General features: G+C 59.3%; 49 protein-coding genes and 1 pseudogene (1 of these 50 running past the window's edge). 25 read left to right on the top strand and 25 right to left on the bottom strand.

Annotated features, from left to right (window positions below; all coding sequences use genetic code 11):
* Positions 1–840, top strand: partial view of an arginine decarboxylase gene (gene speA / locus CJU81_RS00265; RefSeq protein WP_095035050.1) — the 3' end only. The gene continues 1,080 nt to the left of window position 1, outside the view; 840 of the gene's 1,920 nt are visible here — the last part of the coding sequence; its start codon lies beyond the left edge, outside the window; the stop codon is at positions 838–840.
* Positions 841–918: 78 nt separating this feature from the next.
* Here speA and CJU81_RS00260 read toward each other — a convergent pair whose 3' ends face one another.
* On the bottom strand, positions 919–2,262 hold the full coding sequence (locus CJU81_RS00260) for an MATE family efflux transporter (RefSeq protein WP_095035049.1): 1,344 nt from the start codon (positions 2,260–2,262) through the stop codon (positions 919–921).
* A 189-nt stretch (positions 2,263–2,451) separates the two neighbouring features.
* Here CJU81_RS00260 and CJU81_RS00255 point away from each other — a divergent pair, with 189 nt between their 5' ends.
* Positions 2,452–7,341: an alpha-2-macroglobulin family protein gene (locus tag CJU81_RS00255; protein WP_095035048.1), complete on the top strand. Its 4,890-nt coding sequence runs from the start codon at positions 2,452–2,454 to the stop codon at positions 7,339–7,341.
* Positions 7,342–8,649: 1,308 nt separating this feature from the next.
* On the opposite strand, the gene CJU81_RS00235 is transcribed toward CJU81_RS00255, so the two are convergent.
* Positions 8,650–8,943, bottom strand: coding sequence for a hypothetical protein (locus tag CJU81_RS00235; RefSeq protein ID WP_095035046.1), 294 nt, complete (start codon positions 8,941–8,943; stop codon positions 8,650–8,652).
* A gap of 115 nt (positions 8,944–9,058) precedes the next feature.
* On the opposite strand from CJU81_RS00235, the gene pbpC reads away from it, so the two are divergent.
* The 3 genes from pbpC to CJU81_RS00215 all read left to right on the top strand — a co-directional run bounded on the left by pbpC (position 9,059) and on the right by CJU81_RS00215 (position 15,203).
* Positions 9,059–11,371 (top strand): peptidoglycan glycosyltransferase PbpC, encoded by a 2,313-nt coding sequence (pbpC, locus tag CJU81_RS00230; RefSeq protein WP_176464772.1) that lies wholly within the window; start codon positions 9,059–9,061, stop codon positions 11,369–11,371.
* A gap of 321 nt (positions 11,372–11,692) precedes the next feature.
* The gene (locus CJU81_RS00220) at positions 11,693–13,327 is read left to right on the top strand and encodes a collagen-like triple helix repeat-containing protein (RefSeq protein ID WP_176464771.1); all 1,635 of its coding nucleotides are present in this window, start codon (positions 11,693–11,695) and stop codon (positions 13,325–13,327) included.
* 193 nt (positions 13,328–13,520) lie between these two features.
* Complete coding sequence (locus CJU81_RS00215; protein ID WP_095035044.1) at positions 13,521–15,203, top strand: ShlB/FhaC/HecB family hemolysin secretion/activation protein; 1,683 nt, start codon at positions 13,521–13,523, stop codon at positions 15,201–15,203.
* A 60-nt stretch (positions 15,204–15,263) separates the two neighbouring features.
* Here CJU81_RS00215 and CJU81_RS00210 read toward each other — a convergent pair whose 3' ends face one another.
* Both CJU81_RS00210 and CJU81_RS00205 read right to left on the bottom strand, forming a co-directional pair.
* The gene (locus CJU81_RS00210; protein ID WP_095035043.1) at positions 15,264–15,677 is read right to left on the bottom strand and encodes a response regulator; all 414 of its coding nucleotides are present in this window, start codon (positions 15,675–15,677) and stop codon (positions 15,264–15,266) included.
* Between the two features lie 28 nt (positions 15,678–15,705).
* Positions 15,706–15,942, bottom strand: coding sequence for a Flp family type IVb pilin (locus tag CJU81_RS00205; protein WP_095035042.1), 237 nt, complete (start codon positions 15,940–15,942; stop codon positions 15,706–15,708).
* A gap of 333 nt (positions 15,943–16,275) precedes the next feature.
* On the opposite strand from CJU81_RS00205, the gene cpaB reads away from it, so the two are divergent.
* From cpaB to CJU81_RS00165, 8 genes are read left to right on the top strand one after another with little or no spacing between them, the layout of a single operon-like run.
* Positions 16,276–17,205: a Flp pilus assembly protein CpaB gene (gene cpaB / locus CJU81_RS00200; RefSeq protein ID WP_016783552.1), complete on the top strand. Its 930-nt coding sequence runs from the start codon at positions 16,276–16,278 to the stop codon at positions 17,203–17,205.
* A gap of 36 nt (positions 17,206–17,241) precedes the next feature.
* A complete protein-coding gene (locus tag CJU81_RS00195) occupies positions 17,242–18,468 on the top strand; it encodes a type II and III secretion system protein family protein (RefSeq protein ID WP_095035041.1) in 1,227 nt (408 codons plus the stop codon).
* Positions 18,465–19,670 (top strand): pilus assembly protein, encoded by a 1,206-nt coding sequence (locus CJU81_RS00190; protein ID WP_095035040.1) that lies wholly within the window; start codon positions 18,465–18,467, stop codon positions 19,668–19,670. Before CJU81_RS00195 ends, CJU81_RS00190 begins: the two co-directional genes overlap by 4 nt.
* Complete coding sequence (locus CJU81_RS00185; RefSeq protein ID WP_095035039.1) at positions 19,667–20,941, top strand: CpaF family protein; 1,275 nt, start codon at positions 19,667–19,669, stop codon at positions 20,939–20,941. Before CJU81_RS00190 ends, CJU81_RS00185 begins: the two co-directional genes overlap by 4 nt.
* Positions 20,942–20,951: 10 nt before the next feature.
* Positions 20,952–21,836 (top strand): type II secretion system F family protein, encoded by an 885-nt coding sequence (locus CJU81_RS00180; protein ID WP_095035038.1) that lies wholly within the window; start codon positions 20,952–20,954, stop codon positions 21,834–21,836.
* Between the two features lies 1 nt (position 21,837).
* Positions 21,838–22,722 carry a type II secretion system F family protein gene (locus CJU81_RS00175; RefSeq protein ID WP_095035037.1) on the top strand — a complete coding sequence of 295 codons (885 nt, stop codon included), beginning with the start codon at positions 21,838–21,840 and terminating at the stop codon, positions 22,720–22,722.
* A 14-nt stretch (positions 22,723–22,736) separates the two neighbouring features.
* A complete protein-coding gene (locus tag CJU81_RS00170; RefSeq protein ID WP_095035362.1) occupies positions 22,737–23,426 on the top strand; it encodes a tetratricopeptide repeat protein in 690 nt (229 codons plus the stop codon).
* Between the two features lie 17 nt (positions 23,427–23,443).
* Positions 23,444–23,710: a DUF3613 domain-containing protein gene (locus CJU81_RS00165; protein WP_095035036.1), complete on the top strand. Its 267-nt coding sequence runs from the start codon at positions 23,444–23,446 to the stop codon at positions 23,708–23,710.
* A 73-nt stretch (positions 23,711–23,783) separates the two neighbouring features.
* On the opposite strand, the gene CJU81_RS00160 is transcribed toward CJU81_RS00165, so the two are convergent.
* The gene (locus CJU81_RS00160) at positions 23,784–24,566 is read right to left on the bottom strand and encodes a response regulator transcription factor (RefSeq protein WP_095035035.1); all 783 of its coding nucleotides are present in this window, start codon (positions 24,564–24,566) and stop codon (positions 23,784–23,786) included.
* A 117-nt stretch (positions 24,567–24,683) separates the two neighbouring features.
* On the bottom strand, positions 24,684–25,157 hold the full coding sequence (locus CJU81_RS00155) for a prepilin peptidase (RefSeq protein ID WP_095035034.1): 474 nt from the start codon (positions 25,155–25,157) through the stop codon (positions 24,684–24,686).
* A 71-nt stretch (positions 25,158–25,228) separates the two neighbouring features.
* Between CJU81_RS00155 and CJU81_RS00150 the strand changes: the two genes are divergently transcribed.
* Positions 25,229–25,669 carry a TadE/TadG family type IV pilus assembly protein gene (locus tag CJU81_RS00150; protein ID WP_095035033.1) on the top strand — a complete coding sequence of 147 codons (441 nt, stop codon included), beginning with the start codon at positions 25,229–25,231 and terminating at the stop codon, positions 25,667–25,669.
* Entirely contained in the window at positions 25,656–28,400 is a 2,745-nt protein-coding gene (locus CJU81_RS00145; protein WP_095035361.1) for a PAS domain-containing sensor histidine kinase, read from the top strand. The genes CJU81_RS00150 and CJU81_RS00145 overlap by 14 nt, the downstream gene beginning before the upstream one ends.
* Positions 28,401–28,528: 128 nt before the next feature.
* Here the strand turns inward: CJU81_RS00145 and CJU81_RS00140 are convergent, their stop codons facing one another.
* The 7 genes from CJU81_RS00140 to CJU81_RS00110 all read right to left on the bottom strand — a co-directional run bounded on the left by CJU81_RS00140 (position 28,529) and on the right by CJU81_RS00110 (position 35,487).
* Positions 28,529–30,499: a pilus assembly protein TadG-related protein gene (locus CJU81_RS00140; protein WP_095035032.1), complete on the bottom strand. Its 1,971-nt coding sequence runs from the start codon at positions 30,497–30,499 to the stop codon at positions 28,529–28,531.
* A gap of 214 nt (positions 30,500–30,713) precedes the next feature.
* Complete coding sequence (locus CJU81_RS00135) at positions 30,714–31,301, bottom strand: DUF4136 domain-containing protein (RefSeq protein WP_095035031.1); 588 nt, start codon at positions 31,299–31,301, stop codon at positions 30,714–30,716.
* Between the two features lie 28 nt (positions 31,302–31,329).
* Positions 31,330–31,944 (bottom strand): DUF4136 domain-containing protein, encoded by a 615-nt coding sequence (locus tag CJU81_RS00130; RefSeq protein ID WP_095035030.1) that lies wholly within the window; start codon positions 31,942–31,944, stop codon positions 31,330–31,332.
* Between the two features lie 23 nt (positions 31,945–31,967).
* On the bottom strand, positions 31,968–32,717 hold the full coding sequence (locus CJU81_RS00125; RefSeq protein ID WP_095035029.1) for a methyltransferase domain-containing protein: 750 nt from the start codon (positions 32,715–32,717) through the stop codon (positions 31,968–31,970).
* Entirely contained in the window at positions 32,714–33,019 is a 306-nt protein-coding gene (locus CJU81_RS00120) for a nucleotide pyrophosphohydrolase (protein WP_095035028.1), read from the bottom strand. Before CJU81_RS00120 ends, CJU81_RS00125 begins: the two co-directional genes overlap by 4 nt.
* Positions 33,020–33,277: 258 nt before the next feature.
* Entirely contained in the window at positions 33,278–34,132 is an 855-nt protein-coding gene (locus CJU81_RS00115; RefSeq protein WP_095035027.1) for a MaoC family dehydratase, read from the bottom strand.
* 2 nt (positions 34,133–34,134) lie between these two features.
* Positions 34,135–35,487, bottom strand: a complete 1,353-nt coding sequence (locus tag CJU81_RS00110) for a 3-oxoacyl-ACP reductase (RefSeq protein WP_095035026.1) — start codon at positions 35,485–35,487, stop codon at positions 34,135–34,137.
* Positions 35,488–35,609: 122 nt separating this feature from the next.
* Between CJU81_RS00110 and CJU81_RS00105 the strand changes: the two genes are divergently transcribed.
* Positions 35,610–36,884, top strand: a complete 1,275-nt coding sequence (locus tag CJU81_RS00105) for an acetyl-CoA C-acetyltransferase (RefSeq protein WP_095035025.1) — start codon at positions 35,610–35,612, stop codon at positions 36,882–36,884.
* A gap of 170 nt (positions 36,885–37,054) precedes the next feature.
* Here the strand turns inward: CJU81_RS00105 and CJU81_RS00100 are convergent, their stop codons facing one another.
* Entirely contained in the window at positions 37,055–38,068 is a 1,014-nt protein-coding gene (locus CJU81_RS00100; protein ID WP_095035024.1) for a bile acid:sodium symporter family protein, read from the bottom strand.
* An 82-nt stretch (positions 38,069–38,150) separates the two neighbouring features.
* On the opposite strand from CJU81_RS00100, the gene CJU81_RS00095 reads away from it, so the two are divergent.
* Complete coding sequence (locus CJU81_RS00095; RefSeq protein ID WP_095035023.1) at positions 38,151–38,945, top strand: AraC family transcriptional regulator; 795 nt, start codon at positions 38,151–38,153, stop codon at positions 38,943–38,945.
* A 126-nt stretch (positions 38,946–39,071) separates the two neighbouring features.
* Positions 39,072–39,965 (top strand): PA4780 family RIO1-like protein kinase, encoded by an 894-nt coding sequence (locus CJU81_RS00090; protein WP_095035022.1) that lies wholly within the window; start codon positions 39,072–39,074, stop codon positions 39,963–39,965.
* Positions 39,966–40,088: 123 nt separating this feature from the next.
* Here CJU81_RS00090 and CJU81_RS00085 read toward each other — a convergent pair.
* Positions 40,089–40,328: pseudogene (locus tag CJU81_RS00085) on the bottom strand (MBL fold metallo-hydrolase); the annotation flags it as partial.
* A gap of 8 nt (positions 40,329–40,336) precedes the next feature.
* Between CJU81_RS00085 and CJU81_RS00080 the strand changes: the two are divergent.
* Both CJU81_RS00080 and CJU81_RS00075 read left to right on the top strand, forming a co-directional pair.
* Positions 40,337–41,659, top strand: coding sequence for a bifunctional protein tyrosine phosphatase family protein/NAD(P)/FAD-dependent oxidoreductase (locus CJU81_RS00080; protein WP_254924734.1), 1,323 nt, complete (start codon positions 40,337–40,339; stop codon positions 41,657–41,659).
* An 8-nt stretch (positions 41,660–41,667) separates the two neighbouring features.
* Positions 41,668–42,474: a sulfite exporter TauE/SafE family protein gene (locus CJU81_RS00075; RefSeq protein ID WP_095035020.1), complete on the top strand. Its 807-nt coding sequence runs from the start codon at positions 41,668–41,670 to the stop codon at positions 42,472–42,474.
* Between the two features lie 124 nt (positions 42,475–42,598).
* On the opposite strand, the gene cueR is transcribed toward CJU81_RS00075, so the two are convergent.
* From cueR to CJU81_RS00060, 3 genes are all read right to left on the bottom strand, one after another.
* The gene (gene cueR, locus CJU81_RS00070) at positions 42,599–43,009 is read right to left on the bottom strand and encodes a Cu(I)-responsive transcriptional regulator (RefSeq protein ID WP_095035019.1); all 411 of its coding nucleotides are present in this window, start codon (positions 43,007–43,009) and stop codon (positions 42,599–42,601) included.
* A gap of 12 nt (positions 43,010–43,021) precedes the next feature.
* Positions 43,022–45,409, bottom strand: coding sequence for a heavy metal translocating P-type ATPase (locus CJU81_RS00065; protein ID WP_141232551.1), 2,388 nt, complete (start codon positions 45,407–45,409; stop codon positions 43,022–43,024).
* Between the two features lie 96 nt (positions 45,410–45,505).
* Complete coding sequence (locus CJU81_RS00060; protein ID WP_095035017.1) at positions 45,506–45,886, bottom strand: hypothetical protein; 381 nt, start codon at positions 45,884–45,886, stop codon at positions 45,506–45,508.
* A 147-nt stretch (positions 45,887–46,033) separates the two neighbouring features.
* On the opposite strand from CJU81_RS00060, the gene CJU81_RS00055 reads away from it, so the two are divergent.
* Both CJU81_RS00055 and CJU81_RS00050 read left to right on the top strand, forming a co-directional pair.
* Positions 46,034–46,234 carry a heavy-metal-associated domain-containing protein gene (locus tag CJU81_RS00055; protein WP_016783584.1) on the top strand — a complete coding sequence of 67 codons (201 nt, stop codon included), beginning with the start codon at positions 46,034–46,036 and terminating at the stop codon, positions 46,232–46,234.
* Between the two features lie 247 nt (positions 46,235–46,481).
* Complete coding sequence (locus CJU81_RS00050; RefSeq protein WP_095030819.1) at positions 46,482–47,678, top strand: multidrug effflux MFS transporter; 1,197 nt, start codon at positions 46,482–46,484, stop codon at positions 47,676–47,678.
* Between the two features lies 1 nt (position 47,679).
* Here CJU81_RS00050 and CJU81_RS23985 read toward each other — a convergent pair whose 3' ends face one another.
* The gene (locus tag CJU81_RS23985) at positions 47,680–47,850 is read right to left on the bottom strand and encodes a hypothetical protein (protein ID WP_162939354.1); all 171 of its coding nucleotides are present in this window, start codon (positions 47,848–47,850) and stop codon (positions 47,680–47,682) included.
* Positions 47,851–47,974: 124 nt separating this feature from the next.
* Entirely contained in the window at positions 47,975–48,988 is a 1,014-nt protein-coding gene (locus CJU81_RS00045; RefSeq protein ID WP_095035016.1) for a zinc-binding alcohol dehydrogenase family protein, read from the bottom strand.
* Positions 48,989–49,112: 124 nt separating this feature from the next.
* Between CJU81_RS00045 and CJU81_RS00040 the strand changes: the two genes are divergently transcribed.
* On the top strand, positions 49,113–50,030 hold the full coding sequence (locus CJU81_RS00040) for a LysR family transcriptional regulator (RefSeq protein WP_095035015.1): 918 nt from the start codon (positions 49,113–49,115) through the stop codon (positions 50,028–50,030).
* Positions 50,031–50,078: 48 nt separating this feature from the next.
* Here the strand turns inward: CJU81_RS00040 and CJU81_RS00035 are convergent, their stop codons facing one another.
* The 5 genes from CJU81_RS00035 to CJU81_RS00015 all read right to left on the bottom strand — a co-directional run bounded on the left by CJU81_RS00035 (position 50,079) and on the right by CJU81_RS00015 (position 54,204).
* Positions 50,079–51,032, bottom strand: a complete 954-nt coding sequence (locus CJU81_RS00035; protein WP_016783589.1) for an adenosine deaminase — start codon at positions 51,030–51,032, stop codon at positions 50,079–50,081.
* Positions 51,033–51,130: 98 nt separating this feature from the next.
* Positions 51,131–51,817: an SDR family oxidoreductase gene (locus tag CJU81_RS00030; protein ID WP_095035014.1), complete on the bottom strand. Its 687-nt coding sequence runs from the start codon at positions 51,815–51,817 to the stop codon at positions 51,131–51,133.
* 157 nt (positions 51,818–51,974) lie between these two features.
* The gene (locus CJU81_RS00025) at positions 51,975–52,577 is read right to left on the bottom strand and encodes an IMPACT family protein (RefSeq protein WP_095035013.1); all 603 of its coding nucleotides are present in this window, start codon (positions 52,575–52,577) and stop codon (positions 51,975–51,977) included.
* A gap of 13 nt (positions 52,578–52,590) precedes the next feature.
* Complete coding sequence (locus tag CJU81_RS00020) at positions 52,591–53,241, bottom strand: TetR/AcrR family transcriptional regulator (protein ID WP_095035012.1); 651 nt, start codon at positions 53,239–53,241, stop codon at positions 52,591–52,593.
* Between the two features lie 42 nt (positions 53,242–53,283).
* The gene (locus tag CJU81_RS00015; protein WP_095030825.1) at positions 53,284–54,204 is read right to left on the bottom strand and encodes a LysR family transcriptional regulator; all 921 of its coding nucleotides are present in this window, start codon (positions 54,202–54,204) and stop codon (positions 53,284–53,286) included.
* A 123-nt stretch (positions 54,205–54,327) separates the two neighbouring features.
* Here CJU81_RS00015 and CJU81_RS00010 point away from each other — a divergent pair, with 123 nt between their 5' ends.
* On the top strand, positions 54,328–55,677 hold the full coding sequence (locus CJU81_RS00010; RefSeq protein ID WP_095035011.1) for an aspartate aminotransferase family protein: 1,350 nt from the start codon (positions 54,328–54,330) through the stop codon (positions 55,675–55,677).
* An 82-nt stretch (positions 55,678–55,759) separates the two neighbouring features.
* A complete protein-coding gene (locus CJU81_RS00005) occupies positions 55,760–57,253 on the top strand; it encodes a CoA-acylating methylmalonate-semialdehyde dehydrogenase (protein ID WP_095001080.1) in 1,494 nt (497 codons plus the stop codon).
* Positions 57,254–57,671: the final 418 nt, after the last annotated feature.

Here is a 57,671-nt window from a genome sequence, read left to right as displayed (position 1 = left end):
ACTGACGTCGAGAAGCACAACGACGACGTGCCGGTGATCGAAAACAAGGAAAGCCTGCCAGAAACCGTGCAGTGGCTGGTGGACCTGCTGGGTCCGACCGACATTGAGATGGTCACCGAAACCTACTGGCGCGCCACGCACTACATGAGCGACATCGCTGCCCAGTACGCCGATGGCAAAATCACCCTGGCGGAAAAAGCCCTGGCCGAACAGTGCTACTTCGCCGTGTGCCGTCGCCTGCACAACTCGCTGAAAGCGCGTCAGCGTTCCCACCGTCAGGTGCTGGACGAGCTCAACGACAAGCTGGCCGACAAGTACATCTGCAACTTCTCGGTGTTCCAGAGCCTGCCGGACACCTGGGCGATTGGCCAGGTACTGCCGATCCTGCCGTTGCATCGTCTCAACGAAGAGCCGCTGCGTCGTGCCGTGCTGCAAGACCTGACCTGCGACTCCGACGGCAAGATCAAGCAATATGTCGATGAGCAGAGCATCGAAACCAGCTTGCCGGTGCACGGGCTGAACGAAGGCGAAGACTACTTGCTGGGGATCTTCCTGGTGGGCGCTTACCAGGAAATCCTCGGTGACATGCACAACCTGTTTGGTGACACCGACTCGGTGAACATCTACCAGAACGAAGACGGCAGCGTTTACCACGCCGGTATCGAGACCCACGACACCATCGAAGACATGCTGCGCTACGTGCACTTGTCGCCTGAAGAGCTGATGAACCATTACCGCGACAAAGTGGCCAGCGCCAGCATCAGTGCCAAGGAGCGTACCCAGTACCTCGACGCACTGCGTCTGGGCCTGACCCGCTCGTCGTACCTGTCGAGTCACTAACCGCCTGCGGGCTTGGGTGCTGACTGAAAAACGCTGACCTGTGCATGGCATGGGTCAGCGTTTTTTTTTGCCCGTGCGTCAGGCGCCGAACCACTGGTCCTTGCGCTGCATCTTCCACGCATACACGCCCAGGGTCAGGCTGCGCAGCACCATAAACAGCAGAAAACTTATCCACAGGCCGTGGTTGCCATAGCCGTGCAGGGCCCAGGCGGCGGGGAAGGCGATGACCACGCTGATCACCATCGCATCGCGCATTTCGCGGGCACGAGTGGCGCCGATAAACAATCCGTCGAGCAGATAGCTCCATACTGCAATCAGCGGCAGTAGCGCCAGATAGGGCAAGTACTGGAAAGCGGTTTCACGCACGGTGGGGATATCGGTCTGCATTTGCACAAACAGATGGCCGCCGAACATAAACAACAGTGCAAACCCCACGCTGGCCAGCAACGACCAGCCACAGGCCACGACCATTGATCGGCGCAAGGCCTGACGGTCACGGGCGCCGATGGCATGCCCGCAGAGCGCCTCGACAGCATGGGCCAGGCCGTCCAATGCGTGGGCGGCCAGCAACAGGCCATTGAGCAGCAGCGCATTGGCCGCAACCGTGGCGTCACCCAAACGGGCGCCTTGCAGGGTGATGGAGAAAAACACCAACTGCAGCATCAGGCTGCGGATAAAAATATCGCGATTGACCCCCAGCAGCGGTTTCCAGTTATGCCAGACGCGCAAGGCGGCCCACGCCAGTGTGCCGGGAAATCGGCGCAGCGCGCCGCGGGTCAGCCACAAGCCGAGCAGGGCACCGCTCCATTCGGCAATCACCGAGGCTCGCGCCGAGCCGGCCACGCCCCAGTCCAGCCCGAGCACGAACCACAGGTTAAGGGCGATATTGACCAGATTGGTGGTGAGCAAAATCGCCAGCGGCGCGCGGGCGTTTTGCGTCCCTAGAAACCAGCCCACCAGTGCGTAGCTGGCCAGGGCAGCGGGCAGGCCGAACAGCCGGATGTGGAAGAACTCCAGAGTCAGCGCATGCAGTTCGGTGGAAGGCTGCATCAGGCTCAGGGCCACGCCGCTGAAAGGAATCGCGATGGCCCCCAGCAGCATCGACAGCAGCACGCTGAGCAACAGGCCCTGCAGCAGAATCTGGCGCAGAGCGGTGCCATCGCCGCGCCCGGCGGCTTGCGCGGCAAAGCCGGTGGTGCCCATGCGCAAAAAGCCCATCATCCAGGCCAGAAAGATATACAGACTGGCGCCCACGGCGACGGCGCCCAATTGATGGGCGTGAGGCAAATGGCCGATAACGGTACTGTCGACCAACGCGACGAGTGGCACGGAGATATTGGACAGGATCATGGGTGCCGCCAGCGCCCACACCCGGCGATGGGTAGGGCGGTCGCGCCAGTCGGCGAGTAGGGAAGATGACATGCAGGCTCCTTTGGGGGGGCGATTGTAGCCGCAAAGCCTGCCCTCACCCCAACCCTCTCCCGGAGGGCGAGGGGGCTGATCTGCGCTTTTTTCCCCTCTCCCTCCGGGAGAGGGCTAGGGTGAGGGGCTCTTGATCTTCACTCAGCTGTTATATAGTCAGTACTTATCTGCCCAGTAAACGAGAACACCATGCTTAACAAAGGATTGTTCCTGGCCTGCACACTGGCGCTGCTGAGCGCTTGTGATTCTTCCAGCGTCGACAAACCCGCCGCGCCACAGGTTGCCGCCACCCAGCCCGCCAAGCCGGTGCAGGACGTCAAGGTGCTGGCCGAACGCTATGCCGGGCGCGAGTTGAGTGTGGTGGATGTCTCCGAGGTGCAACTGGACGGGGCCAGCACCTTGTCCGTGAGCTTCTCGGTACCGCTGAACCCGCAGCAGAACTTTGCCGACAAACTGCACCTGGTCGACGCCAAAACCGGCAAGGTCGATGGCGCCTGGGAGCTGTCGGACAACCTGATGGAACTGCGCCTGCGTCATCTTGAGCCGCAGCGCAAACTGATCCTCACCGTTGACCCCGGCCTGCGTGCCGTCAACGATGCCAAGCTGGCCGCTGAATACGTCAGCCGCCTCGAAACCCGTGACCTGCAACCCACGGTCGGTTTCGCCAGCCGCGGCAATCTGCTGCCCACGCGTCTGGCCGAAGGTTTGCCGGTCATCGCGCTGAACGTCGACAAGGTCGATGTCGAATTCTTCCGGGTCAAACCCGAGTCGCTGCCAGCATTTCTCAGCCAGTGGGGGCGCAACAGCAGCCTGCAGAGCTACGAAGCCAAAGACCTGCTGAACATGGCCGATCTGGTATACGCCGGGCGCTTTGATTTGAACCCGGCGCGCAATACCCGGGAAACCCTGATCCTGCCAACAGCCGGAATCAAACCCTTGCAGCAGCCGGGCGTATACCTGGCGGTCATGACCGCGTCGGGCAGTTACAACTATTCCACTCCTGCCACCTTGTTTACCCTCAGTGATATCGGCCTTTCCGTGCACCGTTATCAGAAGCGCCTGGATGTTTTCACCCAGGCCCTGGAGGGCGGCAGTGCCTTGAGCGGGGTCGAGCTTGAGTTGCTCGACGGTAAAGGACGCATGCTCGGTCAGGGCAAGACCGGCAAGGAAGGTCATGCCGAACTGGCCTTGCCGCCCAAGGCTGAAGTGCTGGTCGCTCGCCAGGGCGATCAAACCAGCCTGTTGCGTTTGAACACGGCGGCGCTGGATCTGGCCGAATTCGATATCGGCGGTCCTCAGGCGCATCCGTTGCAGTTCTTTGTATTTGGCCCCCGTGATCTGTATCGCCCTGGCGAGACCGTGCTGCTCAATGCCCTGCTGCGTGATCGCGATGGCAATCCGGTCAAACCGCAGCCTGTGAGCGTTGAAGTGCGTCGCCCGGACGAACAGGTCAGCCGCAAGTTCGTCTGGTCAGCGGACGCTTCCGGTTTGTATCAGTACCCCCTGCAACTGGCCGCCGAAGCGCCGACCGGGCGCTGGCAGCTAGTGTTCGATTTTGGTGACGGCAAGCCGCAGTTGTATGAGTTTTTGGTCGAAGACTTTTTGCCGGAGCGCATGGCCCTGGAGCTTAAAGGCAGTGACACGCCGCTAAGCCCCGAGCAAACCGCCGAGGTGAAGGTCACCGGACGTTATCTGTACGGGGCTCCGGCAGCCGGTAACCGCCTGAGCGGTCAGGTCTATGTGCGGCCATTGCGCGAGGCGGTCAGCGCTTTGCCGGGCTATCAGTTCGGTTCGGTGACAGAGCCGGAGCTGATTCAGGATCTGGAGCTGGATGAAAGCGTGCTCAATGCCGAAGGCAAGGAAACGCTCAGCATCGACAGCCAGTGGAGCGATGCCAAGTCACCGCTGCAACTGATCGTGCAGGCCAGTTTGCAGGAGTCCGGCGGGCGTCCGATTACCCGGCGTCTGGTGCAGCCGGTATGGCCGGCTGAGCGTCTGCCGGGGTTGCGCGGCCTGTTTGACGGCACTGAAACCGATGGCGACGGCCCGGTTGAGTTCGAGCTGCTGGTTGCTGACAGCCAGGGCAACAAACTGGCGGCCGATAACCTCAAGGTGCGTCTGGTGCGCGAACGCCGCGATTACTACTGGAACTACTCGGACAACGACGGCTGGAGCTACCACTACAACGAGAAGTTTTTGAACCTCAACGAAGAGACCCTCAGCCTCAAGGCCGGCGAAACCGCCAAGGTCAGCTTCCCGGTGGAGTGGGGCCCTTACCGTGTTGAAGTCGAAGACCCGCAAACCGGCTTGATCAGCAGTCTGCGCTTCTGGGCCGGTTATCGTGCCCAGGACAACGCCGAAGGCGGTGCCGTGCGCCCCGATCAGGTCAAGCTGGCGCTGGACAAGGCCGCCTATGCCGATGGCGATACGGCCAAAGTTACCGTCACACCCCCTGCGGCTGGCAAGGGCTACTTGCTTGTCGAAGGCAGCGATGGCCCGTTGTGGTGGCAGGAGATCGAAGTACCTGCCGAGGGCAAGGCCTTCGATATCAAGCTTGACTCGAGCTGGGCACGCCATGACTTGTATGTCAGTGCGCTGGTGATTCGCCCCGGTGAGCGCAAGACCAATATCACGCCCAAGCGTGCTGTCGGGGTGCTGCACCTGCCGATCGACCGCAGCCAGCGCAAGTTGGCACTTACGCTCGATGCCCCTGAGAAAATGCGCCCCAAACAGCCGCTGACGGTAAAACTTTCGGCTAAAAACGCTGATGGCAGTATCCCCAAACAGGCCCATGTGCTGCTGGCTGCCGTGGATGTCGGGGTGCTCAATATCACTGACTACCCGACCCCCGATCCATTCACCAGCCTGTTCGGGCGTAAGGCCTATGGGGCGGATCAGCTGGATATTTACGGGCAGTTGATCGAAGCCGGGCAGGGTCGTCTGGCCAGTCTGGCGTTCGGCGGCGATGCGGCACTGGCCAAGGGCGGCAAGCGACCTGCCACCAGTGTCACCATCGTGGCGCTGCAAAGCGCGCCGGTGACGCTCAACGAGCAGGGCGAAGGTGAAGTCAGTGTGGATATCCCCGACTTCAACGGCGAGTTGCGCTTGATGGCACAAGTCTGGACCGACGATCGCTACGGCATGGCCGAAGGCAAGACCGTGGTCGCTGCGCCACTGGTGGCCGAGTTGGCCGCGCCGCGCTTTCTGGCCGGTGGCGACGAGACCAGGCTGGCGCTGGATCTGTCCAACCTCACTGACAAAGCGCAAACGCTGCGCGTGCAACTCAATACTGACGGGCAGTTGAGCCTGCTGGCGGATGCGAACCAAAGCGTGACCCTGAGCCCCGGCCAGCGCAGTACCTTGCACATACCGGTCAAGGCTCTGGGTGGTTTTGGCTCGGGCGTAGTCAGGGTCACGGTCAGCGGGCTGGACCTGCCGGGCGAAACCCTGGCGCCGTTTACCCGCGAATGGACGCTGGGCGTGCGCCCTGCGTACCCGGCTTTGCTCAGGCATTACCGTGCTGTACTCAACGAGCAGCCGTGGACCTTGCCGCAAAATGAGCTGCAAGCCTTTGACCCGGCCGGGCGCGAAGCCTTGCTGAGCTTGTCGAGCCGCCCGCCGCTGAACCTGGGCGAGCAGATTCGTGCGCTCAAGGCTTACCCGTATGGCTGCTCCGAGCAAACTACCAGCGGCCTGTACCCGGCGTTGTATGCCGATGCCGCGCTGCTCCAGCGCCTGGGCCTGGAAGGTGAACCGGACACCGAGCGCAAACGCAAAATCGAGTTGGGTATCGAGCGCCTGCTGGGCATGCAGCGTTACAACGGCAGCTTTGGCTTGTGGGGCGCGGATGGTCAGGAGGAGTACTGGCTCACGGCTTATATCACCGACTTCCTGTTGCGCGCCCGCGATCAAGGCTACGCGGTACCGCCCGAGGCGCTGAAAAAGGCCAGCGAGCGGTTGCTGCGTTATGTGCAGGAACGCAACCTGATCGAGGCCGACTACAGCGACAACCTCGACCACACCCGTTTTGCTGTACAGGCCTATGCAGCGCTGGTGCTGGCCCGAAGCCAACAGGCGCCGCTGGGCGCGCTGCGCAGCATTTTTGAGCGCCGCAGCGATGCCCGCTCCGGCTTGCCGCTGGTGCAGTTGTCGATCGCCCTGCAGAAGATGGGCGATCAACCGCGCGCTGACCAGGCGCTGGTTGCCGGGCTGGCAGCGACGCGCAAGGCTGATCAGTGGCTGGGAGACTACGGCAGCCCGCTGCGTGATCAGGCGCTGATTCTGGCCCTGCTGGAAGAGAACAACCTGATGACGGGCCAGCGCGAACAACGCCTGTTCGACTTGTCCGATCAACTGGCGGCGAGCCAGTGGTTGTCGACCCAGGAGCGCAATTCGCTGTTCCTCGCCGGTCGTGATTTGCTGGGCAAGCCTGAGGCCAACTGGAGTGCGCAACTCACCAGTGGCGACCAGATCCGCGAGCTGAACAACGCTCGTTCAGGGCTCAAGCTTGACGGGCCGTTGCTGGCCTCGCCCCTGACCCTGCGCAACGAAGGCAGCGTACCGGTTTATCAACAGCTGACGATTTCGGGTTATCCACAGCAGGCCCCGGCAGCGGGTGGTGAAAACATGAGCATTCGCCGCGATTACCTGGGCATGAACGGCGAGCCGCTGGACCTCAAGACGCTAAAAAGTGGTGATCTGGTGCTGGTGCATCTGGCGGTGACGGCCAAACAGCAGGTGCCGGATGCGCTGGTGGTCGACTTGCTGCCTGCGGGCCTGGAGCTGGAAAACCAGAACCTGGGCCAGAGCGCGGCGAGCCTTGAAAACGCCAGTACTCAAGTGAAGCAATGGCGCGAGTCGATGCAGAATGCCAGCGTGCAGCATCAGGAATATCGGGATGACCGTTATGTGGCGGCGTTGAAACTGGATGGCTATGGCACCACGCACCTGCTGTACCTGGCCCGGGCCGTGACCCCGGGTACCTACCGGGTACCGCCGCCGCAAGTGGAGTCGATGTACCGGCCCAACTGGCAGGCTGTGGGTGAAGCGGCGGGGGAGATGGTGATCAAGGGGCGTTAGGTCTGTGGCCGCTGTAGCGGTTTAACCGGTACACCGGGTACATATCCGGCATTCGCGTTTAACCGGGATATTGGTTTCGCCCTTACGGCGAGTCACTTTTTCCAGACGCCGAAAAAGTAACCAAAAAGGCTTGCCCCTGGCGTACGGCCTTCGCTGCGCTCAGGTTCCCTCGTTCCGGTCCCGCTCCGTGGGCACGCCGCCACGGGCCATCCTTGGCCCATCGCGGCTCTCCCGGCATCCATGCCGGGAGGCCCACTGCGCAGAACCTCCTCTCGCCCTCCCGATGGGGCGGGCAGATCAAAAGCCGCCGAAGCGGCCGACCGGCCGGCCTGTTTGAATGCAGGATCTGCGACCGACATCTTCTCTCTGTGGGAGCCGGGCTTGCCCGCGATGCCGAATCAGCTGTTTTCCCGTAGTCGCTGAGGAGCGTAGCGAGGCTGCGTATCGGTCGCCAAACTTACGCCGGGTTTAACTGGTGTTGCGGGTACATATCCGGCATTCGCGTTTAACCGGGATATTGGTTTCGCCCTTACGGCGAGTCACTTTTTCCAGACGCCGAAAAAGTAACCAAAAAGGCTTGCCCCTGGCGTACGGCCTTCGCTGCGCTCAGGTTCCCTCGTTCCGGTCCCGCTCCGTGGGCACGCCGCCGCGGGCCATCCTTGGCCCATCGCGGCTCTCCCGGCATCCATGCCGGGAGGCCCACTGCGCAGAACCTCCTCTCGGCCTCCCGATGGGGCGGGCAGATCAAAAGCCGCCGAGGCGGCCGACCGGCCGGCCTGTTTGAATGCAGGATCTGCGACCGACATCTTCTCTCTGTGGGAGCCGGGCTTGCCCGCGATGCAGGCACCTCGTTCTATCTGGAGGAACACAGTGCTGCCATCGCGGGCAAGCCCGCTCCCACAAGAATTTGGCGTTGATTAAATTTTTTGCTTTTGCTTTTGCTTTTGCTTTTGCTTTTGCTTTTGTTGTTGCCACTCGATTGTGCAGGCGACGCGAATGCCCCTCACAGAAGGCCGAACGCAGGTGCTGTTATGGGGGTGGCGCGGCAGGACGCCGCGCCAGCCGCGATGGGCCATGGATGGCCCGTCGCGGCGTGCCCCCATAACAGTGCCGGAGAGAGGGCACCGGCGAGCCTAGGCGAGGTGGCCGTATGGTAGGGCGAGGACTTTTTGGTTCCTTTTTGGTCCTTCAAAAAGGTACTCGCCGTAAGGGCGAAACCGATATTTCAGTTAACCGCAGATGCCGGATATGTACCCGGTACGCCAGTTAACCCGCAAGTAACCCGCAAGCCCGTCAGTAGGCAAGAGGTCAACTGATGATCCAGCTCAAAATCCACAACCCCAGCACCAGCCAGATCACACCGCCGATGATCGAGGCACGGATAAAGGCGCGCACGGCGTTGTACAAGAACAGCAGACCGATGATCAGCACTGCAATGCTGACGATTGAAGTGTCCATGCCCAGCGCCCGGGCCATACCGTCGACAAAGTTGCTGCCCGCCTCGGTGATGGTACCGAACAAGCCGTTCAGGGTCTCGACGATAAAACGCACCAGCGTGCCCAGCCACAGGCCAAGATTTCCGATAAAACTTTCGACGTGCATGGTCATGTTCCGATGAGTAAGGTGGCCACTGTGCCAGATATATACATTAGGCATCCATCCATCGCGCAAGTTGCGTAGCGAGTAAGTTTCAGTGGGGCCAGGGATCAAAAAAATATTGGGTTGGACGGCAGGCGGCTTGCTGGCGCTGTGTGCGTTGCTGTGGCTGGCTGACAGGATCTGGCCGCTGCCGTTGCCCAAGGATGATCAGGCTCGCGTTGTCCTGGCCGAAGACGGCACACCACTGTGGCGCTTTGCCGATGCCAACGGTGTGTGGCGCTACCCTGTGCATATCGACGACGTGTCGCCGCTGTACCTGGATGCCTTGCTGACCTACGAGGACCGCTGGTTCTTTCAACACCCTGGGGTCAACCCGCTGGCGCTGGGCCGTGCGGCCTGGCAAAACCTTAGCGGTGGGCGGGTGTTATCAGGCGGCAGCACGTTGTCGATGCAGGTTGCACGCCTGCTCGATCCCCATGAGCGGACGATGCCTGGCAAGTTGCGTCAGCTATGGCGCACCGCTCAGTTGGAATGGCATCTGAGCAAGCCGCAGATTCTTGAGCTGTACCTCAATCGCGCGCCGTTTGGCGGTACCCTGCAGGGTGTTGCTGCGGCCAGTTGGGCTTATCTGGGCAAGTCGCCGCAGCAGCTCACCCGTTCCGAGGCAGCCTTGCTCGCCGTGTTGCCGCAAGCGCCGAGCCGCTTGCGCCCAGACCGTCACCCGCAACGCGCACAAGTGGCTCGGGACAAGGTGCTGCGCCGGTTGGCGGAGTACCAGGTATGGCCGCAGCCGGCAGTCAGTGAGGCGCTGCAAGAGCCGCTATTGCTGGCACCGCGCCTTGAACCGAGCCTGGCACCCTTGCTGGCGCGACGTCTTAACCGCCCCGGCAGCCCGCCACTGATCCGTACCATGATCGATGCCAGTTTGCAGCGTCGCCTCGAAGACTTGCTGCTGGGCTGGCGCGCCCGTTTGCCCGATCACACCTCGGCGGCCATTGTGGTGGTCGAAACCGAAAACATGGCCGTGCGCGCCTATCTGGGTTCGGTGGACATCAACGATGCCCGTCGCTTCGGACATGTCGACATGATCACGGCCATGCGCTCACCCGGCTCGACACTCAAGCCGTTCCTGTACGGCATGGCGCTGGATGCCGGCTTGATTCACTCCGAATCGCTGCTGCAGGACGTGCCTCGACGATATGGCGACTACCGGCCGGGCAACTTTTCCCAAGGCTTCAGCGGGCCGGTGTCTGCCAGTGCCGCGCTGGTCACTTCGCTCAATCTGCCAGCGGTGCAGTTGCTCGAAGCCTACGGGCCAAAGCGCTTCGCTGCCGATATGCGCAACGGTGGCGTGCCCTTGAGTCTGCCAGCACTGGCCGAGCCCAATCTGGCGCTGATTCTGGGCGGTGCCGGCAGCCGTCTGGAAGATCTGGTCAGCGGCTACAGTGCCCTGGCACGTGAAGGGCGCAGTGCCAATCTGCGCCTGCAACCCGATGACGAATTGCGCGAGCGGCGCATGCTGTCGCCTGGGGCTGCGTGGGTGATACGACGTATCCTCAGCGGGCAGGCGCGGCCTGACCGCGACCCCACCGCCGAGTTGGTGCAGCGCCCGCAACTGGCCTGGAAAACCGGCACCAGTTATGGCTTTCGCGATGCTCTGGCGATCGGCGTGGGGCCGCGTTACCTGATAGGCGTGTGGATCGGTCGCCCGGATGGCACCCCCGTGCCGGGGCAGTTTGGTCTGGCGTCAGCGGCCCCCTTGATGCTGCAAGTCCACGACGTGTTGAGCAACCGCGACAGCCAGCGCGGCATTGTCGCGCCGGTGCAGGCGGTACCGCGCAGCGTCGGCGTGGCTGCGATTTGCTGGCCGTTGGGCCAGCCCATGAACAAGGACGACCCCAATTGCCGTCGTCAGCGTTTTGCCTGGACCCTGGATCACACCACGCCGCCGACCTTGCTGGCGGCGGATCAGCCGTTGGGTGTGGGCCTGCGCGAAACGATCCGGGTCAACCCGCAAGGTTTACGCGTTGGCCCGCAATGCGCCGACGGGCAACAACGTGAAGTGGCACTGTGGCCTGCCCCCCTTGAACCCTGGCTGCCTCGGGTCGAGCGGCGTGACGCACGAATGCCCGCTGCGTCAACGCAATGCCCGCCGCCGCCCTTGAATACCCTGACCCCACTGTCGATTGTCGGCGTGCGTGACGGCGACCGCCTGCGCCGTCCTGCTGCCAGCCAGGCAGTGCTGCGCCTGGCGCTATCAGCCCTGGGTGGTGACGGCCGGCGCTGGTGGTTTATCAACGGCGCGCCGATAGGCGATAGTGCGCAACCAGAGACATTCAATACCATCCTGGAACAACCGGGACTTTATGAACTGAGTGTGCTCGACGAAAGTGGGCAAACCGCCAGGGTTGAATTCAGTGTGGTGGAGTAATCCTCTCTTTGCGATTGTTTTACCCACTTAATATCAACTTAAAATCCGTCAATTATGCTTATACCTAAAGTAGGGGTGCAGGGGGGCGGTGTTTTTTCGAGTAAGTAATAGCATTGATATACAAGGCTTTTTAGCAGGCACTTAAAGCCAAAGTATTAATCCTCAAGAGGGGGTGGAGTCGGTGTATATAAGGGGTTAATACCAAGTTGTGAATTGTTTGATCAGCCCCGCGGCGTTGTTATGTACCCAACGGACGAACGTATCCCCGACACAGAGCGGAGAACTTCGAACTCAGGCGTAACAGGTGCAAGGGACTTAATCATGAACACTCAACTTTTTCTGAAAACCAGTACAGCTCTCCTCTTGGTCATGACTGTCAGCCTGGCAGGCTGCAGCGGCGGCGGTGGTGGCCACAAGAGCTATGTAGCCAGCAGTGATACCGGTACTGACGCGGGCACAGGTGGCGGCACTGATGGCGGTACAGGCGGTGGCACTGACGGTGGTACAGGTGGTGGAACCGGTGGCGGCACTGACGGCGGTACAGGTGGCGGAACCGGTGGCGGCACTGACGGCGGTACAGGTGGTGGAACCGGTGGTGGCACTGGCGGCGGTACAGGTGGCGGCACTGGTGGCGGTACAGGTGGTGGAACCGGTGGTGGCACTGGTGGCGGTACAGGTGGCGGCACTGGCGGTGGTACTGGCGGCGGCACAGGCGGTGGCACTGGTGGCGGTACGGGTGCAGGTACCACGCCTCTGGTCACAGGCCAGGTTGTCGGTCAGGTCGGCACCGCCCTTGGCGGCGTGGGCACCACGGTCAGCGGGGTTGGCAGCACCCTGAGCGGCGTGCCAGTGGTCGGCACCGTGGCGGGCGGCCTGGTGACTAATACCGGCAATGCCGTGACCTCCGTAACTGACGGCATTACCGGTGGCCTGGGCTCGCTGGGTACCGACAAGAACTCCCTCGGCCTGACTGTCGGTGGTGTCACCAATGCGGTCAGTGATGTAGGCAAAGGCGTTTCGTCAGTGGGTACCGGTCTGAGCACCGTACTGGACAACACCCCGATCAGCCAGATTCCGCTGGTGGGTGGCGTGGTCGGCAAGGTGACTGATACCACAGGCGGGCTGGTCAACAAAGTGGGCACCACGGTGACCATGATCGGCAACACTCTGACCACCGACGTGAGCAGTGGCAAGCTGGGCGCATTGACCGGCGGCGTGAATGACAAGGTGCTGGTACCGGTGATTTCCCTGGTTGAGAACGTCACGGGCAAAGTCGGCACCACCACAGGCTTGGGGGCACCGGTGGACGGCTTGCTGAACAAAGTGGGCGGCACCGTGAGCGGCCTCGGCGACAAGGTGACAGCTACCGGCGGTACCAACCCGGTGACTTCCCTGGTCGGTGGCGTGCTGACCGGTGTGGGCGGCGCGGTTGACAATGCTGGCGGCTACGTGAATCCGGCAGCGGGCTCCACAGGCAGCGGTACTGGCACCGGGACGGGGCTGGGTGGTCTGCTGGGCGGGCTCGGTGTGGGCGCAAGCGCCGGGGCAGGTGCTGGTGTTGGTGCCGGAGCCGGGGCTGGTACAGGCGGTGTGAGTGCAGGTGCAGGGGCCGGTGTGGGCGCTGGTGTAGGCGCCGGGGTCGGTGGTCTGCTGGGCGGTCTGGGTGTGGGGGCAAGCGCTGGCGGCAGTGCCGGGGCAGGTGCTGGCACTACTGAAGCCGGTGCAGGTGCAGGTGCAGGTGCAGTCGGGGGGGTAGGGGGTGTCGTCGGTGGCGTAGTCGGTGGTCTTGGCGGCTTGCTGGGTGTCAAAGTGGATTCAGGCAACAACACTGCGGGTACAACAGTGGGAGCAGCGGGCGGGGCAGCGGGCGGCGCAGCAGCAGGTGCTGGTACCACTGGTCTGGGTGGGGTGCTTGGCGGCGTGGTTGGCGGGCTGGGCAACCTGGGCAAGAAATAACTGAAGAATATTGCACCTGGCCGGTTCGACGGCCTTACCTACAGCGCCTACGCTTGGTTGGGACGAGAGATTCAGATGAGTCTCTCGTCTTTTTTCATGTGCAGGTTGTAGGACTGATGCTCGGGCCGCTTCGCAAAGCATTCTAAAAAAGAAGCCCCTCGTTATGCCGCCGTAGTTGAACATGGAGTGTCCTATGCGTAATTGCGTTCCCTTTCTGTTGTTGGCTCTGGCCCCGTATGCGGGGGCCGAGACCCTTCCTCGTTTCCTCAACAGTAATGACAGCATGCAAACCCTGCCCACGCCCAACTTGCCGGCGGATGCCTATCGCCCTGCGGCGCCTGCGCTGGAGCTACCCAAGCCGGCGGCTGCGCAACCCCGGCCATTGGAAATGGGCACCCGTCTGACGATTCGCAAGTTGCAGATCGAAGGTGGCACGATCTATCCGTTGCCTGAGCTGGGGGCGGTGTACAAACCGCTGCTGGGCCATGAAATCACCCTGGCCGAACTGATCGAGGCCACGCGCAAGATCACCAAGCGATACCAGGACGATGGCTATTTATTGTCCTATGCGTTTTTGCCCCAGCAGAACTTCGACCAGGGGCTGGTGCGTGTGGTGCTGGTCGAAGGCTATATCAGCGAGTACAAGGTTGACGGCGATATCGGGCGGGTCAAAGGGTTTGTGGATGAGTTGGTAGACAAGCTCAAGGGCGAACGCCCGCTTACCCGTAAAACCTTCAACCGTTACAGCACGCTGCTAAGCCGTATTCCCGGGGTCACCCTGGAGGCACAAGTACCGCCGCCGGGCACCACGGATGGCGCTTCGACGCTGAGTATCAGCGCCAGCCGCAAACCGTTCACCACCAGCATGAGCCTGGTTGAAGGCAACCGCAGCAGTACCCAGGCGCTGCTCTCGGCCAGCAGCAACTCGCAAACGGCCATGGCCGAACAGTTGACCTTGAGCGGTCTGTTTCCGCCGGGCAATGACAAGGAGCACTACTACCGTCTCGATTACAGCCAGTACCTCAACGCGGAAGGTACGCAATTGAGCCTGTACGGTTCCAGTTATCGCAGTGATCCGAGCACCAGTATCTTTACCAGCGACGGCTTTGAACTTAAACCTCATCGCGAGAATGACCGCTTCTCGATCGGTATCAGCCATCCGCTGATTGCTGCCCCGGATCAATGGCTCAGCGCAGCGGCGCGGTTGTACGGGGTCAATGACAAGACTGACTACGAGATCGTCGGCTACGGGCAGACCATCAGTGACAAAACCAACGTGCGGGCACTGGCGTTTGAGGGCGACTGGCGCAAGTCCGATGCCAAACAACTGCGTATCGTCAGTGCCGGCTTGTACCAGGGCATAGATGGCATGGGTGCCAAGAGCGAGACCAACCTGACCGGCACGCAGTACGATCTGGACTTCTTCCGTTTGCGCTTGTCGGGCGTGCAGAGCAATGGCTACTTCGACAACTGGCAGGGGGTGATTTCGGGTGCTCTTTACTGGAGCGATGACACCCTGCCTGACAGCGAGCGGGCGGTATTTGGCGGGCAGAACTTCGGTCGTGGCTATCCTGATGATCAGGCTTCGGGGGACAAGGGCTGGGGGGCGGCATACGAGCTTAATTACAGTTTCAATCGCGACGGTGAGTGGGTCAAGTTGCTGCAACCCTATGCCGTCCTGGACAGGGCCAAAGTCTGGTACAACCAGTTGCCGTTAAAAGGTTCGGATATGTCTTCGGCAGCACTGGGCTTGCGTTTTGGTGACAAGCGCTATTACAACGTTGCCCTGGAAGTTGCCAAACCCATGTCGGATATAGCACTGGACAGTTTTAACCGTCGGCCGCGTTATACCTTGAGTTTTAGTTATCAGTTGTAGTCAGTGACAGTAAAAGCCCGCCTCCATAAGTTAGGGGGGCGGGCTTTTACATTATGGGGGTCACGTTCTGGCCAGGTGTAATTGTGTGGGCTTCGGGAAGAGGTTTTCGAGGGTGTCGAGCAGGCGCACGTGGTAGATGGGTTTGCGAAAAAGGTCCAGCACCTGCAGGCGCAGAAGATCGCTGACATCGTCCATATCGGCGTGCCCGGAAATGACTATCACCGGCAAATGCTGACGCGAGGTGTGCTCGCGCAGGCGCTTGATCAGCGCCATACCGCTCTCTTCCGGCATGCGCAGGTCGGTGATGACCAGCGCAATATCCGGATGTTGGGTCAACTGCGAAAGGGCGAGTTTGACTGATGTTGCCGTGTAGCAACAAAAGCCCTCGCCCTCCAGCAGCTCAGCCAACTCCAGCAGTGCGTCCTCTTCGTCATCCACCAGAAGTAGTTGTTGGCGTGGTGGGGAGAGGGGCATGTTTTAAGCTCATGTTGGTTAGTTAAGTTTAACCGCCAGTTGCTGCCACAGGTTTGTTTAGGCCGGTTGTTATAGTAGTGAAAATAGTTGTTACTGCTTCCTGTACTTTAGGTGATAGCCCAGCAATAACCACCGCCACCATCGCCGCAATAATTGCGTATTCGATACCCGAAGCACCTTCAGTCCGTTTTGCAAACAACCTGGCCTGGCGCGATAAAAATACCTGGGCAGGTACATACACTTTCAGAACAGTATTTAACATCATCTGACTTCTCCTTAGTGCGCCGGGTCGGGCACTGCGTAACTTGGGCGCAGGGTGGTTTCCATCTGCAAGCACAGCATTGGCAATAAATGACTTTCTCACAACTGTATCATTGGACTAATCACAAAGTATTAATCCAAATGAGTGTTTAAAAAATGTGTGTCAAATCAAACTATTCACAATTGATTAGAGATTTTTTAGTTCGCTAATGGCATTTTGCTTTACCTGAGCTATTTTTAAATAGCGATTGGTTGCAAACGCATTAAAGGTTCATAGCTACCTGATTGTGAATGGGTTTTTTAGTCTGCAGTGCGCAGTGATAAAGGGAGTTTGTGCATGAACAATCGACGCAGTCTGATACTGGCCGCCATTTTGTTTGTCGGGGCAATTGCCGCCGGATACTGGGGGCTGGTATTGAGTCGACAGCAGCCGGTTGCCGAAGTTCCGGTGGCTCAGTCTGTAGAGCAAGGTGTAGCGGCAGTTGAAGACAAAACCCGCCAGGCGGTTGTGGTACTGGTGCGCGATGTCCCCCCGAATGTGGCCTTGACGGCCGATGATCTGACCCTGGAAAAACTCCGTACCGCACCTGCTGGCAGCCTGACTGCCATCGATCAGGCGGTGGGGCGTACCCCGTGGCGCAGCCTGAGTGCAGGTACCTGGCTCAGTGAGCAAAGTTTTGAAATGGGCGGGCCGCTGGCCCGCATGATTCGCCCGGATGAGCGCGCACTGGGGGTCATGATTGACGAGGTGTCCGCTGCGGGTGGGCAGCTCAGCCCCGGCGATTACGTCGATATCCTGCTGTTCTTGCGTCAGGACAGTGGCAATCCACAGCAGTCGGCCCAGGTGGTATTGCCGGCAGTACGAGTGCTGAGTGTGGGCGGCGAGCTGGGCTTGACCAGCGATGGCAAGTTGGCGAGCCAGCCGAAAAACGCCGAAGAAGCGCTCAAGCAAGAGCAAAGCCGTATCAATGCGCGCTCCGCCGTTCTGGCGGTTCCTGAACTTCTTCTCAATCAACTGATGCTCGCGACCCAGGCAGGCACCCTGCGTCTGGCCGTGCGCAGTGCCGACGAGCAACGTTTGAGCAAATATTGGGCGGGTGAGCAGGAATCTGCGACTAATCTTGAGAATGCCAAGCGCAGTCTTTATCAATTTAACCAGTTAGCTATGGCCAGTCCGGCAAGAGTGCCAGTCAGCAGCAATCCCGCTGTCGCCCCTCGGGTGCGCGGTATTGAAGTGATCCGCGGCAATCAAACGGCTCAGCAGTAGGCCCAATAAAAATCCTTATCTACAAGGAAAACCAATATGAGCCACCGTTGCGCTCCACTTTATAAACGTGCTGTCTGGACGCTGCTGCTGAGCAGCTTGCCCCTGCAAATGGCCTTGGCCGCAGGCGAGAATTGCGCGGCATTCAACGCGTTGCCCTCAGTACTGGAAGTGGCCCAGGGGGCCCAGAAGGCCATGGGTTTTCCGGTGAATATTTCGCGCATTGCCGTGGGCGACCCCACCATTGCCGATATTCGTTCCAATGGTCCAAATGCCTTTTTGCTCACCGGTATTGCCTCGGGCACCACCAGCCTGATGGTCTGGAGTGCCTGTTCGAAAGAGCCGCACCAGACCATGTTGTTCGTCAAGGGCAAGGCCGCTTCGGGGTTGACCGGTACGGCATTGCCGCCTTCCGAAGACCCGACCTTGCCGGTGCAGGTGCAAACCGATATCCGGTTTGTCGAAGTCAGCCGTACCAAACTGCAGGAAGCTAGTACTTCGATCTTCGGCATGGGCAGCAACTTCCTGTTCGGCTCGCCGGGCTCATTCCTCAGCACCGCTGAAGGGATCATCACCGGTGGTCCGGTGGCCAATGCCAAGTATTTCAATATCGGTTTTGGCGGCGGCAAGGTGAAGGCCATGATCAACGCCCTGGAAGGCAGCGGTTTTGCCTACACCCTGGCGCGTCCCAGCCTGGTGGCCATGAGCGGGCAGAGTGCAACCTTTCTGGCCGGCGGTGAAGTGCCGATCCCGGTGCCCAGCAGCGGCAGCGATAACGTATCGATCGAGTACAAGGAGTTCGGTATCCGCCTCACGCTGACCCCGACCGTGGTGGGTCGTGATCGCATCATGCTCAAGGTGGCCCCCGAAGTCAGTGAGCTGGACTACACCAATGCGGTCAATATCGCCGGCACCCTGGTCCCGGGCCTGACGGTTCGCCGCACCGATACCAGCATCTCCCTGGCCGATGGCGAAAGCTTTGTGATCAGTGGCTTGATCAGTTCGCGCAACAGCTCCCAGGTCAACAAATTCCCGGGGCTGGGCGACATTCCGATTCTTGGCGCTTTTTTTCGCGACTCCAATATCAGTCGTGAAGAGAAAGAACTGTTGATGATCGTCACGCCGCATCTGGTTCAGCCACTGGCTGCCAATGCGCCTCTGCCGACGATGCCCGGGGAGCAATTGCGCAATTACGACCCTAACTGGTATCGCCTGTATTTCCTGGAGAACGGCAAATTCAATAGCCGCAGCGGGTTATCTCAATGAGCCAAAGCCTAAGCCAGACATTTCTCGCGCTGACGCGCAACAACACCGATCTTGAGTGGCTGCAGGGAGCATTAGCGCCGTTGGGTCAAGTGGTGGGTGCAGGTACAAGTAGCCTGGATGAACTGCTGGCCCTGGTTGATGTGACGTTTGCCGGCCTGATTTTTGTGGGCCTGGATCGGGACAAGGTGGTTAACCAGTGCGCGCTGATCGAAGGCGCGCTGGAAGCCAAGCCCATGCTGGCCATCGTTGCCCTGGGCGACGGTATGGATAACCAGCTGGTGCTCAATGCCATGCGCGCCGGGGCGAGGGATTTTGTCGCCTACGGTTCGCGGTCCAGTGAAGTAGCCGGGCTGGTACGGCGCCTGAGCAAGCGCCTGCCCCCCGTGGCACCCAATGCCCAGTTGGGTGGACTGAGCGTGCTGCTCAGTGCGCAATGCAATGCCGATGGTGCATTGCTGGCCAGCCACCTGGGGCTGGTGGTGCAGAAGATGGAACAAAAAACCCTGTTTCTGGACCTGGGCGTGCCCCGTGGCGATGGCCTGGCCGTGCTGGGCCTGGAAAGCTCGTTCTTCTTCGGTGATGCCCTGCGCCATTTGCGACGCCTGGACAGCACCCTGATTGACAGTGCCTTCACCGCCGCGCCGGACGGTCTGCGGGTGCTGGCCCACGGCGACGGCGATGGGCCGCTTGAGCAAACCAGTGCGGCGGAGCTGTATATGTTGCTCAGTGCCCTGCGTCAGCACTTCCGGCATATTGTGGTCAACCTCACCGGTCAGCCCGACAGTGAAGCCCTGCGCACCTTTGCCACCCATTGCGACAGCCTGCTGTGGTACACCGACCAAAGCGTGCTCGATTGCCGTCGCAACCTCGACGTGCTCAGCCGCTGGCGGGCCAAGGGCATGAAGTTCGAGCATACGGGCTTGTTGATTGATCGCTACATGAGTGGCGTTGCCCCCAATGCCGATGCCCTGGGTAAAAGCTTTGGCCTGCCGGTGATGGCGACACTCCCTCCCAGCCCTGAGTTGCGCATCAATGCCAAGAACCAGGCCACCACCCTGTTTGACCTGGCCCCGCGGGAAGCCCTGAGCCAGGCCCTGAAAAAACTCGGTGAGCGGCTGGTCTTGCGTTCACAGGTGCCTGAACAAGCAACTTCCAAATCGGGCAACTGGCTGAACCTGAACCGCCTGTGGGGGGCCAAATGAGCAATGATCAGCTGTTTGGCTCAGGTCTGTACAAGGACGGTCGTGCGGACCATGACGGCCTGAAACTGGTGCTGCACCGCTATATCATCGATGCCATCGAAGAGACCGGGAAAAATCTGCTGGAAGGCTCCCGCGTATCGTTGGCCCAGTTTGTTACCGAGCGGGTGGCCGAGTATGTGTCGCGCCTGCATCTGGCTATTTCCCGCTATGAGATGGAGCGACTGGCCGAAGAGATCGTCGACGAACTGACCGGTTTCGGCCCCCTCGAGGTGCTGCTGCGCGACCCGGCCGTGACTGAAATTCTGGTCAACGGCCCCCATCGGGTGTTTGTCGAGCGCGAGGGGCGGCTCAGCCAGAGCGACTTGCGCTTTATCGACGATCATCACGTTGAGCGGGTGATGCAGCGCATTCTGGCACCGCTGGGTCGGCGTCTGGATGAGTCCTCGCCGATGGTCGATGCACGTCTGCCCGATGGCAGCCGGGTCAACGCGATCATTCCGCCCATTGCCCTGGATGGCCCGTGCCTGTCGATCCGGAAATTTCGCAAGGACATGCTGCAAAGCAGCGACCTGGTCGCCATGCAGACCATCGACCAGGCGATCTATGAATTCTTTCAGGATGCGGTGGGCAAGCGCTGCAATATCCTGATCAGCGGCGGTACCGGTACCGGTAAAACCACGCTGCTCAATATTCTCAGCCAGTTGATCAACCCCCATGAACGTCTGGTCACCATCGAAGACGTGGCCGAATTGCAGTTGGGCCATCCCCATGTGGTTCGCCTGGAAACCCGCCCGCCCAATGCCGAAGGGCATGGCGAGGTGAAATCCAGCGACCTGATCCGCAACGCCCTGCGGATGCGCCCGGATCGCATCATCCTCGGCGAGATCCGTGGTGTGGAAGTGCTCGATGTATTGACCGCGATGAACACCGGTCATGATGGTTCCATGAGCACCGTGCACGCCAACACGGCACAGGATGCTCTGCTGCGTCTGGAAACCCTGGTGGGTTTGACCGGGCGTACGGTGGCGGAGAAAACCCTGCGCCAGATGATCTGCGCCGCACTGGACGTGATTATCCAGCTGACGCGCATGCCCGATGGTCGCCGTTGCGTCAGTGAAGTGCTGGAAGTGGTGGGGGTGCGTGACGATGTGTATGTGACCAACACCCTGTTCCGCCTCGACAAGCGCACTGGCTTTGGTTTTATGCGCGAAGCCTTGAACCCGGCAAGCGACAAGTTGCGTCGTGATCCCGTCCTGAACGCCCACGGCTGAGGCACTGCTTATGAGTCCTGTCGTACTGCTTTTTATATTCAGCTTTTTGATAGCCCTGTTTTCGCTAAGTCTGGTGTATAGGGTTTTGACTGACTCGACGACCGATCGTGTTTTGGAGCGTCTGGGTGAAGGCCAGCCGCAGTTGATGGAGAAAATCCAGGGCGTGGCTTGGCTCGACAGGGCTTTTTTGCAGGCAGGTCTGGGTCGTCCCTCAGAGCGCCTGGGCTTGTGGCTGTCGCTATGGGCCGTCGCGGTGACAGTGGCGGGCCTGATCGGTGGCTGGGTGTTCTTCCTCGCGTTGCTGGTGCTGCCACCGGTGCTGGTCAAGCTGTTTGTCAGCTGGCGCTACCACCGCCGGGTTCGGCGCATGGTTGAGCAACTGCCATTATTGCTCGACCACTGTGTGCGCAGCCTCAAGGCCGGGCGCACCCTGGCCGATGCGGTGTTGACCGCGATCGAGGCGTCCAGTGACCCGCTCAAGAGCAGCATCAGCCGGGTGTCGCGCAACGTGCAGATGGGGGTGAGTCTGCCCGAAGCTGTGAGCGATTTTGCCGAACTGTATGAACGTGACGAGTTTCGCATGTTTGCCCTGGGCCTGAAGGTCAACCATCGCTACGGCGGCAACGCCAGTGAGCTGCTGGAGAACCTGATCGTGCTGATCCGCGAACGGGAACAGGGCGCGCGCAAGTTGCGGGCCATGACCGGTGAAACCCGGATGACGGCGCTGGTCTTGGGCGCGTTGCCGGTGTTTGTGGTGGGGTTCTTTATGGTGACCAACCCCAGCTACATGCTCAAGATGTGGCAGGACGGCGGAGGGCAGCAGATGCTTCTGACCGCAATGGCCATGCAGATAGTTGGCAGTGTGGCGCTGTGGCGCATGGTACGGAGCGTATGACATGGCCTTTTTGATTTGTGTGGTGTTGCTCCTGGGCGCCATGGCGCTGTTGATCAATAACGTGGTCCAGGACCGCATGAGCCAGCAACGGGTCATGCAACGCCTGGAAGGTGACAAGACCGGGCCCGGCAAGCTCAGCCTGTGGATGCGGGCGGTGGGCAACAGCAAGTTTGGCCAGCGCTCGGTGTCGATGGACAGTGAAACCCAGACCCTGCTCAACCGCATCGGCTGGCGTACCGCCAGCCAGCGTTCGCTGTTTGCCGCCTTTCAGATCGGCACCCCGATCGCCTTGGCCGGGCTGGTGTTTTTGGGCCATGAGCTGTTTTTCCCGCGTTCGGGCAATCTGCTGGTGGTGATGCTGTTCTCCCTGGCTTTGGGCTATCTGCTCCCCAAGCGATTGTTGGCCTATGCTGCAAAAAGGCGCCAACAGGAAGTGGCGATCGAAGTTTCAACCTTTATCCCGTTGCTGCGCATTCTGTTTGAGTCGGGTATGGCAGTTGAACAGGCGTTGCGGGTGTTGAGCCAGGAAGCGCGGCACTTGCTGCCGGTGCTCACCGGTGAGTTGCGTGTGGTCCTGGCCCGGGTCGACTCGGGGCTGGAGTTGAACCAGGAACTGAGCAAAACCGCGAGTCTGCTGGATGTGGACGAGTTCAATGACACCTGCGTGATTCTGCAGCAATTGATTCAGCAGGGTGGTGGCGCGATGAAGTCATTGCAGGCACTCAAGGAGCTGCTGGATGACCGTCGTCTGACCCGCATGGAGGAATACATCTCCAAAATGTCCGCCAAAATGTCGGTAGTGATGATGGTGTTTCTGTTCCCCGCTTTGATGATCGTCTTGGCCGGGCCGAGTTTTGTCGCTATCTCGCGAGCCTTTCTCTCTTGACCAGGGGTATGAACATGAAAGCTGTCATCGTCGTATGCGGGCTGCTGATGCTGGGCGGCTGTGCGACTGGAGGTCAGAGTAACCCGCCGTGGATGGCCATGGGCGGCAGTTGCACCAAGTTGAGTGGTGACCAGGAGCTGTCACTGAACCTGGCCGATGATATGGCCAAGGAAGGCAAGCTGCACGCCAGCCTGGCCAACCTGCAAAACCTGCCTGAGAAATCTGCTCAGGTACAACTGCGCAAGGCGCGGATCTATCGCCAGTTGGGCCGCGATGAGGCTGGGCCGCTGTACCAGGGGCTTTTGGGCTCGTGCCTGGCCGCTGAAGGTGAACATGGTCTGGGCCAGCTGGCATCGGGGCACGGCGATAACGCTCAGGCGATCACCCACCTGGAGCGTGCGGCACAAATGGCGCCGACCGATGCCAAGATCCGTAATGACCTGGGCGTGGTTTATCTCAATCAACGGCGGGTTGATGAGGCTCGGTTCGAGTTTTTGACCGCGCTTGAGCTCAAACAGGACGAATCTCCGGCGGCATTGAATCTGGTGACCTTGCTGATTTATCAGGATCAGTGGAAGCAGGCTGCAGAACTGGTAACCCGCGCCGGTTTAACCCCCGAACAGGTGAGTGATGCCCAGTACCGGGCACAAGCGCTGAAGGCTCAAGCCAAGGTCGCCAGCAATCAGGTGGCTGTCGTCAAATAACGCGTTGGAGGTTTGCCATGACTTTATCGATTCGTGTGGGGGTGCTGCTGGCCCTGATGCCGCTGGGTGCGCTGGCTATCGAGCCTGGCCCTACGCCAAAAAACCAGCAGCAAACCGAGAACTGGCTGCAGTTGCAAGTGAGCGGCAGCGTCCAGTCGCCCATCCGCCAAACGGCCACTCCGGCGGAGCGTGAGCTCAGCCTGCAGCGTTGGCTGGACAGCTATAAACATGAGATTCCGGAATACTACAAACAGGATGAGGGCGGCAAAGCCAAGAAGGAGTAAGTGCGCTGCTATCGCGGGCAAGCCTGTGATCCACAGGTGTTGCCAGCGATTGTGACGGTACGCCAGTAAGCCGTTAGTGCGCAGTTTGCCGGTGGGCGGCGGCGTTTGGCGACAGGGCAAGAGCCAGCTGGGTGCGGTTGTTCATATGGGTCAGGCGCAGCACTTGCGACACATAGAGCTTGACCGTGTTTTCGGTGATGCCCAGGTCACAGGCGATCTGGTAGTTGGTCTGGCCCTTGCTCACCAGCTTGGCGACGTCCAGCTGGCGCGGCGACAGCTGTTTGAAAATGGTCGGGATCTGTTGCCAGTGGCCTTCGCCTGATTCCTGACTGTTCAAGGGATGAGTGGCGGCTTGCGGAGGGCGCCGGGCGGATTCCATGTCCTGGTACAGGTCATCGATGGACTCGGCCAGGTACTGCAATTTCTGGTTCAGGTGGCCCAACTGATCGCTCTTGTGGCGTTCACGCAAAATGGCTTCCTGACGCTGGATGCCCTCGAGCAGCTCATTGAGGTCAACCGGCTTTTGATAGTAGTCGGCGATGCCAATGCGCAGAGCCTTGATCACATCCTGTTTATCGGCGCGACCGGTCAACAGGATGCTTTCAAAGGCCCGGTGTTTACCGGCCAGCTTTTGCAGCTGCTGGGTCAGCTCGATGCCGCTCATGTCGGGCATATGCAGGTCACACAGCACCAGGCCGATCTGTGGATCGGCGACAAACGCATCAATGGCTTCACGGGTTGTATTGCAAGGCACGCAACGGTAGCCACTGCTTTCAAGGAATTCGCACAGTTCTTCGACAATCAAGGGTTGATCGTCGACCACGAGCACTTTTATTAGGGGGTTGGACGTGTTCACGCGGTTCTCCTTCCTGGTAAACCAATCAGGGACATCTTGGTCCACTTACTTGTGGCGATTGAGTTAAACGTAGACCTACTTTACGACTATGTACAAGGTATTAATCCCTCGTAATGGCTAGCGAAGCAGGGCCATTGTCAGGGTAAAACCTCCGAACAGGAAGGGTGCAAAGGGAAGCTTTTTTGACTCTGGAACACATTTGGCAAATGAGTGTGTGTTAACTCGTTGATTTATTGACGGCAGAATTTTTGACGCGATAAACCACCAGATGCCACTACAGATGCCAGCACCGATAACGGTCCCCAGAATTGTCGGACGATCGGTTGCCAGCGCCAGGGCCATCAACAGCTTTACGTCGCCGGCGCCAAGCTTTTTCAGGGCATAACCGGGCAGAGTCAGTACCAGTGCGATCAACAGTGCCCAGCCACCTTCGGCTGCGCTTGCCCCGAGCCAGGTGTGACCGGTCCACAGCATGTACAGAAAAGCCAGTGCTGCGCCACCAGCGGTCAGGAGGTTGGAAATATGGCGCTGGAGCAGGTCTTGAATGGAGCACGCCACAAACCACAGCAACACAACAGCTAACTGGATCACGTAAAGAGCCTCCGTTTTTTACCAATGATTCTATGATGATATTACTGTCGACAGTCAGGGTAGACGCAGTCATGAAAACAAGTCTTGGCAAAAAGCAGAAGGGCGCGGCGGCGATTGAGTTCGCTTTGGTGTTTTTGATTTTTTTTACGGTGCTCTACGGCGTTGTCAGCTATAGCTTCCCGCTGTTGCTGGTGCAGTCATTCAACAACGCGACGGCCGAGGCAGTGCGCCGTGGCATGGCGGTGGATCCTAATGCGAGCGACTACGAGGTTGCGCTGAAAAAGGAGGTTGGGGATGTATTGGCCAAGAAGCTGGAGTGGGTACCCACTGCGGTGCGCGCTGGTCTGAGCATGAAGCCGAAATATGAAGATGGCATACTGAGTGCCACTGTCACTCTGCAGACCGATAACTTGAAGTCGATCATGCCGGTGCTCAAATTGGGAGCCATCAAGGTGCCTGATCTGCCGGCGCAACTGCAAGCAGTGTCGAGTGTTCAACTTGCCAACAAGTGAAGGGCTGTTCGGGCGCTTGTTGGGACGGACCGACGAGCGTTTGCCTGAATCTACCGATCCGCAATCACGCACCCATGCGGGTATCCGGCTGATGCTTGATCAGCAGGGGCACGTCATTGAGATTCACGGCCTGCAACGCTACGGCCTGGCCCGCGGCAGCGGCGATGGCTCGCCGCGCCTGCTGCTGAGCTATCTGGTGCCGGGCAGTACGCTGGCCCTTGAAGGTGTACCGGCAGACTGGGTTGGCCATAGCCTTGACCTGGACTTCCAGTGCGCGGGGCTGCGCGTGGTGCATACCCGGGGTTGGGTTCAGCCACAGGGCGACGGCTGGCTTTTGCAGTTGCTGGATATCAGCGACCTGCGCCTGGGTAGCGAGCAGGCCCGTAGCCGCGAGCGCTGCACGCAACTGATTCTGGGGCTGGCCGGGCAATTGCGTCAGTGCAGCGTGCTGCGCTTGCCCGAGGTGATGCACGAAGCACTGCGCAGCGTCGCCCAGCATGGGCGTGTGCCGTGCATGGCCCTGGCGTTGCGCGAAGACCCGCAGGCTTCCTGGTATATGCACAGCACTTATCACGCCTTTGATGCGCCGCAATTGTGGCTGCCCGAGCAAAACCTGGGCAGCCTGCTCGACCCGCTGGAGGGCACCTCGCCCCAGCGGGTCGAGCGCGACGGCAACCCGCGGTTAAACGATTTGTTTGGCAATGCCGATGGTGTGCTGGTGCCCTACAGCGACCAGCAAGGCTTGTGTGCCTGGTTGATGCTGGGGTTTTACCCGGCGTCCCTGCACGGGCCGCAAATGAGTGAAAGCGACTGGATGCAGGTGTGCGCCGCCCTGGCCGCGCCGCTGCTGGACCGTTTGCGTGAGCAGCAGCATCTGCAGCAAAGCGAGCGCATGGAGGCCCTGCAAGGCTTGCTGGGCACCGGCTGGTGGGAATGGTCGAGCACCAGCGAACTGCTGGAACTGGCTCCGCAACTGGCGATAAACCTGGACGCAGTGGCCGAGCCGCAGGCCATGACCCGTCAGGCATGGCTGGCGTTGTTTCACCCGGCTGATCGGGATGAGCTCAGCGGTCGCTTCAATGAACTGCTGGAACATGGCAAAGAATTATTGCTGTTTGCCCGGGTGCATCAACCCCAGAGCACAGAGCCTGCCCGCTGGTACCGGATCCAGGGCCAGGTGCTGGGCAGCGGCACCCGGCGGCGCATTGTGGGTTTTATGCTGGACGTCAGCGATATCAAGAACCAGCAGCAACAAGTTGCGGCTGCCCATGCGCGGCTGGACAACCTGATCGCCAGCTCCCCGGCGGTGATTTATGTACAGCGCTATGTTGAAGGCGCGCTGGTACCGGCGTTTTTCAGTGACAGCCTCAAGCCCTTGCTGGGCTGGACGCTCGAAGAATGCACCAGCGAAACCCTGATCGAGTGGGTCCACCCTGACGACCTCGAACAGTTTTTTGGCCGTACACGGCAGTTGCTGCGCGAAGGCAGCGCCCGCAACCGTTATCGCCTGCGCGATCGGCGCGGTGATTATCACTGGTTGCTGGATGAAGCCAAGCTGTTGCGTAATGACCTGGGTTTGCCGGTAGAAGTGGTTGGCTTGTGGCTGGATATCACCGAGGCCACCGAAGCGGCCGAGCGGGTCAAAAACAGCGAGGAACGCTACCGGATTTTGGTTGAAGACTCACCTGCCATGATCTGCCGTTACCTGCCCGACCTGACCCTGACCTTCGGCAACCAGCCGTTGGCCAGCTACCTGGAATGCACCACTGCGCAACTGCCGGGCATCAACCTGAGCAGTTGGTTATCCACAGAGCAGCGCGAGGCCTTTGTGCAGCGTATTGCCAGCTTGACCCCCCAGGCGCCGGTCAGCACGGCGGAAATCAGCCTGCAACTGCCGGGTCGTGAATATGCCTGGTGGGTATGGTCGGACCGGGGCATTTTCGACGACCAGGGCAACTTGCTTGAAGTGCAGGCCGTGGGCCGCGACAACACTGAAGTGCGCCGTTCGCAGCAGCAACTGACCCATAGCGCGAAAATGGCCACCCTGGGCGAAATGGCCACGGGGCTGGCGCATGAAATCAACCAGCCGCTGAACGTGATGCGCATGGCTGTGGTCAACGTGCTCAAGCGCCTGAGCAATGGCGATGCGCAGATTGACTATTTGCAAGACAAACTCAGCCGTATCGACGGGCAAATCCAGCGTGCGGCGCGGGTGGTAGACCACTTGCGGGTGTTTGGCCGGCGTTCCGAAATCGAACAGCAAGTGTTCAACCCGGCGCAGGCCATGGAAGGCTCCGTAGCTTTGCTCGGCGAAGGTTTGAAGGGCAAGGGCGTGCAATTGCGCAGTGAGGGCCAGGCTTGTGCTGTGCAGGTGCGCGGCCATGTTGATCAGTTGGAGCAAGTGTTGATCAATCTGATGGTCAATGCCCGTGATGCACTGATGAGCAAGCGTGAAACTGACCGCGACTTTGAGCCCTGGATAGCCCTGAGTGTTGAGTCCGATGCGCAGAGTGTGCGCCTGTGGGTGGATGACAATGCGGGTGGCATCGACCCGCGGCTGCTGGAGCGGATCTTCGAACCGTTCTTCACCACCAAGCCCATTGGCCTGGGCACCGGTCTGGGGTTGTCTGTGAGTTACGGCATTATCGACAATATGGGCGGGCGGTTGAGTGTCAGCAATAGCGAGCATGGGGCGCGGTTTTGTGTGGAGTTGCCGGTGGTTGCAGCCTGAATTCAGCGTTCCACCCTTCATGTGGGAGCGGGCTTGCTCGCGATTGCATCACCTCGGTATATCAGATGTACCGAGGTGCCTGAATCGCGAGCAAGACCGCTCCCACAAGGTATTGCACTCCCTTTAGGTCAAAGCACCAGCTGGGCGCGGCCGCCCTGGTTGCAGGAGAGGTTGGCGCCGACTTCTGCGACAGCAACATTCACGCCCAATGCTTTTAATAACGTGTTGAGAATTGGGTTGACTAAAGAGGCTAAAACATTATTTAAGGCCGTAACTATATTCGTGTTGAGCGTTGTTATAAAACTTGCGACCGCTTGAAGTAGAGTGTTAGTGACTGATTTTCCAGCGGGTGGAGTATATGAGGTCGTTATGATGCTATCCGGAGGACTTCCAATGGATAGGACATTGGCGTTCGAGCCAAAGGTTTGGTAGTAAGTAAGCTGGTTGATGTTCTGAAGTTGGGGGGAGTTGTATGTTAGGCTTTTGGTGGTTTGCCCTATATTTGTTTGGACTTTTAAATTAAAGCTGCCACCATCGCCGATGCCTATTTTGCAACCACCAAGCCCTAGTGCTGCGCATGTTTTGAGATTGATATTTAAGAGCTTCACTGGTGTGATAGTGAAACTGTTGGTTTGTGTGTCTATTGGTGGAAAAAAACCCGTTTGAGGAGAGGCTCCGATACTCACTTTGGCGACAGCAGTGTTAGCTTGGGCGGTCAAGCTTTTTGACGTATTACTGGTGCATCGGTAGTCCGTAACATAGCTGTTAGCGCTGGCAACCTCTATGTAGATACTTATGTCATTAACTAGAGTTATGGCATTGACGGACTCGCAGCTAAGTATGCATTTGACAGCGCCTACTAAATTTAACTCGAGAAGTTTTCCGACAATGCTCGTGACGGTTGACACAATATCAGTAAGCAGGCTTATGAGAGGTTGTAAGGCATCGAGTACGGAGAGGCCTATCTGTACTCGTGTTTGTACTTGTGCTGTACGGACCGATATCTGATTAGGCCCTGTTGGGTTATTGTTTATTAGTGCGGGGTTGCCAATTGCAGAAAGCTGAGGTGGTTGGATGATTTTGGTGTAGACGTTAATGTTAGCGATTTTGAAAGGGTCGATTTGCAAGTTGACAGTTGCGCCACTTTGCTGGCCCGAAAGCTGGACTATGCCTTGTAGTAGATCGAAGATTCTCAAGTTTGTATCAAGGCCGGCATTGGGTGTTCCACTTTGGATGTTGATTAAGTCCCCTATTTTTAATAACTTGGCAGGGTCAACGATCGCACTTATTGCTGCGAGGCTATTGGCTGCCACATCAGCAGTGGGTCCGTTTCTTCGCAGTACTGTAATGGCTGCATCCAGAAGTTGTTTGATTTCGATGTCTGTTTTTAATAGTTGTTCATAATTTGCAATTTTTGTGTTCAGTGAAATCAGCTGATTGAAGTAGCTTAGTAAATTTATATTTGTATCCACTAGTCCCTGCCAGGACACTGCGCCTGCTGTTATTGAACCCCCCAGAAATCCGCCGACAAGTTTGTCCAGAATAAGAGATTGAGTACTGTCGATGGTTAGTAGCGAACTGCGAATAGTCAACTGCGCCAGCGGTGAGCCAGATTTGGCCCCCACCGCAGTCGCCTGTAATTTCGTATTAAATTCAAACGTACCTTTAGACAAAGCACTCCACAATCCCCCGGCCACGCTGGTAGGCACGGTGGTCTTGGCGACAACCTGGATAACATCCCCGGATTTGTCGATGCTCGGCTCGAAGACACGTATTTTCTTCTCGTTTGTAGTCAGGGTTCCGCACGTTGGAGTTATACTTTGCAGCCCGATGGGCGTAAAGCTGTTACGTATGGCGCTCTCTTCTGTGTAGCTCTTGGCAGTACCGAGTTTACAATTGCCTCCCCGACTAACCACCTCCAGCGCAGCCATATCCGCCACCCGCTGCAATTTTCGCTGCTCCAGATACAGGCGCCCGCTGTCGACCACCAGCAGCATAAACAGCAGCACCATGCCCAGGGTCACGGCAGCCATCAGGCCGATTGCGCCATGCTGTTGCCGGGGACCATTGAAACCCATACCGCGTAGTTGGGGAGACATCGAGCACTCCTGATGCTGGAACAGTGCCCAGCGCTAACTCTCCAAAGTTCAAGCGAGTGTAGACAAGAAGTGAGCAGTGCGCTGGCCAGTTGCCAGTTTTTATAAGCGCGATGTGAACGATCAATCAAAAAAACAGTGTAAAAACTAACTTGCTCACGAAAGTATTAATACCAACTTACTTATATACATCGTGAGCAAGTGAGTGCTGTGTAACTTACTTTGGCGGGTAGGTACTCAGGATCTTGGTCACCGCTTCGTTGATCGCCGCACTGCGTTCGGTCGGGGTCGGGCTGCTGTCAATGACTTTTTCGGCACTGCCGCGCCATACCAGCTTGCCGTCCTTGGCATCGATCAGGTCGATCTGCAGCGTGCCAACCTGGTAGACCACGTTGCGGGTTTCGTTATACATCGGTGCGCCCCAATAACCTTCCCACGGGCCACCCCAGTAACCACCCCACGGCCCGCCCCAGGGGCCACCGTAACCGTAGTTGGTGACCACTTGCTCCTGGCGGTTGGCCACGATCAGCCAGGCCTGTACCAGCAAGTCCGGCTTGCTGCCTGCCGCTACCGGGCGCAGGCCGCGCTGGTCCAACTGGCTGCTCACGGCCTGGACAATCCGCTGCTCGGTCAGGTCGCTTCTGAGCATCGGGTTGTTGGGCTGGTACTGCACCGCAGGGTCTTTCCAGGCCCAGGTGCGGAACTTGGCGAAATCGACAGCAGGGTTGTAATCATGGCTGACCTGCATGGTTTCGCAGGCACTGAGCAGCAGGGCCAGGCCCAGTAATGCAATGCGACGAATCATGATGATTTCTCCACTTCACTATTGAGACTCAATGAGGAGGGTAAGCCTGCACTGCCTTGTTCAGTGATTCGCGCAGGGCGTCACTGCGTTCGCTCAGGCTGCCTTTGCTGCTGGTTTCGGCACTGGAACTCCACACCGGCTGGCCAGTTTTGCCGTCATACAGGTTGAGTCGCACCACCATGACCTCAACCTCGTAAGTGCGTATGACGGGTACGGAGTTATACATGCCATATTGACTGCCGTAGCGGCCGTAACCACTGCCGTAGCCAGCCCCGTAACCATAGTCGTCCTGCACCTGACGCAAGCGTTTTTCGGTGTGCAAATCAGCACTGACCCAAAGATCCGCTGGACGGTTGGGTTGTGCCGGGCGCAAGCCGCGTTGGTCGAGGGCATTGTTCACCGCTTCGGCGATTTGTGCCGAGTCAGCCCATGCCGTGCCAACCGGCAGGCGACCATTGAGCCAGGCCCAGCTCTGGTAGCGTCCATAATCCCTTGGCGGGGCCGGGTAGGCACTCAAATCCAGGGCATTGGCCGCCTGTGCCGGGGCCGGTGGCATGGGCATGGAGGTGGCCGTGTAAGGGTTGGGGCTTTGGCAAGCGCCCAGCCCCAGGCTCAAAACAATCAAGGCAACGCGGCGATACATCATGGTCTCCCCCGCAGGGCGATTTAAACCGGGCGACACACCCAATGCAGATAACGTCCCAGCCCGGCAAACGCCGGATGGCGACGGTGGGCCAGCTCCATTTCAACCAGGGCTTCAAGCTCGGCGCGGGCCTGGAATTCTACTGGCATATAGTCGTGAAAGACCCGCACGCCGCTCCGGGTTTCGACCTGCCACAGGCCTTCCAGGGCGGTGGCCAGTTCCCGTGGATCAAGGGGCTGCTGCGGGGTGAGACTCTGTTTTTCACCGGCCATGTCGTTCTTGCGCATTTTGCGAAAGTGACCTTTGAGCAGGTTGCGATAGATCAGCGCGTCGCGGTTGTAAAACGCCAGCGACAACCAGCCATCCTTGGCGGTCAATTGATGCAGCACCGGCAGGATGGCGTGGGGTTCGGCCAGCCATTCCAGCACGGCATGGCATAACACCAGATCGTAGGGCTCGGTCAGTTGGCCGAGCAGCTCCTGCCACGGCGCCTGAATGAACGTGCCGCTCTGGCCCGCCTCGGCAAAGCGCTGGCGTGCGCCTTCAAGCATCGGCGCGGCGGGTTCGGCCAGGGTCACATCGTGGCCTTGTTGGGCCAGCCACAAAGACATATGGCCCAGCCCGGCGCCGATATCCAGCACCCGCAACGGGCGTTTGGGCAGGGCTTCCTGCAGATCGGCCTGTAGCACGGCCAGACGAATTGCACCCTTGGCCCCACCGTAGATTTTCTCGGCGAAGCGGGTGGCCAGTTGATCGAAGTGACGGTCACTCATTTATTGAAACGCCTTTCATTGTCGGCCAGTTTGCCGAGTACAACTTCATTCATGTCCAGCCCCAGTTCAGCGCACAGCAACACCAGATACAACACGATATCGCCCACCTCCTGGCCCGCGTGAGCGAGCTTGTCGGCAGGAAGCTGGCGGGACTGGTCTTCGCTCAACCACTGAAAGATTTCCACCAGCTCGGACATTTCGACACTGGCGGCCATGGCCAGGTTTTTCGGGCTGTGGAACTGCTTCCAGTCGTTGTTATCGCGGATGCGATGCATGCGCCGGGTAATTTCTTCGAGGTTCATTGCGGGCGTGTTCTCCAGAAGGCGCAAAGCTTGCGACCGAACGGGGATTGGTGCAAGTGAAAGGCGCAGGCCCAATGCTGCTGAGGCAAACAATCTTTTGTAGTCGCTGACGAGGAACGAAGGCTGCGATCGAGGACGCAGCCCTCGCCAATGCAGCCTCACAGTGTTCATGATGAATTGGGCTCTGCGGGGTTGCGAGGACTGCGTCCTTGATCGCAGCCTCGCTCCGCTCCTCAGCGACTACAGAAGTTGTGCTGTTTAACTGACCGGTCGCCAGTTGCCGACCATATGCACCAGGCCGTCATGCCCGTTGAGCTGGAAGTCGCCACTGGATCCCGCCTCACTGCTGAGCAAAATCACTTCGCCGGGCAGGCGCACCGGCTTTTTGAATGCGACGACAATCTCTACATTGGCCGCCGGCAGGTGCGAATTGAGTACCGCCAGGGCCCGGGCTTTTATCCACAGGCCGTGGGCAATCGCACTGGGCAGGCCAAACAATTTGGCGCTGGCAGCACTGAGGTGGATGGGGTTGTAGTCGCCCGAGACCTTGGCGTAACGCCGGCCAATGTCGGCGGGGGCATACCAGCGGGTCAGTTCGCTCAGGACCACCGGCGCAGGCTCGGTGGCTTGTGGCAATTCGCCGGGCAGCTCGACGCCCTTGCATAGCAAGGTGCTTTCGGCCTCCCATAACGGCCCCAGCAGATCGTCCACCTGGGTGATCACCTCAAAGGTCGCTCCTTTAGGGTGTTTTTGCAGGTTGTGCACATATACCCCGATACGCAGTCGCGTCACGCTGCCCATGGGGCGCAATACCCGGATCCGATTGTTGAGATGAATCAGCCCGAGCAACGGGAAAGGAAAGTCCTTGGCCGTCAGCAACTGCATTTGCAGCCCGAAAGCCAGGATGTGCGGATAAGTGGGCGGCAGCAAGGGGCTTGGCACCAGATCGCACACATCGCGAAAGGCTGCCAGTGCCTTGGGCTCAACCTCGACCCAACAGCGCAAGCCTTGCTCTGGCAAGGTGCTGCCGGTGATCTTGCGCCGGGCGGCCGCGTGCGCGTACAGCGCTGGCAAGTGCGGCAGGGTGCTGAGATCGAGCCATTTTACGCTCATGTTTATGCTCCCAGAATGCTTTGCCCGCACACCCGCAGCGCTTGGCCGCTGACCGCGCCCGAGCCCGGCTGGCCGAGCCAGGCCACGGCCTCGGCGACGTCCTGTGGCTGACCACCCTGGCCCAGTGAGCTCATGCGCCGGCCAGCTTCGCGCAGGGCAAAGGGAATATGCGCGGTCATCTGGGTTTCGATAAAACCCGGGGCCACGGCATTGATGCTGATGCCACGCTCGCCCAGCAGCGGCGCCCAGGCTTGAGCCAATCCAATCAAACCGGCCTTGCTGGCGGCGTAGTTGGTCTGGCCGCGATTGCCGGCGATACCGCTGATGGACGCCAGCAGGATTACCCGGCCGTTATCGCGCAGGCTGCCGCTGTCGAGCAGGGCCTTGGTCAGCACTTGCGGGGCGTTGAGGTTAACGGCGAGCACCGAGTCCCAGAATTCCGGGGTCATATTGGCCAGGGTTTTATCGCGGGTGATCCCGGCGTTGTGCACCAGGATATCGACGCCATCGGGAAGTTGCCCGATCAGTTGTTCTGCGGCATCGGCGGCACAGATGTCCAGCGCGATGCTGTGTCCGCCCAGACGCGCGGCCAGTGCATCGAGATCGCTCTTGGCGGCCGGTACGTCGAGCAGGATCAATTCAGCGCCATCCCGGGCCAGGGTTTCGGCAATCGAGGCGCCAATGCCACGGGCAGCGCCGGTAACCAGCGCCTTGCGCCCGGCCAGGGGGCGGGTCCAGTCCTGCACCTGGTTGGCGCAGGCCGTCAGGCGCAGCACCTGGCCGCTGATAAAGGCACTTTTTGGGGACAGAAAAAAACGCAGTGCACCCTCAAGCTGATCCTCGGCCCCCTCGCCGATATACAGCAGTTGCAAGGTGCTGCCGTTGCGTAACTCCTTGGCCAGCGAACGGCTGAACCCCTCTAGCGCACGTTGGGCGCTGGCAGCAAAAGGGTCGCTTAGTGTTTCGGGGGCATGGCCCAGGATCACCATATGGGTGCAATGTTCAAGATTGCGCAGCAGTGGTTGAAAGAATTCGCGCAGTTGCTTGAGCTGATCGGTGTGCAGTAGCTCGCTGGCATCGAACACCACAGCCTTGAGCTTCGGCCCCTGGCCCGGAATCCACGGTGTGGCGTGCAAGGGTTCGGGGCCGTAGCTGAATACGGCATCGGTGAGTTTGCTGGCAAATTGGCTTACGTGGCCTGCCAAAGCACCGCCGCCAATCAGCAGCGGTCCTTCGACAGGGCGCAGCCGTCCGGCCTGCCAACGTTCCAGTCGTCCCGGTGACGGCAGCCCCAACGCGCCGACCAGTCGCTGGCCGAGGGATGAGTTGACGAAGTCGATATAACGGTCTGACATGGAACACTCTCCGACAGGTGGGGTTCAAAGGGTTGACCACAAACAGGCCGTGGTCGTTCGTTATCAGCGATAAGGCCTACGCTAGTAACGATCAATGGATTTAAGAGAATAGGGGGAATCGTATGAGTCTGCGTCGTGTAGCAATTATTGGTGGTAACCGAATCCCGTTTGCTCGCGCCAACGGGCCGTATGCGACTGCCAGTAATCAGGACATGCTGACGGCGGCGCTGGAAGGGCTGATCGAGCGATACAACCTGCACGGGTTGCGCATGGGCGAAGTAGTGGCCGGGGCGGTGCTCAAGGATTCGCGGGATTTCAGCCTGACCCGCGAGTGCGTGCTGGGCTCGCGCCTGTCGCCGCAAACCCCGGCCTATGACCTGCAGCAGGCTTGCGGTACCGGGCTTGAGGCGGCATTACTGGTGGCCAACAAGATTGCCCTGGGGCAGATCGAGTGCGGAATTGCCGGTGGCGTGGACTCCGCCTCCAATGTACCGATCGGGATCAATGATGGGCTGCGCAAATGGCTGTTGCAGCTCAATCGCACCAAGGCACCGATCGACAAGCTCAAGGCCATGCTGCAACTGCGCCCGGGCTTTTTGAAACCCGAGTTCCCGCGTAATGGCGAGCCCCGTACCGGGCTGTCGATGGGCCAGCACTGCGAGTTGATGGCGCAAACCTGGAACATTCCCCGGGTTGAGCAGGATGAACTGGCCTTGCACAGCCATCAAGCGCTGACGGCGGCTTATCACGCCGGGTGGGAGGACGACCTGTTGACGCCATTTATGGGCTTGAGCCGCGATAACAACCTGCGCGCCGATCTGACCCTGGAAAAGCTCGCTGCACTAAAGCCGGTGTTCGATCGCAGCGCCAAGGGCACGTTGACGGCGGGCAACTCCACGCCGCTGACCGATGGTGCATCAACGGTCTTACTCGGCAGCGAAGAATGGGCCAGGGAGCGCGGCCTGCCTGTTTTGGCGTATCTGCGCGATGGTGAAACAGCGGCTGTGGATTTCGTACACGGTGCAGAAGGGTTACTGATGGCACCGGTATATGCCGTCCCACGGCTACTGGCGCGTAATGGCCTGACCTTGCAGGATTTTGACTACTACGAGATTCACGAGGCATTTGCCGCGCAGGTGCTGTGCACCTTGAAGGCCTGGGAGGACGAGCCTTACTGCAAAAGCCGGCTGGGGCTTGATGCAGCGCTGGGCTCGATTGACCGCAGCAAGCTCAACGTCAAGGGCAGTTCACTGGCGGTGGGGCACCCGTTTGCGGCGACGGGAGGACGTATCGTGACCAACATGTCCAAGCTGCTGGCCACCGCCGGGCAGGGACGAGGGCTGATCTCGATCTGCGCGGCAGGTGGGCAGGGCGTTACTGCAATAATTGAACGGTAGGAGACTTTCAGAGCCCTTGTAGCCGCTGAGGAGCGAAGCGAGGCTGCGATCGGCGACGAAGTCGTCGTAAAGTCAGGTTGTGCGGAGTGTCAGGTGCTCCCGGTTCTCAGGATTTACGATCGCTTCGCGACCGATCGCAGCCTCGCTTCGCTCCTCAGCGGCTACAGACGTTACGCCGGAACCGGGGCCCCGACTGCTTGCCGACTGCGCGTGGCATAACTCTCGGCCATCACCGAACACACGATCAACTGCAGCGGGTGGTAGATCATGATCGGCAGCAAAATCAGGCCCAGCCCCGGATTGGCGCCGAAGATCAACGCCGCCATCGGCGCCCCTGCCGCCAGGGATTTCTTGCTGGCGCAGAACACCGCGGCAATTTCATCCGCGGTGCTGAACCGCAGGGCGCGGGCGGTGCGAGTGGTCAACCACAGGATGAGCGCCAACAGGATCGCACTGCCGACCAAGGCACTGACGATCACCGAACTGCCCTGCTGTTGCCACATGCCCGAGACCATCGAGTTGCAGAACGCCGCGTAAACCAGCAGCAGGATCACCACCTTGTCGCAGATATTGGTGTAGCGCTTGTGCCGGGCAAAAAAGCGTCCGCACAGCGGGCGTACCAACTGGCCCAGCACCAGTGGCAGCAACAGCATGGCGCACAGGTCGAGCAGGGTTGAGCCCAGGTCAATGCCCCCCGCGCCACTGCCGACCACAAAGCTGACCAGCAATGGCGTCAGGAAAATCCCCAGCACGCTGGACAGGCTGGCGTTGAGAATCGCCGCTGGCACGTTGCCGCCTGCGCTGCCGGTGAGTGCCACCGACGAGGAGATGGTCGAGGGCAGGGCGCACAGGTAGAAAAACCCCAGCATCAGCAACGGCGGGATATGGGCACCCAGCAGCTTGTTAGCAATCACCCAGATCAGCGGGAAGACAATAAAGGTGAAGCCCTGCACCATGAAATGCAGGCGGATGTTTTTCAGGCCGTGGCTGATCTGTTCGCTGGACAGGTTGACCCCATGCAGGAAAAACACCAGAAACACACCGATGTTGATCACCCATTCAGCGTGCATGGCGCCGCCAGTGCTGCCGAAATGCGGAAACACATAGGCCAGAAATGTCGCCAGTAGCATGCCGCACAGAAACCAGTCGGTGAGCATGCGTTTGAGATGTTTGAGCACAGGCATTGTCGGCACCGCAACATTGTAAGAATTGATGACTTAGCCTAACGTCGGCGGTATCTGACGTCTTGCGATATAAGGCCAATCAATGCCGCCAAACGGACAACGTGGGCTGCCGCGTGCCATCCCGGTGCTCGATGCCTTGCCACGGCCGCTGTATGCCCGGGCCGAGAGCTTGGGCGCGGGCTCGTGGACGCCGCGCCATCGTCACGATTGGGTGCAGTTTTCGTACGCGATCAGTGGTGTGCTGGGTGTGCATACTGACGAAGGCAGTTTTTTTGCGCCGCCGCAGTGGGGTATCTGGATTCCGGCCGGGCTCGAGCATGAGGTGATTACCTCGATGCGCGCTGAAATGCGCAGCCTGTATGTGCGCCGCGAGGACTGCCAGTGGGCGCCCGAACAGTGCCGGGTGCTGGAGGTCACGCCGCTGGCGCGGGAGCTGATCAAAACTTTTTGCGCGCTGCCCGTCGACTACCCCGAGGGTGACAGCAGCGAGCAACGCTTGGTGACAGTGTTGCTGGACCAGTTGGCAAGCCTGCCCGAGGTCGGTTTTTCGCTGCCGTTGCCCCGCCATGAGCGTTTGCTGGTGCTGTGCAACGAGCTGATCGAAAACCCTGATGCCGAGGCGAACCTGGGCCTGTGGTCGGAACGTCTGGGCATGTCTGAAAAAACCCTGATGCGTTTGTTTCAGCGTGAAACAGGCTTGAGCTTTCGTCGCTGGCGTCAGCGAGCGCGGCTTCTGTCTTCGCTACAGGTGCTGGAGGAGGGCGGCCATGTCACGCGGGCGGCGTTGTCTTGCGGCTATGAATCAACCTCGGCGTTTATCGCGGCGTTTAAAAAGATGTTCGGTTTTACCCCGGGCGACTTGTTTCGTCAGAGTTAAGTCGGTGCTCAAAACGTGTTGCTCGTCTATCATTCAAATCGTTTGCCCTCTCCCCGTGGTGAGTGGATTGCCGTATAACGAATGACATTCGCGTGTTTGGTAATAAAGGACCCACAATAAAAGCTGATGAAGACTCCAAAACGCTTAGAACCCCTGATCGAAGACGGTCTGATCGACGAGGTGCTGCGCCCACTCATGAGTGGCAAGGAAGCAGCTGTGTACGTAGTCCGCTGCGGCAATGAGCTGCGATGCGCCAAGGTTTACAAGGAGGCCAACAAACGAAGTTTCCGCCAGGCTGCCGAATATCAGGAGGGTCGCAAGGTTCGCAACAGCCGTCAGGCTCGAGCGATGGCCAAGGGCTCGAAGTTCGGTCGTAAAGAAACCGAAGATGCCTGGCAGAACGCTGAGGTCGCGGCGTTGTTTCGCCTGGCCGGTGCGGGTGTGCGGGTTCCCAAACCGTTCGACTTCCTGGAAGGCGTGCTGTTGATGGAGCTGGTGGCGGATGAGTACGGCGATGCCGCTCCGCGCCTCAATGATGTGGTGCTGGAGCCGGATCAGGCTCGTGAGTACCACGCGTTCCTGATCCAGCAAATCGTGTTGATGCTGTGCACGGGGCTGGTTCACGGTGACTTGTCCGAGTTCAACGTGTTGCTGACGCCAACCGGCCCGGTGATTATCGACTTGCCCCAGGCGGTTGATGCGGCGGGTAACAACCACGCCTTCAACATGCTGGAGCGTGATGTGGGCAACATGGCTTCCTACTTTGGGCGTTTTGCGCCGGAACTGAAGAAGACCAAATACGCCAAGGAAATGTGGGCGCTTTATGAAGCCGCCACCTTGCACCCTGGCAGTGTGTTGACGGGCGAGTTTGACGAACCGGACGAGCTGGCAGATGTCGGCGGGGTGATGCGCGAAATCGAAGCTGCTCGCCTGGACGAAGCCTTTCGTCAGGCGGTACGTGCTGCCGATGATGCGCCACCGAGCAAGGCTGAAGAGCCGCCACCCCCGTGGATGCAGTGATAGGCTAACTAAAAATCCGGCTCAGGCCGGATTTTTTATTGCCGCGACACTTGTGGGAGCGAGCCTGCTCGCGAAAACGCCAACCAGCTCTTCGCGAGCAGGCTCGCTCCCACAAAGGGCGGCTCAAAACCGGTTCAGCGGAATCTTCAGGCTGCACAGCCCGCTATCATCCGCAGGCGGCAGGTTGCCTGCCCGAATATTGACCTGAATCGCCGGAATCAGCAGCGCCGGAACCCCGAGGGTGGCATCGCGGGCCGTACGCATGCCGACAAAACCCTCCAGGTCGATGCTGTCATTGACATGAATATTCTGTGCCCGCTGTTCGCCAACGGTGGTCGACCAGCAGGCTTCGCGCCCGGCTGGCGCAACAGATGCGTCAGTTACTCGGCGAGCTACCCCAGCCGGTGCTGGCGTACTGCCGCACCGGGAATCGTTCCTCCAGGCTTTATGAAGCCGCAACGCAGGCCCCGCGAGAGGCCAGGCAATACGATGTCGTCGTGGTTGGCGGTGGTTCGGCCGGTATTTCGGTGTCGGCCAGCTTGCTAAAGCGCGATGCCGGGTTGCTTATCGCCGTGATCGAGCCCAGCACTGAACACTATTACCAGCCCGCCTGGACGCTGGTCGGGGGCGGTGCCTACGATGTGAAAAACACCGTGCGGCCAACAGCGGCAGTCATGCCCAAAGGAGCTGACTGGATCAAGGCATCACTGTGTGCCTTCGCCCCGCAACGCAAGGTGGTGCTGCTCAGCGACGGTAGCGAGCTGAGCTATCAACAACTGATCGTCTGCCCCGGTTTGCAACTGGCCTGGGAGAACATCGAAGGTTTGGAAGAGTCGCTCGGCAAGCACGGCGTAACGTCCAACTATCGGCATGACCTGGCGCCTTACACCTGGGAGCTGGTGCGCAGCCTGAACGGCGGCAAGGCGCTCTTCACCCAGCCGGGCATGCCGATCAAGTGCGCAGGGGCTCCGCAGAAAGCCATGTACCTGGCCTGTGATCACTGGCGCAAGCGCGGTGTTCTGGATTCGATCGAGGTAGAGTTCAACCTGGCCGGGGCGGTGTTGTTTGGCGTAGCCGCTTTCGTTCCTCCGTTGATGAAGTACGTGGAGGCCTACAACGCTCAGCTGGCTTTCCAGTCCACTCTGGTCAAGGTCGACGGGCCGGGCAAGACGGCGTGGTTTGATGTGACTGACGCAGCGGGCGGCGTGACCCGCGTGGCCAAAACGTTCGACATGCTGCATGTGGTGCCACCGCAGCAGGCGCCCGATGTTATTCGCCGCAGCGAGCTGGCGGACAAGGCCGGCTGGTTCGAGACTGACCCGGCGACGCTGCAGCATCCGCGCTACCCGGAGATTTTCGCCCTTGGCGATGTGTGCAATACGGCCAATGCCAAGACGGCTGCGGCTACCCGCAAGCAAGTGGTCATCGTGGCCGAAAACCTTCTGGCGCTGCGCAAGGGCCTGGCTTTGCCCAAGCGCTATGACGGCTATGGCTCGTGCCCGCTGACCGTGGAAAACGGCAAGGTGATCCTGGCCGAATTCGGTTATGGCGGCAAACTGCTCCCCACTTTCCCCCTGGACCCGACCGTAGCGCGCAAGTCGGCGTGGCTGCTCAAGGCCACATTGCTGCCGTGGTTCTACTGGCAGGGCATGCTCAAAGGGCGCGAGTGGTTCACTGACTGCAAGCCGGACTGAGCCTGACCATGTTGATTATTCTGTTAGGCATGCTGGTTGGACTGGTGCTCGGGTTGACGGGGGCTGGAGGCGGTATTCTGGCTATCCCGGCGCTGACCCTGGGGCTTGGCTGGACATTGGCGCAAGCCACGCCGGTGGCCTTGCTGGCGGTCGGCATGGCCGCGGCACTGGGCGCACTGGATGGTTTGCGCAGAGGCCTGGTGCGCTACAAGGCGGCTGCATTGATGGCGATCGTGGGCTCGATCACTTCGCCGATCGGCTTGCATCTGGCCAGATTGCTGCCCGCCAAGGCGCTGGTACTGATGTTCAGTGCGGTGATGATGTTTGTCTCGCTGCGCATGTTCCTGCAGGCCAGAGCCGATGCGCGCGAAGACGCCAGCATTGGTGTGCTGGAGAAAAACTGCATGCTCAACCCGGCTACCGGGCGGCTGACCTGGAATGCCCGCTGCAGCCTGACGCTGGTATCGATTGGTGCCACTTCGGGGTTGCTTACGGGATTATTGAGTGTCGGTGGCGGTTTTTTGATCGTGCCGGCGTTTCGCAAATTCAGTGACGTGCGCATCCACGCGGTGGTCTCCACTTCGCTGATGGTCGTGGCGCTGGTCTCGCTGGGCACCTTGGGCAACCTGATGAGCCAAGGCGTGAGTCTGTCGAGTGAAGGGGTGATGTTTATTGCCGCAACCCTGGCCGGGATGGTTGCCGGTCGTGTCACCGCCCCGCACGTCTCGGCCCAGTGGCTACAGCAGGGTTTCGCGGCGCTGTGTGCAGTGATTGGCGTGCTGATGTTGGCTAAGGTGTTGCTGACAGCTTTCTGATTAACGTTCCTGTGGGAGCCGGGCTTGCCCGCGATGGCATCACCCTGGTCAGCCAGATACACCTTGGCGCCTGAATCGCGAGCAAGCCCGCTCCCACAGGTTGATCACCCGGTCATGCAGATGTTCATGCCTTTACGGCGCAGCAGGGCCCTGATTCCAGATCCCTGAGGATCGGGCAGTCAGGGCGGTGGTCGCCCTGACAGCTTTCGACCAGATCCTGCAACGTATCGCGCAGGCTGCTCAGCTCGGCGATCTTCTGGTTCAGCTCATCAATATGCTGGCGCGCCAGTGCCTTCACATCACCACTGGCGCGCTGGCGATCCTGCCACAGGGTCAGTAGCTTGCCGACCTCCTCCAGCGAAAACCCCAGGTCCCGCGAGCGTTTGATAAACGCCAGGGTATGCAGGTCGTCATCGCTGTACAGGCGGTAGCCGCTGTCACTGCGTTGCGCGGGTTTGAGCAGGCCGATGGACTCGTAATAACGAATCATCTTGGCGCTCAAGCCGCTGTGTCTGGCGGCCTGGCCTATATTCATGACGATGCCTCCTTATTCAAGGTCCTTGGGTTTCCAGAACTTCAGCAACAACGCGTTACTGACCACACTGACGCTGGAAAAGGCCATGGCCGCCCCCGCCAGTACCGGGTTCAAAAAGCCGAAGGCCGCTAGCGGAATGCCGATGACGTTGTAGATAAACGCCCAAAACAGGTTCTGCCGGATTTTCGCGTAGGTTTTGCGGCTGATCTCCAGTGCCGCCGGCACCAGTCGCGGGTCGCCGCGCATCAGGGTGATACCGGCTGCATGCATGGCCACATCGGTACCGCCACCCATGGCGATACCGATGTCAGCCGCAGCCAGTGCCGGGGCGTCGTTGATGCCGTCACCGACCATGGCCACCACCCCGGTTTTCTTCAGTTCGGCCACGGTCGCGGCCTTGTCGGCGGGCAGCACTTCGGCGTGAACATCGCTGATCCCCAGGGCTTCGGCCACCACTTTGGCACTGCCTCGGTTGTCGCCGGTCAACAGGTGACTGCTGATATGGCGTGCATTGAGTTGCTGGATGGCCGACAGGGCGCCGGTTTTCAGCGTGTCACCAAAGGCGAACAGGCCCAGCACCTGCGGTTGCGGGCTTTGCTCGATCAACCATGACAGGGTGCGGCCTTCGGTTTCCCAGGCGCTGGCCGATGCGCCAAGCGAGCCTGGGGCCAGACCGGTTTCTTCCAGCAGGCGGCGGTTACCCAGGGCCAGTCGGCGGCCCTCCAGGGTGCCGGCAATGCCGCGGCCGGTCAGCGACTGGCTGTCGGTAACGTCCGGCACGTTGAGGTTGCGCGCCGCACAGGCATCCAGCACGGCCTTGGCCAGCGGGTGTTCGCTGCCGCGCTGCAGGGCACCGGCGGCTTGCAGCAAGCGAGCCTCGTCACCGTCAAGTGCGCTGAAGTGAGCGATTTGCGGGGTACCGGAGGTCAAGGTGCCAGTTTTGTCGAAAACCACGGCGCTGACTTCATGGGCACGCTCCAACGCCTCGGCGTCCTTGATCAAAATTCCGTGACGGGCGGCAACACCAGTACCGGCCATGATCGCGGTGGGGGTCGCCAGGCCCAGGGCACAAGGGCAAGCAATCACCAGTACGGCCACAGCGTTGATCAGTGCTGTTTCAATCGGTGCACCATACAGCCACCAGCCCAGCAGCGTGGCCAGTGCTATCAGCAGAACCACGGGCACGAATACCTGACTGACCTTGTCCACCAGCTTCTGGATCGGCGCTTTGGCAGACTGCGCGTCTTCCACCAGGCGGATGATGCGCGCCAGTACGGTTTCTGTCCCCAGTGCCAGGGTTTTGATCACCAGCCGGCCTTCACCATTGATGGCGCCGCCGGTGACTTTATCCCCGGGTTGTTTGGGCACCGGCAGGCTTTCACCGCTGATCAGTGCTTCGTCGGCATGGCTTTGGCCTTCTACCACTTCGCCATCAACCGGAAAGCGCTCACCGGGTTTGACCAGCACCAGGTCATTGAGGCGCAAGTCACTGATGGCAACGTCCTGCTCCTGGCCGTCGACCATGCGCAAGGCCCGTTCGGGGCGCAGGGCTTCGAGAGCGCGGATGGCGCTGGCGGTCTGGCGTTTGGCGCGGCTTTCAAGGTATTTGCCCAGCAGTACAAGGGCGATCACCACCGCCGAGGCTTCAAAGTACAGATGGGGCATGCTGCCGGGTTCGGCGATGGCCCAATCGTACAGGCTCAGGCCATAACCGGCGCTGGTGCCCAGGGCGACCAGCAGGTCCATATTGCCCGCACCGGCCTTGACGGCTTTCCACGCGGCTACATAAAAACGTGCGCCCAAAACGAACTGCACCGGAGTCGCCAATACAAACTGGGCCCAGGCGGGCAGCATCCAGTGCACGCCAAAAGGCGCCAGCAGCATGGGCAGCACCAGCGGCAGCGCCAGTACGATAGCCAGGGTCAGCGCCCAGCGTTCACGGTGCAGGCGTTTTTGCTGATCGTCTTCGGTGGTTTTTTCACTTTGGTGCAGGCTGGCACCATAGCCGGCCTGAGTGACCGCGTTGATCAGCAGGCCTGGATCAACCTGGCCGAGCAATTCGATATGAGCCCGCTCGGTGGCGAGGTTGACGCTGGCGCTTTTGACCCCCGGCACCCTGGCCAGGGCTTTTTCGACACGCCCTGCGCACGAAGCGCACGTCATACCGCTGATATCCAGTTCCAGGCTGTGGGCGGGTACGCTATAGCCCGCCTGCTGCACAGCTTCGACCAGTGCCGGCAAGCTGTCGGCAGGCGCTTCGACGCGAGCCTGTTCAGTGGCCAGATTGACGCTGACCGAACGTACGCCGGGCACTTTGGCCAGAGATTTTTCCACACGCCCTGCGCAGCTGGCACAGGTCATGCCATCAATCGGCAGATCGAATTGGGTGGGCACGAGCAGTCCTCCTCAAGAAGTTGTCTATCCATAGAATCGACCTTGACCCCATGGCAAGGTCAAGGCCTCTTGCTGTTCGTCAGTTGCCGCGTTGTGCCGTGCTCAATATTCCAGTTGGGCCGGTTTGAGGTACATGCCTTGTTTGCCCAGAGCGATGCGGTATTTGCGTACGTCACCGGCCTTGAGGGTGAACTGCTGCGCGGCGGGCACCAGCATCCCGGGCAGACAGCCGGGCGCTTGCCCGGGGAGCAGTTTGAGACGGATATCGACTGTAGCCGGTGGCAAGTTAAAGGCCAGGGTTTGCTCCTGGAACAACCTTCCGGCCAGTTGATCGTCGATATACACACCCACCTCACAGTTGGTGGGGACTTCAAGGCGTTCGCGGGAAATGATCAGTACGCCGTAGTCCTGGGCGGCGGTTGCCCACAGCGGCAAACTGGCAAGACCTAAAAGGCTGACTAGGCTCAAAGCGGTCCAGCGCATGGCTAAGTATCCTGTTTTCAAATCGCAAGGCTTGCAGCTTGGCCGAGCAGGGGATGGATTGCCAGTCAGCGCGTAAAACAACGGGCTTGACCTTGCCATGATGGCAAGGTCGAAGCTGTAGCTCTATCTCAGACAGGAGGCGTGATCATGCAAACGTTCAAAGTAGACGGTATGACCTGTGGTGGCTGTGTGGGCGCGGTGACCCGTGCGGTGCAGACGGTGGATAAAGACGCGAAAGTAGAAGTGGATCTGGCGAGCAAAACGGTCAAGGTGGACAGCAATGTGTCGCCATTGCAGATCATCGACGTGATCACCAATGCCGGTTTTGAGGCGCGCACGGCGCATTAGGAATGTGTGGCAGCCAATATGTAGTCGCTGAGGAGCGAAGCGAGGCTGCGATCGGCGGCGAAGCCGTCGCCTGCGGTGCGCCAGGTTATACGGCCGCTGCGCGACCGATCGCAGCCTCGCTTCGCTCCTCAGCGACTACCAAGACCTGCGGGTTTTATTAGCTAGCTCGCTAACTTTATGTTCAGGGTCGGTAACCACAGCTAGACTGTCAGCCTGCGCTAACCGCAGTCTGATTTCTGGATACCTGATGAACCTTCGAACAATCTTGATTCTTGGCGCCCTGAGCGCCTTCGGTCCGTTGGCGATCGATTTTTACTTGCCCGGTTTTCCGGCGATGGCACAAGCCTTTGCGACGGATGAAACCCAAATTCAACTGACTCTGGCCGTGTACTTCCTGGGCCTCTCCATCGGTCAGTTGGCCTACGGCCCGGTAGCAGACCGCTTCGGTCGGCGCGTGCCACTGCTGGTGGGCGTCGGCCTGTTCACTGTCGCGTCCCTGGCGTGTGCCTTTGCCCCGACCCTGGAGTGGTTGATTGGCGCGCGGTTTGTCCAGGCCCTCGGTGGTTGTGCTGGCATGGTGCTGTCGCGGGCGATTGTCAGTGATAAATGCGACGCCGTGCAGTCGGCCAAAGTGTTTTCGCAATTGATGCTGGTCATGGGCCTGGCGCCGATTTTGGCACCGATGCTGGGCGGGCTGCTGGTCAACCTGTATGGCTGGCAGTCAATTTTCCTGGTGTTGACGGTATTCAGCGCATTGGCGGCAACCGCCGTTGCGCTTGGCCTGCCTGAAAGCCTGCCGGCCAATGTGCCGCGTCAGCCGCTGTCGGGGGCACTGCGCCAATACGGGCGTTTGCTCAAGGACCGTGAGTTCCTTGGCCACGCGCTGACCGGGGGGATCGCAATGGCCGGGATGTTTGCCTACATTGCAGGTTCGCCTTTCGTCTTTATCAAACTGTATGGCGTCCCCGCCGAGCATTACGGCTGGCTGTTTGGTACCAACGCCGCCGGGTTCATTCTGGTAGCGCAGTTGAACGCCCGCCTGCTGGCCAAGCGCGGCCCGGCCTTTTTGCTGGCGCGCATGGTGTGGGTCTATCTGGCGGCGGGGCTGGTCTTGCTGGGTGTCAGCACCTTGCATACCGCGCAACTGTGGCCGTTGCTGATTCCGCTGTTTATCTGTATCGCCAGTTTGGGTTGCATCATTCCCAACGCCTCGGCCTGTGCCATGAGCGGGCAGGGCGCCCGTGCAGGCAGTGCGTCGGCGATGCTGGGCTGTCTGCAGTTCAGTGTGGCGGCAGGTGCTGCGTCATTGGTGGGGGTATTGCACGATGGCAGCGCAATGCCGATGGCGATTGTCATCACCTTGTGCGGGGTGCTGGCCGTCGGCCTGGCGATGGCGACCCGACGCTTGTACACCGCCCGGATCGCCGCAGAGCAGTCGGTCTGATTTAGCCAGCCAAACGTTCGGGCAGTCTGTGCGGGGCTTGCAGGCGCGACTGCAGCTTGTCAACAAAGGCCCGAGCCTCGGCTTCAGTGCGAAAGTTGACTGCTTGCTGGTCGATTTGCACCTGCCATTGGCTGTCGCGCGATCTTGCTAACGCTCTTATCAGGATTTTCATTTCTGGCCTCCTTCGGTTCGCAAAGGAGGCCAGTGTATGCCGAAAAAACCGGGCAAATATGTCCAGGATCAAGTCTCTGACTGACGGTTAAAAACTGACCGCATCTGTCCCCTCAGACGTCCTTTCAGAACCCTTCCAGCACAACCTTGCCTTTGGCTTTGCCGCTTTCCAGCAGGGCATGGGCGCGTCGCAGGTTAGTGGCGTTGATGGTGCCAAAGTGCTCGCCGACGGTGCTGCGCAAAGTGCCCGCATCGATAAGTTCGGCGACACGATTGAGCAGGTGATGTTGCTCGATCATGTCCGGGGTCTGAAACAGCGAGCGGGTGTACATGAACTCCCAGTGCAGCGACAGGCTCTTGCGTTTGAGTTTGGTGATATCCAGTGCCTTTGGATCGTCAATCAGGGCCAGTTTGCCCTGGGGAGCGAGCGCTTCGACCAGTTGGTCCATATGCAGATCAGTCTGGGTCAGGCTGGCGACATGGCTTACAGCATCAATGCCGTGGCGCTTGAGTTCAGCGCTCAGGGGCTGGCTGTGATCGATAACAAGATCGGCGCCCAGCTCACGCACCCAGGCCTGGGTTTCTGGGCGGGATGCGCTACCAATCACCTTGAGCGCAGTCAACTGGCTGGCCAGTTGCGTCAGGATCGAACCCACACCACCCGCCGCACCGACGATCAGCAGGCTTTGTTGCTCGTCGGTTTTGCCCTCGTTGATGCCAAGGCGCTCAAACAACAACTCCCAGGCAGTGATGGCGGTCAGCGGCAACGCTGCGGCCTGGGCGAAGTCGAGGCTTTTGGGCATATGCCCGACGATTCGCTCATCCACCACATGGCGCTCGCTGTTGGCCCCGGCGCGGGCAATGGACCCGGCGTAAAACACCTTGTCGCCAACCTTGAACAGGCTGACTTCACTGCCGACGGCTTTGACCACGCCCGCCACATCCCAACCCAGTACCTTGGCGGTGTCGGCCTCGGGCTGCACGTTCTGGCGCACTTTGGTGTCCACCGGGTTGACGGAGATGGCCTTGACCTCGACCAGCAAGTCCCGCGGCCCGGCAACTGGCTCAGGCAGTTCGATGTCTTGCAGAGCCTTGGCGTCTTCGATTGGCAGCGATTGGTAATAGGCAACAGCTTTCATGGGACATGTCCTGAAAATGGCTAAGAAAGTGCTGGTGATAATTAGCTATTTAACAGGGCGATAAAACCGGCTAAAACAGCATTCTCTTTCAATATTTTATTGATAATGACCGGGTGAGCTCTGAATGCTGCGTTTCGATGATCTGCAATTGTTCGTTCGCGCTGCCGATTTGGGCAGCCTGTCGGCGGCGGCCCGGGTGATGGATATGTCCCCGGCGGTGGCCAGCGCGGCACTCAAGCGCATAGAAGCACAGCTGGGCTCGCGACTGCTGGCGCGTTCAACCCGCAGTTTGCGTTTGACGGCTGAAGGTGAAGGTTTTCTTGAATATGCGCGTACGGCGTTAGCCAGCCTTGATGAGGGGCGTCGCGTGCTGGCGCGTGGGCAAGATGAGGTCAGCGGGGTGTTGCAGTTATCGGCGCCGTCGGACTTCGGGCGCAATCTGCTACTGCCCTGGCTGGACGAATTCCAGCGTGAGCACCCGCAATTAACCGTGCGCCTGTTACTGGGGGACCGGATTGCCGACTTGTTCCGCCAGCCTGTGGATATCGCCTTGCGTTACGGCGAACCCGAAGACTCCAGCCTGGTGGCACTGCCCGTGGCCCCGGATAACCGTCGGGTGCTGTGTGCGTCTCCCGACTATTTGGCCCGCAAGGGCGAGCCGCGCCAACTCGAACAACTGCTGCAACACAATTGCCTGCTGTACATGCTTGGCACGCGGGTTCATGACCATTGGCAATTTAATGATGGCAAGCGTGAACTGGGGCTGACGGTGAGCGGTAATCGCTTTAGCGATGATGCCGATGTGGTGCGGTTGTGGGCGGTTGCCGGGCAGGGCATTGCCTACAAGTCGTGGCTGGATGTGGCGGGGGATGTGCAGACCGGGCGGCTCAAGGTGTTGCTGCCGGGGCTGGTGTGCGAACGGGCGCCGTTGAATCTGCTGTGCGGTCATCGTGCTCAACTGAGCAAGCCGGTGCGCCTCTTGCGCGACATGCTCAGTGAGCGATGTGGGGTATTGAGCAAGCAGTATCCGGAAAAGCATTGAGGCTTCTGTGGGAGAGAGCAGGCCCTCTCCCACAAAACAGGCTGCGCCTTACGGCTTGACCAACCGCGCATCCAGACCGTTTTGCGCCAGGCGTTTGGCCTGGTCCTGGGTCATGCCTAGGTCGGTGTACAACGCGTGGAAGTTCTCGGTCATGTAACCGCCAAAGTAGGCCGGGTCATCGGAGTTGACGGTCACTTTCACGCCACGCTCGAGCATGTCGAGAATGTTGTGTTGCGACATATGATCGAACACGCACAGCTTGGTGTTGGACAGCGGGCACACGGTCAACGGGATTTGCTCGTCGATAATGCGCTGCATCAGGCGTTCGTCTTCAATGGCGCGCACGCCATGGTCGATACGCTGGATCTTGAGCAGGTCCAGGGCTTGCCAGATGTACTCGGGTGGGCCTTCTTCACCGGCGTGGGCAACGGTCAGGAAGCCTTCATCACGGGCACGGTCGAATACGCGCACAAACTTGCTCGGCGGGTGGCCCATTTCTGAACTGTCGAGGCCAACGGCGACAAAGGCATCGCGAAATGGCAGGGCCATATCGAGGGTTTTTTCTGCTTCTTCTTCGCTCAAGTGGCGCAGGAAGCTGAGGATCAGTCCGCTGGTGATACCCAGTTGCTGTTCGCCATCTTTAAGTGCGCTGGCGATGCCATTGAGCACGACTTCAAACGGCACGCCACGGTCGGTGTGGGTTTGCGGGTCGAAGAAGGGCTCGGTGTGAATGACGTTCTGTTCCTTGCAACGCAACAGGTAGGCCCAGGTCAGGTCGTAAAAGTCCTGAGAGGTGCGCAGTACGTCAGCGCCTTTGTAATAAAGGTCGAGGAATTCTTGCAGGTTGTTGAAGGCATACGCCTTGCGCAAGGTTTCAACGTCGTTCCACGGCAAGGCGATTTTGTTGCGCTCGGCCAGCGAGAACAGCAACTCGGGTTCCAGGGAACCCTCAAGGTGCATGTGCAGTTCAGCTTTTGGCAGGGCGTTCAGCCAGTCATACATAAAAGGTTTTCTCATCAAATCGGGTACAGATGGCGACATTCTACAGGCGAGGGGCTACACAATTTGTAAAAAAGCCCCTGCCATTTGTCGCAGGCTGCTTACCAGGGAATCGTCTGACCCTTGTAGTCGATAAAGTGATGACCGCCTTTTCCGGCAAATGCCTTGACCTGTTCCACCAGGCCACGGGTGCTGGTTTGCACATCTATATCGGCGCCTTCGCCGCCCATATCGGTTTTCACCCAGCCCGGGTGCATGGACAGCACGGTCGGATTGTTGTCGCCCAATTCATAGCGCACAAAGGTGTTGGTCATCGAGTTGAGTGCTGCTTTACTGGCCTTGTAGAGGGACATTTCAGGAGCATCAGGTTGGGTGACACTGCCAAGCACTGAACTCATAAATGCCAGTACGCCACTGTCTTTACGGATTTTGCTGACAAACTCCCGGGCCAGATTGATTGGCGCCACGCTGTTGGTGAAAAACAGCTGGCCCACTTCGGCCAGCGTTGCATTCCCCGACAGCTGATCGTCCGGGCCTTTGACCCCGGCGTTGATAAACAGCAGGTCGAAGACCTCGTTGTCCAGCCTATGGCTCAGGGCCTTGATTGCCTGCTGGCTGTCCATGTCCAGTTGCTCTACGCGCACCGGCCCCAAGGCCTTCAGGGCATCAGCTTTTTGTGGGTCGCGCACAGTGGCGGTCACGTTCCAGCCGTCGGCGAGCAACTCTTTGACCAGGCCCAGGCCCAGGCCACGTGAAGCTCCGATGATCAGTGCACGTTTTGCTGTCATGAGTTGCTTCCTGTACAGAGGGGGTATGAGTTGGTCAAAAAACGTACAAGCCCCTGAAGCACTTGCCATATAAGGGCTGTAGCGGTGTGTGCTCAGGTTATCCACAGGTGGGTGCACAGTGACTGTGGGCAACTATGGACACAGGAACATAGCACTTTTATGCGTCGATCTCGCTGGCGCTACGTTGCAGCAAAATTCTGCCTCGGCTGAGGTCCGCCAGTTGCTGCTGCGCGGGTGCAATCTGTTCCTCACCTAATGCCAGTTCCAGGTCAACGCCATTGGCGGTGAATGCTTCATCAATGATCAGGCCGTTCAGTTCGCCCAGGCGCAGTTTGACCAGTGCCAGTTCACTGAAGCTGCACGAGCAGGTGAGTGCAACGCGGCTCACCAAAGGCAATTTTTCAGCGTTTTGCAGGCACTTGTTGGCGCCTCCACCATAGGCTCTGGCGAGGCCGCCGGTGCCAAGCTGGATACCGCCATACCAGCGGATGACCAGTACCGCGACCTGGTCGCAGTCCTGGGCTTCGATGGCCGAGAGTATCGGCCGGCCTGCCGTACCGCCAGGTTCACCATCATCACTGCTGCGGTATTGCGCCCCGATCTTCCATGCCCAGCAGTTGTGCGATGCATTCAGGTCGCTGTGTTGCTCGATAAAGTCCTGGGCCTGCTGGGCGCTGGTGATGGGCGCAGCGTAGGTAATGAAGCGGCTTTTGCGGATTTCTTCGCGGTACTCGCAAAGTCCCGTAAGGGTCGAAGGCATGTCGGTTCCAGGCTTAGACTGTTGGGGTCAGGCCGCAGCCTTTGAGGATGATGCGAATCAGGTTGTCGCTGGCGGCTTGCATATCTTGTTTGCTGAGGTGCCTGCGACCCGTTACGCGGCAAATTTGCGTCGAAAAATCAGCGTAATGCTGGGTGCTGCCCCACAACAGGAAAATCAGGTTTACCGGGTCGACCGGGTCCATCTTGCCTGCATCTATCCAGGCCTGGAACACGGCTGCACGACCTTGAAACCAAGCTCGGTAGTCTTGAGTGAAATACTCGGTCAGACAGGCCCCACCGCTGATGATTTCCATAGCAAAAACACGCGAAGCCTGGGGCTGTCGGCGAGAGAACTCCATTTTTGCGCGAATGTATTGGGTAAGGGCTTGAGCCGGGTCGTCTTCAGTCGTCAAGGCGTTGAAGGTGCTGTCCCATAGCTCGAGGATATTGCTCAGTACCGCGATATACAGGCTTAGCTTGTTGGTGAAGTAATAATGCAGGTTGGCTTTGGGCAGCCCGGCACTCAGGGCGATGGCGTTCATGCTGGTGCCTTTGAATCCGTGGCGGGCAAATTCATCCTCGGCGGCCTTGAGAATGGCCTCTTCGTTTATCTGCCGGATACGGCTGGGAGGCTTGCCGTCATGGGCAGGGACTTCAAGGGGCATGGGCACTCCGGTCAATCTGTTTGTGTAGCGAAGTTTTTCACGTTAACGCGTCGCTTCCAGGCTCTCAAGGAAACTTTCCAGGACCAGATGCGGCCGTCGGCCTTTGCGTGTCACTGATGCCAGGCTCAAATCGTAGAAACGCGTCTTGGCTTTCAGCGCTCGTAGGCGGCCTTGCTGTACCCAGAGGCTGGCGTAGTGGTCTGGCAAATAGCCAATGTAGCGTCCGGTAAGGATCAAAAATGCCATCCCTTCTCGGTCAGAAGCGCTGGCGGTGCAGTTGAGTGCCTGATAATGGGCCTGGATGTCGGAGGGCAGGCGAAAGGTGGGAGCGATGGCATCTTGATCATTGAGCCGGGCGTCCTCCAGTTGCCGATCGTCGACATAAAACAGCGGGTGGCCCACGGCGCAATACAGCAGCGAGCGCTCGCTGTAGAGCGGCTGATATTCCAGCCCGGATAAAGTACTGGCCTGTGGCACAACGCCCACATGCAGGCGGCCGTCGAGCACACCCTGTTCGACTTCGTGGGGCGAGATCATGCGAATGTGGATTTGCACATCCGGCCCACGCTCCTTGAGTTGGGCCAGGGCATGGGTGATACGCATATGGGGCAGGGTAACGAGGTTATCGGTCAGGCCAATGGTCAGCTCGCCGCGCAAGTGCTGGTGCAGACCGTTGACCTCGGTACGAAAACTCTCAAGTGCGCCGAGTAATTGCAGCGCGGAGTGATAGACCTCACGGCCTTCTTCCGTCAGCGAAAACCCTGCACGCCCACGCTGGCACAGGCGCAAACCCAGGCGCTGTTCAAGATCACTCATCTGTTGGCTAATAGCAGAGCGGCCGATACCCAGTACGGTCTCTGCTGCCGAGAAACCACCGCACTCCACAACGCTGCGGAAAATACGCAGCAACCGGATATCAAAGTCGCTGACCTGGGCCAGTGCATCGGGGCGACGGCTGCTCATAGTTTAGTGAACGCCTAACTAAAGGTTAGAAGAGTTGGATTTCATCGACTTTATAGCCGTGGCAATTTAGGTGCAACAACGCTTTCAACATCCACGCCGCTTTTGCCTTGCGAGGTTTTGCTGATGAACATGCCTGAGAACGCCGAATTGAATCTGACCAGCCAGCTCAAGCTGGATGCGCACTGGATGCCTTACACCGCCAACCGTAATTTCCATCGTGATCCGCGTTTTATCGTGGCCGCGAAAGGTAGTTATCTGACGGATGATAAAGGTCGGCAGATTTACGATTCGTTGTCAGGCCTTTGGACTTGCGGGGCAGGGCATACCCGTACAGAAATCCAGGAAGCCGTTGCCAAGCAACTGGGCACCCTCGATTACTCGCCGGCGTTCCAGTACGGCCATCCGCTGTCGTTCAAGCTGGCAGAGAAAATTACCGAGCTGACACCAGGCAACCTTAACCACGTGTTCTTCACTGACTCGGGCTCGGAGTGTGCCGATACTGCGGTGAAAATGGTGCGTGCCTACTGGCGCCTAAAAGGCCAGTCGAGCAAAACCAAGATGATTGGCCGTGCTCGTGGTTATCACGGGGTGAACATTGCAGGTACCAGCCTGGGCGGCGTGAACGGTAACCGTAAGTTGTTTGGCCAGGCGATGCTGGATGTTGATCATCTGCCGCACACGCTGCTGGCAAGCAATGCGTTCTCTCGCGGCATGCCGGAGCTGGGCGGGATTGCCCTGGCTGATGAATTGCTCAAATTGATCGAGTTGCACGATGCCTCGAACATTGCTGCCGTTTTTGTAGAGCCGATGGCTGGCTCTGCGGGGGTATTGGTTCCGCCTCAGGGTTATCTGAAACGTCTGCGTGAAATCTGCGACCAGCACAACATCCTGTTGGTTTTCGATGAAGTGATCACCGGCTTTGGTCGTACAGGCTCAATGTTTGGTGCTGACAGCTTCGGCGTGACACCTGACTTGATGTGCATTGCCAAGCAGGTCACTAACGGTGCCATCCCGATGGGCGCCGTTATTGCGAGCAGCGAGATTTATCACACGTTCATGAATCAGCCGACGCCTGAGTACGCGGTTGAATTCCCGCATGGTTATACCTACTCGGCTCACCCGGTGGCTTGTGCTGCCGGGCTTGCAGCGCTCGACCTGCTGCAAAAAGAGAATTTGGTGCAAAGTGTGGCTGAAGTCGCGCCACATTTTGAAAACGCTCTGCACGGTTTGAAAGGCGTGAAGAACGTAATTGATATTCGCAACTATGGCCTGGCGGGGGCGATTCAGATTGCGCCGCGTGATGGTGATGCCATTGTGCGTCCGTTTGATGCCGCAATGAAATTGTGGAAAGCCGGTTTCTACGTGCGCTACGGCGGCGACACCCTGCAGTTCGGGCCAACGTTCAACAGCAAGGCGCAAGACCTGGATCGTTTGTTCGATGCAGTGGGCGAGGCGCTCAATCAGATCGACTGATCCTTCTATATAGAAGCGACACTTATTGCATTTATCCAGGCGCGCAGCGTTCGCGCCTGTGGACAACTTTTCTGGAGCATCCATGAGCACCATTCAACACTTGATCAATGGCGAGTTACTGAACGATTCTGGCCGCACCGCTGATGTTTACAACCCGTCCACCGGCAAAGTGATTCATCAGGTTCCATTGGCCAGTCGCGAGACGATTCAACAAGCCATTGATGCAGCCAAGGCTGCATTCCCGGCGTGGCGCAATACGCCGCCTGCCAAGCGTGCCCAGGTGATGTTCCGTTTCAAGCAGTTGCTGGAGCAGAACGAAGCGCGCATCTCGCAATTGATCAGTGAAGAGCACGGCAAGACCCTGGAAGATGCGGCGGGTGAACTGAAGCGCGGGATCGAGAACGTCGAATACGCTTGCTCGGCTCCTGAAATTCTGAAAGGCGAATACAGTCGTAACGTAGGCCCGAACATTGATGCCTGGTCGGACTTCCAGCCATTGGGTGTAGTTGCAGGGATTACACCGTTCAACTTCCCGGCCATGGTTCCGTTGTGGATGTACCCGTTGGCGATTGTGTGCGGTAACTGTTTCATCCTGAAACCGTCGGAGCGTGATCCAAGTTCGACGCTGTTGATCGCTCAACTGCTGCAGGAAGCCGGTTTGCCCAAGGGCGTGATGAACGTGGTGCACGGCGACAAGTCAGCTGTGGATGCGCTGATCGAGGCGCCTGAAGTGAAAGCGCTGAGTTTTGTTGGCTCGACCCCGATTGCCGAGTACATCTACGCCGAAGGCACCAAACGCGGCAAGCGCGTGCAGGCATTGGGGGGGGCGAAGAACCATGCGGTGCTGATGCCGGATGCGGATCTGGATAACGCAGTCAGCGCACTGATGGGTGCTGCGTATGGTTCGTGCGGCGAGCGTTGCATGGCCATCTCGGTTGCAGTGTGCGTTGGTGATCAGGTTGCAGATGCCCTGGTGGCCAAACTGGTTCCCCAAATCAAGGCGCTGAAAATTGGCGCGGGCACTTCGTGCGGGCTGGATATGGGTCCCCTGGTGACTGGACAGGCGCGGGACAAGGTCAGTGGCTACGTCGACGATGGCGTCGCAGCCGGTGCGCAGTTGGTGGTTGATGGTCGCGGTTTGAGCATCAAGGGGCATGAAGAGGGCTTCTTCCTGGGCGGTTGCCTGTTTGACCGTGTTACGCCTGAGATGCGCATCTATAAAGAAGAGATTTTTGGCCCGGTGCTGTGCATCGTGCGCGTGAAGAGCCTGGAAGAGGCGATGCAACTGATCAACGATCACGAATACGGTAATGGCACCTGCATTTTCACCCGTGATGGTGAAGCGGCCCGTTTGTTCTGTGACGAGATTGAAGTAGGGATGGTGGGGGTTAACGTACCGTTGCCAGTCCCTGTTGCCTACCATAGCTTTGGCGGCTGGAAGCGTTCGCTGTTTGGTGATCTGCATGCTTATGGTCCTGACGGCGTGCGTTTTTACACGCGTCGCAAGGCAATCACTCAACGCTGGCCGCAACGTGCCAGCCATGAAGCATCGCAGTTTGCCTTCCCGAGTCTGTAAGAAGGGCGTCACACTGCTCTTATATAGAAGAAGAGAGGCCAGCCGTCAGGCTGGCCTCTGCTTTTAGGGCGCTTTTAAGGCTATATGACAGAATTATGAAACTAGTGCTTGACCCAGATTTGTAACTGTCTATAATTCGCCCCACTTCCGGCGCAGTCGAAACGGAAAACTCCTTGAGTTTCAATGAGTTGGATGGTTTTTCGGCAGTGCCAGCTTCAAGTCATCGAAGCAGGAAATGAGGTGTTGACAGCAGCGTGTAACGCTGTAGAATTCGCCTCCCGCTAACGAGAGATCGGAAGCGCAAGTGGTTGATGTTACAAAGGAAACTTTGAAAACATCTTAAAATAACCGCTTGACAGATACAGAGGCTGCTGTAGAATGCGCACCTCGGTACAGCGAAAGCTTACCAACCGCTCTT

Source organism: Pseudomonas fragi, assembly GCF_002269505.1.
GTDB classification, from domain to species: domain Bacteria; phylum Pseudomonadota; class Gammaproteobacteria; order Pseudomonadales; family Pseudomonadaceae; genus Aquipseudomonas; species Aquipseudomonas fragi_D.
The sequence above is the reverse complement of the archived record's forward strand: the minus strand, read 5'-3'. Positions and strand labels throughout refer to the sequence as shown.

Coding starts and splice junctions, on each gene's coding strand:
- CJU81_RS00260 (WP_095035049.1), bottom strand. CDS start 2,262: ATGTCATCTTCCCTACTCGCCGACTGGCGCGACCGCCCTACCCATCGC.
- CJU81_RS00255 (WP_095035048.1), top strand. CDS start 2,452: ATGCTTAACAAAGGATTGTTCCTGGCCTGCACACTGGCGCTGCTGAGC.
- CJU81_RS00235 (WP_095035046.1), bottom strand. CDS start 8,943: ATGCACGTCGAAAGTTTTATCGGAAATCTTGGCCTGTGGCTGGGCACG.
- CJU81_RS00220 (WP_176464771.1), top strand. CDS start 11,693: ATGAACACTCAACTTTTTCTGAAAACCAGTACAGCTCTCCTCTTGGTC.
- CJU81_RS00215 (WP_095035044.1), top strand. CDS start 13,521: ATGCGTAATTGCGTTCCCTTTCTGTTGTTGGCTCTGGCCCCGTATGCG.
- CJU81_RS00210 (WP_095035043.1), bottom strand. CDS start 15,677: ATGCCCCTCTCCCCACCACGCCAACAACTACTTCTGGTGGATGACGAA.
- CJU81_RS00205 (WP_095035042.1), bottom strand. CDS start 15,942: ATGATGTTAAATACTGTTCTGAAAGTGTATGTACCTGCCCAGGTATTT.
- cpaB (WP_016783552.1), top strand. CDS start 16,276: ATGAACAATCGACGCAGTCTGATACTGGCCGCCATTTTGTTTGTCGGG.
- CJU81_RS00195 (WP_095035041.1), top strand. CDS start 17,242: ATGAGCCACCGTTGCGCTCCACTTTATAAACGTGCTGTCTGGACGCTG.
- CJU81_RS00190 (WP_095035040.1), top strand. CDS start 18,465: ATGAGCCAAAGCCTAAGCCAGACATTTCTCGCGCTGACGCGCAACAAC.
- CJU81_RS00185 (WP_095035039.1), top strand. CDS start 19,667: ATGAGCAATGATCAGCTGTTTGGCTCAGGTCTGTACAAGGACGGTCGT.
- CJU81_RS00180 (WP_095035038.1), top strand. CDS start 20,952: ATGAGTCCTGTCGTACTGCTTTTTATATTCAGCTTTTTGATAGCCCTG.
- CJU81_RS00175 (WP_095035037.1), top strand. CDS start 21,838: ATGGCCTTTTTGATTTGTGTGGTGTTGCTCCTGGGCGCCATGGCGCTG.
- CJU81_RS00170 (WP_095035362.1), top strand. CDS start 22,737: ATGAAAGCTGTCATCGTCGTATGCGGGCTGCTGATGCTGGGCGGCTGT.
- CJU81_RS00165 (WP_095035036.1), top strand. CDS start 23,444: ATGACTTTATCGATTCGTGTGGGGGTGCTGCTGGCCCTGATGCCGCTG.
- CJU81_RS00150 (WP_095035033.1), top strand. CDS start 25,229: ATGAAAACAAGTCTTGGCAAAAAGCAGAAGGGCGCGGCGGCGATTGAG.
- CJU81_RS00140 (WP_095035032.1), bottom strand. CDS start 30,499: ATGTCTCCCCAACTACGCGGTATGGGTTTCAATGGTCCCCGGCAACAG.
- CJU81_RS00135 (WP_095035031.1), bottom strand. CDS start 31,301: ATGATTCGTCGCATTGCATTACTGGGCCTGGCCCTGCTGCTCAGTGCC.
- CJU81_RS00130 (WP_095035030.1), bottom strand. CDS start 31,944: ATGTATCGCCGCGTTGCCTTGATTGTTTTGAGCCTGGGGCTGGGCGCT.
- CJU81_RS00125 (WP_095035029.1), bottom strand. CDS start 32,717: ATGAGTGACCGTCACTTCGATCAACTGGCCACCCGCTTCGCCGAGAAA.
- CJU81_RS00120 (WP_095035028.1), bottom strand. CDS start 33,019: ATGAACCTCGAAGAAATTACCCGGCGCATGCATCGCATCCGCGATAAC.
- CJU81_RS00115 (WP_095035027.1), bottom strand. CDS start 34,132: ATGAGCGTAAAATGGCTCGATCTCAGCACCCTGCCGCACTTGCCAGCG.
- CJU81_RS00110 (WP_095035026.1), bottom strand. CDS start 35,487: ATGTCAGACCGTTATATCGACTTCGTCAACTCATCCCTCGGCCAGCGA.
- CJU81_RS00105 (WP_095035025.1), top strand. CDS start 35,610: ATGAGTCTGCGTCGTGTAGCAATTATTGGTGGTAACCGAATCCCGTTT.
- CJU81_RS00100 (WP_095035024.1), bottom strand. CDS start 38,068: ATGCCTGTGCTCAAACATCTCAAACGCATGCTCACCGACTGGTTTCTG.
- CJU81_RS00095 (WP_095035023.1), top strand. CDS start 38,151: ATGCCGCCAAACGGACAACGTGGGCTGCCGCGTGCCATCCCGGTGCTC.
- CJU81_RS00090 (WP_095035022.1), top strand. CDS start 39,072: ATGAAGACTCCAAAACGCTTAGAACCCCTGATCGAAGACGGTCTGATC.
- CJU81_RS00080 (WP_254924734.1), top strand. CDS start 40,337: ATGCGTCAGTTACTCGGCGAGCTACCCCAGCCGGTGCTGGCGTACTGC.
- CJU81_RS00075 (WP_095035020.1), top strand. CDS start 41,668: ATGTTGATTATTCTGTTAGGCATGCTGGTTGGACTGGTGCTCGGGTTG.
- cueR (WP_095035019.1), bottom strand. CDS start 43,009: ATGAATATAGGCCAGGCCGCCAGACACAGCGGCTTGAGCGCCAAGATG.
- CJU81_RS00060 (WP_095035017.1), bottom strand. CDS start 45,886: ATGCGCTGGACCGCTTTGAGCCTAGTCAGCCTTTTAGGTCTTGCCAGT.
- CJU81_RS00055 (WP_016783584.1), top strand. CDS start 46,034: ATGCAAACGTTCAAAGTAGACGGTATGACCTGTGGTGGCTGTGTGGGC.
- CJU81_RS00050 (WP_095030819.1), top strand. CDS start 46,482: ATGAACCTTCGAACAATCTTGATTCTTGGCGCCCTGAGCGCCTTCGGT.
- CJU81_RS23985 (WP_162939354.1), bottom strand. CDS start 47,850: ATGAAAATCCTGATAAGAGCGTTAGCAAGATCGCGCGACAGCCAATGG.
- CJU81_RS00045 (WP_095035016.1), bottom strand. CDS start 48,988: ATGAAAGCTGTTGCCTATTACCAATCGCTGCCAATCGAAGACGCCAAG.
- CJU81_RS00040 (WP_095035015.1), top strand. CDS start 49,113: ATGCTGCGTTTCGATGATCTGCAATTGTTCGTTCGCGCTGCCGATTTG.
- CJU81_RS00035 (WP_016783589.1), bottom strand. CDS start 51,032: ATGTATGACTGGCTGAACGCCCTGCCAAAAGCTGAACTGCACATGCAC.
- CJU81_RS00030 (WP_095035014.1), bottom strand. CDS start 51,817: ATGACAGCAAAACGTGCACTGATCATCGGAGCTTCACGTGGCCTGGGC.
- CJU81_RS00025 (WP_095035013.1), bottom strand. CDS start 52,577: ATGCCTTCGACCCTTACGGGACTTTGCGAGTACCGCGAAGAAATCCGC.
- CJU81_RS00020 (WP_095035012.1), bottom strand. CDS start 53,241: ATGCCCCTTGAAGTCCCTGCCCATGACGGCAAGCCTCCCAGCCGTATC.
- CJU81_RS00015 (WP_095030825.1), bottom strand. CDS start 54,204: ATGAGCAGCCGTCGCCCCGATGCACTGGCCCAGGTCAGCGACTTTGAT.
- CJU81_RS00010 (WP_095035011.1), top strand. CDS start 54,328: ATGAACATGCCTGAGAACGCCGAATTGAATCTGACCAGCCAGCTCAAG.
- CJU81_RS00005 (WP_095001080.1), top strand. CDS start 55,760: ATGAGCACCATTCAACACTTGATCAATGGCGAGTTACTGAACGATTCT.